The organism is Virgibacillus salinus, assembly GCF_900102415.1.
GTDB classification, from domain to species: Bacteria; Bacillota; Bacilli; order Bacillales; family Amphibacillaceae; genus Lentibacillus; species Lentibacillus subterraneus.
In genome coordinates, this window is record NZ_FNKD01000004.1 from 1 (window position 1) to 57,671 (window position 57,671).

A 57,671-nucleotide genomic window follows, 5' to 3' on the forward strand; every position below is an offset into this window, starting at 1 on the left:
GACACGTGTAGCTGACGGATACTAATAGATCGAGGACTTAACTAATAATGACAAGTTGAAAACGTTGATGTGAAGCTCTTATTTAGTTTTTAGGGTACAAACTTTAAAAAACCCCTTGCATTTTCTCTTAGGAATGCATATAATATATTTTGTCTTTCAATATGATTATTAAGGAAGTTCTGTTAAAATCGTTCACGTCCTGTGAACAACACAGAACGACCTACATCCTGTAGGTCTGGTAGCATTAGCGGAGAGGACACACCTGTTTCCATGCCGAACACAGTAGTTAAGCTCTCCAGCGCCGATGGTAGTTGGGGCTTTGCCCCTGCAAGAGTAGGACGCCGCCAGGCTATTTTTTATATACTTTTTTATAGTAATTAATAATTTTTTAGCCCGATGAGCACAATACATAAGGTTATATAGATTATTCCACAGTAGCTCAGCGGTAGAGCAATCGGCTGTTAACCGATCGGTCGTAGGTTCGATTCCTACCTGTGGAGCCATTTTAATGCTTCCATAGCTCAGCCGGTAGAGCACCACCATGGTAAGGTGGGGGTCAGCGGTTCAAGTCCGCTTGGAAGCTCTTAGTTAGATAGAAGCGTTTAAACCCTCGATAAGGTTTAAACGCTTTTTTCATTGTTTAAGAAACTATAAATTTTGCTATGGATAATTGGATTACCGAATCAGCCACGTCTAGCTCCGAAGTTCAGACGTACTAGTGCAGTTGTTCTTTGCAATTGCAACTAAGGCTTGTCTATAGGCCAAGTTTTCTAATTTTGTATATAATTGTTATAGTAAATAATTAGATAGGTGGTTTTAAAATGGGAAGTGGTTTATCATTGCTTTTAATTTTAGCAATTGTAGTAACTATAGCGGAAGTGCTTGTGGCGTATTTTTTGATCAAAAAACATAATATGAAGATCTGGCAATCTTTGTATACCTCGTTACCGGTAATTGTAATTGTTTGGGTAGTAGCTATTATGTATTCCTAACTGAAAAATCAACACACAAAGCTATTTGAGTGTTGATTTTTCACGTTTAAGTAATTTATAAATCTGTAGCTGAACAAAGAAGGCAATAAATGCTAACACACAAAGGTTAATATAATACCAAATACCACTGCCAAGCATGTCAAGTGGTGTGGTAGCTGTAGGTGTATGGGAAAGGTACAGGTAATTGGAATCTAAAAATGGATTAATAAAGAAGCCAATTATAATAGCATACAATAATAGGTAGCCAAAAGTTTCAAGTAATGATTTAAAATTGATCTTTAAGGAATTGGTTGCTACTAGAAAAATACTTGCCCATGAAATGGCAGTATGATGTATAAAAAACTTCCAAAAGCGATAGTGTGGAACATCATATGGCAGTTCTGGAGTAACTAGTGCCAGTAAAGCAGGAATAAGACCAATAAAAAAAGTGATTTGTATAAGCTTCCTATTGTGAGTAACTAATGCAATTGCACCTGTTATACCTGCAATTCCGCAAAGGTGTAATGGTGTGTGCTCACGCAAGCTCCATATTCCATTTACAGCTGTCCATGTTTGATAGGATACTTCTGATAAAATTAATAGGCTAAATAAGATCCAACGTATTATATTGTATAAAGTTGTGTTAGATAAGATTTTTTTTAGAAATAAAATAAATATTACGATTCCTATGAAATATATAAGTAGCATAATAATGTGACTTGTGCCAAACGTAATAAATGGTTCACCACCCAAAGTTAGCCAATACCACATGAAATACCCCCAAAATGATATCTATAATTACATTATATGTGTATTGAAAGTATTTGAAAATAAAAATTTCTTATTTTCCCTTTACAAAGATGCTGAATCTGTATATAATAAAATTCGTCGGTTTATGACAAGTTTTTTTTAGCATGTAAAAAAGTATAATTTCTTTCTTACATAAAACCATTGTAAGGCCCGTTGGTCAAGTGGTTAAGACACCGCCCTTTCACGGCGGTAACACGGGTTCGAATCCCGTACGGGTCACCATTATTTAAAGCAATTAGGAACACATGTAAACCAAGTACTAGTACATCCTGAACATAGGAGGATTAGCTCAGCTGGGAGAGCACCTGCCTTACAAGCAGGGGGTCGCAGGTTCGAGCCCTGCATCCTCCACCATTAATATATGCCGGTCTAGCTCAATTGGCAGAGCAACTGACTTGTAATCAGTAGGTTGGGGGTTCAATTCCTCTGGCCGGCACCATTTTTTATGTATATTTTATAGTAATGTAGTTAAAATATGGAGGGGTAGCGAAGTGGCTAAACGCGGCGGACTGTAAATCCGCTCCCTCAGGGTTCGGGAGTTCGAATCTCTCCCCCTCCACCATAATATATATTTAATTGGGCTATAGCCAAGCGGTAAGGCATCGGGTTTTGATCCCGTGATCCTAGGTTCGAATCCTGGTAGCCCAGCCTTTTTTTATTTTATGAGGTTTTTCGGGCAATACTTATGACATGAGCCATTAGCTCAGCTGGCAGAGCATCTGACTTTTAATCAGAGGGTCGGAGGTTCGAATCCTCCATGGCTCATCAATTTATATGAAAAAACACTAGCGTAAATACATAACACATATTATAATAGCAGATAAACAAGGTCGTTATGATTACCAACAACCTTGTTTATTTGCATTTTGTACTGTTTTTTTACATAATAGATACAGTAATTTATTCATTAACTAAAAAACGAAAAATTTAACATATATAAATTATGCTAGTTAAAAGGATGAGATGGTATGAAAACTTCTAGATTTCCTGGTTTTTACAATATGACTGTGGAGGAACGCAGACAGTTGTTGACTACGATGGATACGTTCACTGATGAAGAGAAAGGTTATTTGTTTTCAAATGAGCCTCTTCCAACTGATACAGCGGATAAAATGATAGAAAACGTAGTCGGGACTTTTCCGCTTCCATTAGGATTGGGATTGAATTTTTTAATTAATGGGAATGAATATGTAATACCAATGGCAATTGAAGAACCATCTGTTGTTGCTTCGGCAAGCTACATTGCAAAAACTGTCAGAAATGCTGGTGGATTTACTACAGAGGCGACAGATCGCGTTATGATTGGTCAAATTCAAGTAGTAGGCTGTCCAGATTTTAAAGCAGCAAAAGAGGCTGTTTTAAAGGAAAAAGATGCATTGATTGCTGATGCTAATGCTGCATACCCCAGTTTAGTGGCTAGGGGCGGCGGTGCAGAGGATCTAGAAGTTAGAGTATTAAATGAAGAATCAGACTCAAAATATGGTCAAATGCTTATCCTTCACGTATATATAAATACTTGTGACGCAATGGGGGCAAATATCATTAACACAATGGTTGAGTCACTTGCACCGACAGTTGAGACCATTACGGAAGGGAAAGTATATTTACGAATCCTTTCCAATTATCCTGATCGTTGTCTTGCACGAGCGCGTTGCGTTATTCCTCCTGAATTATTACAAACAGACGGTTATACAGGCGAAGAAGTACGTGATGGAGTTATTCATGCCTATGAGTTTGCCGCATCTGACCCCTACCGCGCTGTTACCCACAATAAAGGAATAATGAATGGGATTGATCCAATCGTTATTGCAACTGGTAATGACTGGCGTGCTGTTGAAGCTGGGGCCCATGCACACGCAGCGAGGTTTGGGAAATATAGTTCGATGACAGAATGGTCGAAGGATGAGGGTGGAAATTTAGTTGGTGAAATAGAACTCCCTATGTCTGTCGGGACTGTAGGTGGTTCGACCCATGTTCACCCAATTTCTAAACTTGCATATAAAATCTTAGACGTTGATTCAGCACAGGAGCTTGCACAAGTTATAGTTTCTGTTGGACTTGCACAAAACCTTGGTGCACTAAAAGCCTTAGCAACCGATGGTATTCAGAAAGGTCATATGGCTTTACATTCTCGTTCTGTTGCCATAGCAGCAGGAGCTACAGGGGAGATGATTGATATCATTGCTGAACGACTAGTAGACGAAAAAGAAATCCGTGTTGGAAAAGCTAAAGAAATGGTGGAAGAATATATAAAATGAGTGCAGAAAAAGCAACAACTTCAGAACAAACAGCTATAGGTATAGCTCATAGTAAATTGATCTTAATCGGGGAACATGCAGTTGTACACGGACAACCTGCTATTGCGCTTCCTTTCCCGTTAGTAGGGGTGGAATCAGTGATTGATTATGTTCCAGGATCGGTAAAGATTGATAGTACTTTTTACCATGGTCCGCTTGAATCTGCTCCAGAGTCGCTGGAGGGGCTTGCAAATTGTATTAAGGCAACCTTAAATTATCTTCAGTTACCATGTGAGGATCTTTTGATACGGATTAAATCATCTATACCACCCGGAAAAGGACTTGGATCAAGTGCTTCAGTGGCTATTGCGGTAGTGAGATCATTATTTGCCTATAACAATCAGGACTATGAAGAAGATGAACTTCTGACCTTAGCTAACATTTCGGAAACGTATGCTCATGGTGTGCCTAGTGGTATCGATACACTAACTATTACTTCGGACTTTCCGGTCTGGTTTGAGAAGGAACTGCCATCTGATTTTATCGAACCTAAGGGTGATTTTCACTTCATTGTTGCCGATTCAGGCAGAATGGGTGATACACGTTTAGCTGTTGAATCAGTTGCAAACTTGTTCAAATCAGCTCCAAGAAGAATACAGGCCAAGCTTGACCGTATTGGTGAAATTACGCATCGTGCAAGACATGCGCTTGAGAGTGCGAGCAAGCATTTATTAGGACAGATGTTAAATGAAGCACAAAAAGAACTGGAAGCACTAGGTGTAAGCGATGCGGGCCTGAACAGGTTAATCTACTTTGCGCGCCAGGAAGGTGCCTTAGGTGCCAAATTAACTGGAGGCGGAAATGGCGGTTGTATAATTGCCTTAGCACGTAATGAAGTACACTCTAGGCAGCTATCTGAAAAGCTGAAGAAATTCGGCGCACACACGGTATGGCCTTTTGTTCTAAGAAAGAAGCCTGAATAAGCATCATCATTAGACGTGGCTTATCATCAAGCCTTAGTTGCATATATGCAGTACGAGGATTTTTATATTTTCTAAACTGCGACACAGAGGGGATATACAATGAAGGCATCAGCCAAAGCACATACAAATATTGCCTTAATTAAATACTGGGGCAAACGGGATGAATCGTTAATACTCCCGATGAATAATAGCCTCTCATTGACTTTAGATGGATTTTATACAACGACAACTGTTGATTTTAGAGAATCGTTAACAGAGGACAGTTTCTATTTAAATGATCAACCTGTAAGTGGTGTGGAATATGAACGTGTCACATCATTTCTAGACCTAATTAGGAAATATGCAGGAAAACCGAATTTATTTGCAGAAGTTCATTCTACTAATTATGTTCCAACAGCTGCTGGATTTGCATCTTCAGCATCTGGGTTTGCTGCATTAGCAACAGCCGCTGCCAAATCGCTTGGACTTAAGGTCAGTGATGAAGAACTTTCTATCTTAACCAGACAAGGGTCAGGGTCAGCCTGCAGATCAATTTATGGTGGCTTTGTAGAATGGGAAAAAGGAGACAGGTCTGATGGATCTGATTCTTATGCTATTCAGGTAGCACCTGCAAATCATTGGGATATTCGCGTCGCCGCAGTCGTTTTATCTTCCTCAGCTAAGAAGGTTTTGAGCCGGGAAGGTATGAAGCGGACAGTCGATACGTCTGCTTATTATTCCAGCTGGGTTGAGAGTATTCCAGATGATCTCAGTAATATTAAAGAGGGTATAAAGAATAGGGACTTTGCGAAAGTAGGAGAAATAGCTGAGGCTAATTGTCTTAGAATGCATGCCACTACTTTGGCTGCCAATCCACCTTTTACGTATTGGCGTGACACAACGCTGGCAGTAATGCAAACTGTTCAGGAACTGCGTGAAAACGGAGTTTCAGCATACTTTACGATTGATGCAGGTCCAAATGTAAAAGTTCTTTACCTGCCAGAAAACGAAGAAACGATACAAAGTACGCTCCGTGAAATACCTGGGGTAGATGACGTTATTGCAAGTCGAGCAGGTCAAGGAGTATCCTATATTTAGGAGTTGAACCGTATTGCCAACTACACCATTGAGCCTTAAAGTCCCAGGCAAATTAATGATAGCAGGAGAATTTGCAGTACTTGAAGCTTATCAAAACCTAGTCGTGATGGCGGTTGATCGTTTTGTTTATGTGTCATTAACACAACAGGATGAAAACCGCCTTTCTTTGCTAAACTTTGATTTAGCTAACCTCGAATGGACCTATAATGAAAAGAAGGTCAACATAAAGACAGCTGACAAGCGTGTAAAGTTTGTTGAAGATGCTATGTCAGTCGTATATACATATTTAAAAGAAATGAACGTCTCTTTAGCTAATTTTCATTTAGAAATCCGCAGTGAACTTGATGACGAATCCGGTCGTAAATACGGATTAGGTTCTAGTGCCGCTGTCGTTACATCTGTGGTTGCTGCCATTTTAAAAAAATACCTACCAAAAGAGCCATCCGCTAAATTGATTTTTAAGTTAGCGGCTATTTCGCATGTAAAGACACAAGGAAGTGGTTCAGGAGCTGATGTTGCTGCATCATCTTATGGTGGTTTTTTACAATATGCCTCATTTCAAGCAGAATGGCTACAGTACGAATATGAAAAGGCAGACACGATAAGGGAATTAGTTGAAAAAGATTGGCAGTATTTATCTCTTAAGCCAATTAAACTGCCAGTCAATGCATACATGTGTATTGGCTGGACAGGAACCCCTGCATCGACAGGGAAATTAATCGATAAAATCAAACGCCTTAAAACAGAGAATAATACATTATATGAGCAATTTCTTGATGAAAGTAATAAGGCAGTAAGTACCTTTATCAAAGGAGTTACTGAGGAGGATGCTGCACTTATTATTGAGGGTACGAAACGGAACAGACGTGCGTTAGCTACTGTTGGAAAACACGCTAATGCAGATATAGAAACCCCAATGCTGCAAAAGTTGTGTGATCTAGCTGAACTGCATGGTGGGGCAGGTAAACCATCCGGAGCAGGTGGCGGTGACTGTGGGATCGCATTTCTGCCATCTAAAGAACAAGCTCAGCAGCTAATGAAGGCCTGGGAAGAGGCAGGAATTAAACCACTGGATATTCAACTTAGCAAGATGGGTGCAACCGAGATATAAAAGCAGGGCTGTCTTCATTAGACAACCCTGCTTTTATTTATACCAGTAAATCCTTCGCTATTTCAATCCGCTGCATCCAGCAATCATATACAAGTGTATATATATACATATTTTTGTCGAGTTGAGTCATTGCTTGTTTTTTGGCTAAAATAAAAAGGTAGAGGAGGAATTCAGATGAAGAAAAATATGTCTATAATTGGCGTGCCGATGGATCTTGGACAAAGTCGGCGCGGTGTTGATATGGGGCCAAGCGCTATTCGATATGCAGGGGTTGTTGAAACACTTGAAAATTTAAACTACAGCATTAATGATTTGGGTGATGTACCAGTTTCCCGTCCCGACAGCAAATTTGAGAGACAGGAAGATAATTTGCGTAATTTGCAACAGGTGGCTGATGCAAATCAGAAACTTGCAGAAATGGTCGACAAGGAAATTAACGGTAATCATTTCCCATTAGTATTGGGTGGTGACCATAGTATTGCAATTGGAAGCCTAGCTGGTATTGCGAAACACTATGAAAATTTAGGTGTGATTTGGTATGACGCACATGGTGATTTGAATTCTGGTGATACATCACCTTCTGGGAATATACATGGAATGCCACTTGCGGTAAGTTTGGGCATTGGGAATGAAAAGCTAACGAACATACTTGGCTACCAGCCGAAAATTAAGCCTGAGAATATCGTGATCATAGGTGCTCGTTCACTTGATCCGGGAGAAAAGGATTTGATTAAAGAAAGCGGCATTAACGTATATTCCATGCATGAAGTAGACCGGTTGGGGATGCCAGCTGTAATGAGTCAGGCAATAGATTACTTAAAGAATCGTACAGATGGAGTTCATTTAAGTCTGGACTTGGACGGATTGGATCCAGAGGAAGCTCCTGGTGTTGGAACGCCTGTAATTGGCGGTTTATCCTATCGTGAAAGCCATTTAGCAATGGAAATGCTTGCAGAGTCCAATATCCTTACATCAGCAGAATTTGTTGAAGTAAATCCGATTTTGGACCACAAGAATAAAACGGCAACTGTAGCTGTTGGGTTGATAGGTTCACTGTTTGGTGAAAAGTTGAAGTAAGTAGTTTTGAAGTAAAAAGTGAATTGAGCATCGAATTGAAAGTAATTTGATGCTCTTTTTGTGTTCTACAAAGCATCAAATTCGTGTTGTATTGATTAGGGCGGACTTCTTAAAGTCTTTTAAAATACTGCTATTAACGCGATAATAATTATCCCTATGTCAGCAATTATATGAACCAGCCATGAGTTATAAATATTACTGGAGTTTTCATTGAGCCAGTTAAACACTAAACCTATCGTAAACAGCCCAATTAGTGCTAACAGGAATAATCCGATGTTAAACCAGGTAAGAAATATTGCTGTATGGTAGATCGCAAACAAAAACGATGAATATATATAGGCAAATAGCCGATGTTTCTGCTGTAAATTTTTAAAAATAAATCCTCTGAAAAAAATCTCCTCTAAGAATGAATTGCCGAATATAATATATATACTAATAAATAAAAAAGTATCTCCAGTAATGTTTTTCTGTGCCAGGTTTTCACTAATTTGAGCGAAGTCGATATGATCTTTTAAAACAAAATATGTCCCTATTAGAATGAGGGAAGCCCCAATTCCCAAACTGACACTTATTTTCAATCGCTTGGTGTCGATTCTTCGTGTCGCAAAGTAGGTGGTTTTGCTTTTGGTTATGTAATGAAAAATAAATAGTACGAGGAAGAAAATTATTACTTTTGCTATTGTTTTATATAGATACTCGAAAGAGAGAATTTGCTCAATGATAAACAATATTGCGATCGATAACGAACTGTATAATACAATTAAGTATTTATGGGTCATAGAAACACCTGCTATAGAGTTTCTTCTATTGTAACATTTTAGCAGAAAAAAAAGACATCCATTTTTGCATGTCTTTTTACCCTATATCTCTCTATTTTTGGCATGTTTAATAAGTAATTAAGTTACTATGGTATTCATTTAGAAGTATGTCTTATTTTCTGCTGGGTTGAATTACGAATTCAGAGGTGAATCCATAGGTGTTGCTTAAAGAAATTAAGGTATCACGACAATCCTCAATCTTTTCTAACAATATTGAATTATTTTCCACAAAACTGGTCTCCAATCTAGTATAATGTAGTATGAATTTACCAATTTAATATAATTATAAACAACTTTTAGAAAAGTTTTTGAAACCTTACACGATGTTGTTTCGTATTTAAAATACCGCATAGTAAGCGGAGGTACTAATAATGAACTTAATAATAAAAGAGAAAATAAAACAGGTTAAAAGAGGGGATCAGTCCGCCTACGAAGATGTTGTTTCATTTTACCAAAATAAAATTTACCAACATGTTTATCGGATGCTTGGAAACCAGCATGAGGCGGAGGATATTGCCCAGGAATCGTTTATTAGGGCATATATTAATATACACTCATTTGACGATCGACGTAAGTTCTCGACGTGGCTATACCGAATCGCCACTAATTTAACAATCGACCGGATACGAAAGCGTAAGCCGGATTACTATCTCGATGCTGAAATAAAAGGGACAGAAGGATTGGATATGTATTCACGGCTTGCGACTGATGAACCGGCACCTGAAGAAGAAGTAGAAAGAATGGAATTACAAAACTATATTCATCACGAAATATCTACACTTCCACCCAAATATAGAGGTGTTATTATTCTTAGGTATTTAGAGGAGTTTTCACTCCAGGAGATTAGTGAAATTCTGGATATCCCTCTAGGAACAGTGAAAACTCGAATCCATAGGGGCCGTGAAGCACTAAGGAAAAAGCTTCGTCATGTGTAAAGGAGTGTGATCAACTTGAACTGTAATGAAGAAATTATCGAGTTTATGCATAAGTATTTAGATGGTGATTTAACCAAACAAGAAGAAACGAATTTGCGCCGCCATTTGGAAGAGTGTGAGGCTTGCCAAAAACACTTTCATGAATTGAAGCGTACGATCACACTTATTCAGAGTGCCGAGCATATTTCTACTCCAGCAGATTTTACAACTAATGTGATGAAAAAATTACCGACAGAAAAGAAACATGTAAGGTATAAGCGCTGGTTTAGGGCGCATCCGATTATTACATCGGCAGCAATATTCTTCATCTTTATGTTTAGTGGTATTTTCTCAGCTTGGAATCAGGAAAGTGAATTGGTTGTTTCCAAACAGGAAAACCTGATTATTCAAGGTGATACTGTTATTGTTCCGGAAGGGGTTACAGTATCGGGTGACCTATTAGTTAAAAATGGTAATCTGAGGATAGATGGAACTGTAGATGGCAATGTTACATTGATAAATAGTGAACTTGTGGATGACTCGATTGAAGGATCTGGTCTTATGGCATCTGCTGGTGAAGTAAACGGAGAGCTAAAAGAGGTAGATCGAATATTTGAATGGATCTGGTTCCACTTGAAGGATATGGTTGAAAGTATTTTCTCATTGGGACTAGTTTCGAATATGCATTAGAATAAAGGCCGAAGAAACCTGGTATAAAATCCGGGTTTTTTTGTGCTTGCAATATAACATGGTACAATACAAAATATGATATAATGGATATACTATTATTACATTTAGATAGGAAGGAACCATATGTGCGGAAGGAAGTGTGAACATGCTTGATGGGGGATTTGATTTTTTAAACCTGTTGAGAATCGTCATAGATATTGCTCTCGTCTGGTATGTTTTATATAAATTAATCATGTTAATTCGAGGTACGAAGGCAATTCAGCTTTTAAAGGGAATTGTTGTCGTATTGGCCGTTTGGTTGTTAAGCATCGCATTTGATCTACATACGATTCAATATATTACAAACCAGGCAATTGACTGGGGTTTTGTTGTCATAATTATATTATTCCAGCCAGAGCTTAGAAGGGCATTAGAGCAGCTGGGCCGGGGAAATATGTTTTCCAGAGGGTCAAAATCAGAGGAAGAAATTTTGGAACAAAAAATTGAAGCAATTGTTCAATCAAGTACTTATATGGCCAAGCGCCGTATTGGTGCCTTGATTTCAATCGAGCGTGAGACTGGCATTGGCGACTATGCTGAAACTGGTATTCCAATTAACGGTAATCTCACACATCAACTGCTAACGAATATTTTTACACCTAACACACCATTGCATGATGGGGCGGTAATTATTAAGGATGAGGAAATTATGGCTGCGGCCTGTTATTTACCGCTATCTGAAAGTCCGTTCATTTCAAAAGAATTGGGGACGAGACACCGGGCTGCAATGGGTATTAGTGAAGTAACGGATGCAATTACAATAGTTGTATCTGAAGAAACCGGAAACATATCATGTACGAAAAACGGCGAATTAAAGCGCGAATTGGACCGCGAGGGTTTACGTAAATACCTTCGTGATAATTTGCCATTATCATTAAGAGCCCCTGAATCTAAGACACGAAATCAGAGGGGGAAAGAAAATGGATAATTGGTTTAAAAGTCGATGGTTTGTCCGTGGTATTTCACTATTTTTTGCAATAGTCCTGTATGTCTTTGTGCAAGTGGAGATAGGGCAATATCAAAACGATTCACGAATTCCAAATAACAATGAAGGAATTCAGACGATTGAGAATGTCCCAGTAAATATACGAATTGATGAAGATAATTATGTAGTAAGTGGTGTACCGGAAGTGGCTACGGTTTCGTTAGAAGGTCCAACAGGTACAACGACAGCTGCAGCAAGACAGCAGAATTTTGACGTGTTTGTCGACCTGCAAAATCTTGAAGAAGGTACACATACGGTTGAGATGCAGCATAGTGGTGTTCCAGATGAGCTTACAGTATATATAGAGCCAAAAACAATTGAAGTAATAATTGAAGAGAGAGCATCAGAACAGTTTGATGTCGCAGTTGATTTTATTAATACCGAACAACTTCCAGAGGGATTTGAAGTAGGAGAATCAGAAGTAATCCCGCAAACCGTGACAATTACAAGCTCAAGTGATGTTATTAGCAAAATAGCAATTGTTAAAGTATTTGTGGATGTTGCGGAACTTGAGGAAAATATTGATAATCGGGAAGTTCCAGTTAATGTATATGATGCCAGTGGGAATGAGCTGAATGTTAGAGTCGAACCCGAGAGTATAGCTGTTTCTGCTGAAATTCAAAATCCGAGTAAGACAGTTCCAGTAACCCTGTCGACAACCGGAGAACTGCCTGAAGGGTATTCATTGTCCTCCATATCTGCTAATGTAGATGAGGCAGAAATATTCGCAACAAGTGATGTTTTACAAGGTATAGAAGAAGTTTCAACAGAAGATATTGATTTGTCAGAGATAGACGAGTCTGGCACGATTAATGTTGGACTAGCATTGCCAAATGGTGCCAATGTACCAGAAACAGAGCAAGTTGAGGTTACAATTGAACTTGAGCAGACGAAAACTGTTGAGGATGTTCCGATAGATGTGGAAAATCTTGAGGAAGGACAAGAAGTTTCGTTTGTTGAACCTGCAGAACCGGTTATGAATATAACTGTTGTAGGTAACCAAAGTGATGTTAGTCAACTTACAGCAGAGGATTTTCAGGTAACAGTGGATGCCGGAGGACTAGAGAGTGGGGAGCATCAGCTTCCGGTAACAGTTGAAGGTCCTGAGAATAGTGAAGTAGATGGCCAGTTTGGTCAAGTTACAATAGAAATTACATGATGATTTTATAGGATTGATAGGGATAGTGTTTTATGAAATGGATTAGGGAGTAATATTAAGTGCTCTAAATCCACAATGCTCTCACAATTGGTTAAATGGATGTAAAGGAGAGATCCAACATGGGAAATTATTTTGGAACAGATGGTGTTAGAGGAGTAGCAAACACTGAATTAACACCAGAGCTGGCATTTAAATTAGGCCGCTTTGGCGGTTATGCATTAACAAGAGATATAAAGAAGCCGAAAATTCTAATTGGGCGCGATACACGAATCTCCGGACATATGCTAGAGGGTGCCCTTGTAGCAGGACTGCTTTCTATTGGTGCAGAGGTTATGCGCTTAGGAGTTATTTCTACGCCAGGTGTTGCCTATTTGACAAAAGCAACAAGTGCCGAAGCAGGAATCATGATTTCTGCTTCACACAATCCGGTTGAGGATAATGGTATTAAGTTTTTTAGACCAGATGGCTTTAAGTTAACAGACGATCAAGAGAATGAAATCGAGCAATTAATGGAAGCTGAGGATAATCTGCCTCGCCCGGTTGGTGCTGATGTTGGACTAGTTAACGATTACTTTGAAGGCGGACAAAAATATCTTTCTTTCTTGAAAGGGACAATTGATAATGACTTTGATGATATGCAAATAGCGATAGATTGTGCACATGGATCAACATCCAGTTTAGCTACACATTTATTTGCAGATCTAGAAGCAGATATATTCTCTATTGGTTCTTCTCCAGACGGTTTGAATATCAATGATGGTGTTGGATCAACCCATCCAGAAACTTTGCAGGCATTTGTAACTGAAAAGGGTGCCGATGTTGGGCTTGCCTTTGACGGTGATGGTGATCGCTTAATTGCAGTAGATGAAAAAGGAAACATTGTTGATGGTGATCAAATTATGTACATTTGCGGCAAGTACATGAATGAAAAAGGTGTACTGCGCCATGATACGGTTGTATCAACTGTTATGAGTAATATCGGCTTTTATAAAGCGTTAGAAGAAAATGGCATGCGCAGTGATAAAACGGCAGTCGGTGACCGTTATGTAATGGAGGAAATGGTTAGAGGCGGTTATAACCTTGGTGGTGAGCAGTCCGGACATATTATCTTCCTTGATTATAATACAACAGGCGACGGCATGTTATCCGCGATCCAACTTATAAATGTTATGAAAGAAACCGGAAAGAAATTATCAGAGCTTGCAGATGAAATGGAAATTTATCCTCAAGTACTGAAAAATATCCGAGTAATCGATAAGAAGAGTGCACTAACAAATCCTAGAATCAATGAAGCAATCGAAGCAGTGGAAAAAGAAATGGACGGAGAAGGGCGAGTTCTTGTACGTCCATCTGGAACAGAACCGCTGGTACGTGTAATGGTGGAAGCACCAACGAAGGAAGCATGTGAAAAATATGCTGATCAGGTTGTCACAGTGATTGATGACCTGCTTGGGATGAAATAATAGAATGAACTTTAAGGAACCGCTCAATTAAATGGGCGGTTTTTTTAGCAGATACAAAATTATAAATCCTTTCTTACTGCATAAGTGCAACAAGGCTAGGCGAAAAGCCAAGTTATCTAATGAGAATTCAATAACGGTTATGATAATGATAATTGTGAGGAAAGCGATACCTAATCCAATCTGCCGATAGTTCCTGGAGGCTGTTTCGTTCTTTAATAAAAAGTAATTAATGCCAAGAAATGAAATAGCACCTAGAGACAAACTTATAAGTGCTTCTAATAAATTTAATTGAAATTGTTCACCCCAGCCAAAAAGTATCCAAAGATATAAGTATTCGTAAAACGTAAATATCCCAATGATAATATTCGCTACATAAGAAATATTTTTTAATTTTGTTCAATGAAACACCTCCTTCATTAAGAAGATACTGATAGAATAACGAAAAAGGAATAAACCACAAACGCACTATCTCCTATACGTAATTTACGTTATAATTATTCTTACAAATGGAACTTTTCAAACATCATAGGAAAGAGAATTATTTTAGGGGGAATATGATGATACAATTTCCAGAACCAACTGTGGAGCAATTTTTTCGTACGTATGTCATCACGAATTTTACAGTGAGTAATGATGAAAAACGTCTTGTATTCAGTTCAAACCTGAATGGCAAAATGAACTTGTGGGCAATGGATCTGCCTGACACATTTCCGTATCAGTTTGCCCATCATGATGAATCCTGCAGCTTTATCAAATTTGATCCGGAAAATCGCCATGTATTAGCTGGATTCGATAAAGACGGCGATGAGAACCACCAAATTTATGCAATACCAAGTGAGGGTGGCTTACCGCAGCCATTGATTTCAGGGGATGCAGCGGAGAAGTACTTTTTTGCTCACCTGAGTGAAGATGGTAAGCGCGTCTATTACATGACTTCAGAGGAAAACCCGTCGTTTCTGAATGCGCGTGTTCGTAATTTGGAAAATAACACAGATACATTAGTCAATATTGGCGAAGTGTCTCCTACAGAATTAGCAGCTGTTTCGAAGAATGAAGATGCTTTTGTCTATTTAAGGGCTTTTGCAAATACCTTTGTTACAGGATTTGTTAAAACCGGTGAAGAACAGCACAGCTTGACACCGGATCCTGAAAAAGTTCATGTAACCTTTGATCCAGTATTTGTTGATGAAAAAACGATCTATTTTGTAACCAACTATGATAGTGAATATAGTTATGTTGCTAGATTTGATCTTGAAACAAAAGAATTCTCATCACTAATTTCCATCGAGAATGAAAGCGTTGAATCACTAAAATTCAATAAAGATAATAATGCGTTATACCTTGTTACTGAAAATGGGGTTACAGATGAATTATACCGTTATGATCTGGACGCTAAGAGTCTTACAAAACTGTCGGCACCAGTCGATGTCATTGAACAAATTCAAGTCGCAAAGTCAGGCAATCTTTACGTATTGGGACGAAGCGCGACAGTACCACATAATATTTTTAAATCGGAAGACGGTAAAGGCTGGAAGCAATTGACTAACAACCGTGTATTAGGACTGGATAACGATGATATGGTTGAGCCTAATGTTGTATCCTATAAGTCATTTGATGGGATGGAAATTGAAGCTTTACTGTTTAAGGCAAAACCTGAAAATGATAATGGCTATACGATATTTTGGCCACACGGCGGACCGCAGGCATCTGAGCGAAAGTCATTCCGCTCCATGTTCCAGTGTTTTCTCAACCGTGGATACACAATTTTTGCACCAAACTTCCGTGGCAGCACAGGCTATGGATCCTCTTTTGTAAAACTAGTCGAACAGGACTGGGGAGAAGGGCCACGTTTGGACTGCGTAGCGGGCATTGAATGGTTATTTGAGAAAAATGAAACGGACCGTGACAAGTTATTCCTGGTTGGTGGCAGTTATGGTGGTTACATGACATTATTACTTCATGGACGCCATCCAGAATATTTTAAAGCCTGCGTCGATATTTTTGGACCATCCGATTTATTCTCATTCATCAATTCTGTACCTCCGCATTGGAAACCAATCATGGATCGTTGGTTAGGTGATCCGGAACGTGACAAAGAACGCTTTATCAAAGACTCACCAGTGACATATTTAGATGGAATGACGAAGCCAATGCTCGTTATCCAGGGAGCAAAAGATCCGCGTGTCGTAAAAGAAGAATCCGACAATATTGTAGCCAAGCTTGAAGAAGCGGGCCGCGATGTAGAGTATCTCGTGCTTGAAGATGAAGGACACGGATTCTCTAAAAAGGAAAATGAAATTAACGTTTATAACCGTATGCTGGACTTTTTGGAAAAGCATAAGCTGTGAATTTGAAAGCGATATAAGCTGAGATGCCTATTAGGATATCGGCATCATGTTACCCCTTTGGATATTATTTTCTAAAGGGGTTTATGATAATTAAAATAAAACGATACTTCCATAATACGAAAGGGCCAGATTGTTAATAAGGATATGTTCTGTTTTTAGCGAATTAGAATTACAAAATAACAGGAGGTATGGATATGAAGATCCAAAGAATAGATCATGTAGGTGTAATTGTAAATGATCTCTCTGCTGCTAAAGAGTTCTTTCTCGATTTTGGGCTTGAAATGCTAGGGGAAGGAGAAGTAGAAGGGGAGTGGGTAGAACGAATAATTGGGCTTGATGATGTTAGAGAGACGGTTGTAATGTTAGGGATGCCGGACGGCGAGGCAACTCTGGAGCTGGTCAAATTCCATACGCCGTCAGATGAAAAAGGTATTCAGCAATCTTTTGCAAACACCTTGGGTATCCGGCATATTGCATTTGCTGTTGAAGATATTGAAACCGTTGTTGCCAAATTGAAAAAGAAAGGCACGGAACTTATTGGTGAGATACAAAACTATGAAAACGCTTACAAGTTATGCTACGTTCGTGGACCAGAAGGGATTATTTTAGAGTTGGCTGAGAAAATCAGATAGAACATGTAAAAGTTCAGAAACAAAATAAAGGAACAAATCCCGCTGAGGATTTACGCAGGAGTATTAGCTTTATCACTATAACACCGATAAGGAAGATTGTTTCATGACAAACTCGTCAGGCAAGAAGAGAACTGATTCTGCTTCAAAAGTTATTAAAGTATCAGCGCAAACTATCTACCAGGCATTCACTGACCCGGAGGCGCTCGTTTCATGGCTACCACCGGAAGGGATGAAAGGTAGTATCAACTTTTTTGAACCCCGGGAAGGAGTAGCCTATCAAATGTCTCTTACCTATGTCAGCCCAAATCGTTCGATGCCTGGCAAAACTTCGGAGGACACTGACGTCGTTCGGGGGATATTTTTAAAACTGGTCGAGGATAAGCAAATCGTGCAAGAGATCAAATTCAAATCAAAGGATCCCTCGTTTGCGGGTGCAATGATCATGACCTGGGCTCTGGACACTGTCTCAGAGAGTACCAAAGTCACTATCATTTGTGAGAACGTACCTGAAGGAATTCGCCAGGAAGATCACGAAGCAAGCCTGAAATCCACTTTGGGAAATCTTAATACATTTGCTAGACAGGGTAGAGCTTGATCTATAATTACTATCGTTTGCCAGCCCAAAAAAGTGGCATGATTTTAAAATAAATTTCACATGCCACTTTTTCCGTTTAGTATTCGATTGTAGGAGTAGAAAGATAGGACTACTTATAACTGCATGTTCGAATAGCGTGTTCGGTTTCTGAAATAAGATCTTTATTACCTTTTTCCAGGCGTATTTCCAAAGCTTTATTAAAGTAATCTGTCGCACGCTGAAATTCTTTTTGGTCAAACAGATTTTTGCCATAATGTTGATATACAAAGTCCAAATATGCGCTATAATTCGAATCTGTTTCTGCCATTTCAATTAATTCAGCAAACATTTTGTTGGAAATATCGAATTTGTTCTCCCATTGATAGGTATTTGCTAAACGTATTTTATTAACAAAAACACTTTGCTCATTGTTCGTATTTTCGGAAATTGTAATTGCTTTGTTGAGGTGTTTTTTACTTTCTTCCAATTCACCTATTATTCTTAAAAAGTAACCAAGTAACCCGTACCGTTTACTTTTTTCATAATCATCATATGTATTATCATTAAGCTGTTCTTTAATATATAGCATTCCTTCAAGCATACTCAACTGATCCTGAGCAACTTCCCGTAAATTCGGTCCGTATTTAAATTTCATATTAAATGGGATATCTGCAATATTCATAGATTATCACCTTGGCTTTCAAATATTTTTTCGTACAAACTCTCTTTCTAGTACAAAATTATTTTTTTGATAAAATTGTCTGGCAAATTCATTTTTAATCCAGTAATCGAGCTCTATGCAATCAACTTGTTCGTTGTGTGCAATTTGTTGGGTCTTCTCCATTAGTGCTTGTCCATAGCCTTTTCGTTGCTCTGACTCGTTTATGCTAAGCTGATGCACATACAGGCTTTTATATGGCTTTTTAAATGGTGTGCTAGGCTTATTCAGTATTTCAAAAAAGATAAAACCTTTGTTTTCACCTTTATCTGATAAAATTAAAAAGGTGCATTTTTCATTTTTCGGCAGTTAAGAAAGTATAATTACTTTCTTACTGCATAAGTGCAACTAAGGCTTTCGCCATTAAGGCTTGGCGATAAGCCAAGTTTTCTAATTAACTTTTCAAACTCGACTTCCATTTCTGAATAGTTATACGGCGTAAAATAACGAGGGTATAATTTAACGTGCAGATTATGAACAACTTCATTTAGCCTTGCAAGTTTCTGATAATCATATGATCTAAATACTTTAATTAGATTCACCTCATATTTTTCTCCTAGTATACATGATGACATCATATAATGTACATATATGTAAACTCGACATATACATAATACAACACCCTTACGAAAAAAGTAATTGACCGTATAAGCTCGCCTCGGTTAAAATGTAATGAGCCCTATAAAAAGGTTTACTATCCGAAATTTTAGGATAAACACGAGGGTGGATGTATTTAGTCAAACATAGAAAGGTGGATCGATGTTATAACGTACGAAAAGCGCCTGAACTATTTTCTGGACGGGAACGAAGATAGTTGACGAGGTGGAGGTTAATCGAATGAATCGGCGGATACCTCCCGATTGCACATCCCAATCGATATGCTTTATTTTCTAAAACAGCAAGGTGACTTGTTGGACAATGGAATAAAGCAGGATGTATTAATTATATATACACGAGAAAGGGGCAGCCGAACGCCCCAGTATAATTAAACGTACAGGTCGTTTGTCTGCCTCTTTTAATCAAGGAGGATGCAACGATATGTGTGGAATTGTAGGATATATTGGACAGAATGATACAAAAGACGTATTGCTAAATGGACTGGAAAAGTTGGAATACCGCGGCTATGATTCAGCGGGAATTGCAATGTTAAACGATAATGGAATGAATCTTTTTAAAGTGAAAGGCCGAATTGCAGCATTAAGAGGCCGTGTAGATGAAACAGTTGAATCAACAATGGGAATTGGTCATACACGTTGGGCAACACATGGTGTGCCGAGTGCGACGAATGCACATCCACATCAAAGCACAACAGGCAGGTTCACCCTTGTTCATAACGGTGTCATCGAAAACTTCCAGGATTTAAAAAGAGATTATTTGGGTGATGTTTCGTTTATCAGTGAGACAGATACAGAAGTTATTGTTCAGCTAATTGAAAAAAACTTCAACAAATACCAAGACACTGCAGAAGCATTTCGCCAAACAATTAGTCTATTAAAAGGTTCTTATGCGATTGGATTAATCGACAAAGAAGATCAGGATACCATTTATGTGGCAAAAAATAAAAGCCCATTACTAATTGGCCTAGGTGACGGCTTCAATGTAATTGCAAGCGATGCAATGGCAACATTGAAAGAAACAGACCAATATCTTGAAATTTATGACCAGGAAGTTGTCCTTGTAAATCGCAGTTTTGTTGAGGTGCAAAAGCTGAATGGTACAGTTGTTGACCGTAAACCATTTACAGCACAAATTGACGTGAGTGATACCGAAAAAGGAACATATCCTCACTTCATGCTGAAAGAAATTGATGAACAGCCTTTTGTTATGCGCAGAATCATCCAGGAATACCAGGATGACGACAACAACCTTAAGCTTGATCAGGATGTTCGTGATGCAATGAAAGCATGTGACCGCATTTATATTATTGCAGCAGGCACAAGCTATCACGCTGGGTTAGTTGGCAAACAGTTCATTGAGAAATTAGCAAACGTACCAGTCGAAGTCCATGTAGCAAGTGAATTTTCTTATAATATGCCGCTGCTATCGGAAAAACCATTATTTGTGTTTATTTCACAAAGTGGTGAAACAGCCGACAGCCGATCAGTTTTAGTAAAAATTAAGGAATTGGGACATCCAGCACTAACGATTACGAACGTGCCAGGATCCACCCTTTCTCGTGAAGCGAATTACACATTAAATCTTTATGCAGGACCGGAAATTGCAGTCGCATCAACCAAAGCCTACACAGCACAAATGGCAGTATTAGCTATATTGGCAGTAGATACAGCACAGGCAAAAGAACTGCAGTTAGACTTTGATCCAATGCAGGAACTAGCCATTGTTGCAAATGCAATGGAGGTATTAACAGATCAAAAAGAAGCAATTGAAGACTTAGCGAAGAACTATCTGGCAACATCGCGTAATGCATTCTTCATCGGACGCAGCACTGACTATTATGTATGTATAGAGGGTGCACTTAAGTTAAAAGAAATCTCTTATATCCAGGCAGAAGGTTTTGCCGGTGGAGAATTGAAGCACGGGACAATTGCGCTAATTGAAGATGGAACTCCTGTAATTGCTTTAGCAACACAATCAGAAGTTAATTACGGAATCCGCAGCAACGTACAGGAAGTAGAAGCACGTGGCGCAAACGCAATGGTCATGAGCATGAAAGGCCTCGAGCAGGATACCGATGCATTTGTTGTACCACACGTACATGAGCTCTTAACACCACTCGTAAGCGTTGTACCATTGCAGCTTCTAGCATACTATGCAGCACTGCATCGTGACTGCGATGTCGATAAACCTAGAAATCTAGCGAAAAGTGTTACGGTTGAATAGAGTTATAGAATGTGAGTAAAGAGTTGTTTGATGACAAAAAAGTCGGGTACTGAACAAAAAAGTTGGGTACTAGACAAAAAAGTCAGGAACTGAAAAAATGTCCCAGATACATTATTGTTGAATTACAACAAAGTTGGTAACCGAACAAAAAAGTTGGTAACTCAACATTTTATGCAGACTATGTATTAAATCGCTCGTCCCAATCGGGATACGTACCAATGGTATGTACCCCGATTTTTTTATGTAAGAATTATAGAAACTGAGAGAGGTAACCGTTAATTGTTTCCCGAAATCAATCTCCTTCCCTATGTAACAAAGTTCTTCCTTAGGGAACAAAGTTGGTATGTGAGAATGATGAAAACAGAAGAAGAACGACGAGAAACAATCAAGCAACATCTACTCATAACCCAAATAAATTCAATCAAATATCAATCAAAATTCAGGCTGGATCCAATCACGGACCAGTCTTTTTTCTTTGCCTTCGAAAATCCTCAATCCATTATCAGCACTGAACTCAATCAACTTTCAAACAAGAACAATTCAATCCTCATCCAGCAATTTTTCAATACATTACTTTAGAGGAAGAAGTGTGAAAGAAACGAGAAGGTCTTCCTCTCCTCTTTCTCCAATTCCTTTCTCTGTTCTGATCGGTAGGGAAGAACTTTCTTACCTTTTTCAATCTAACACCACCTAATTTCAGGCAGCAAAATGGGGGGTTTCAGGGAAGAACTTAGTTCCATTACAGAAAAAGGGAAAAGCGTGTTAGAGATATGTGTGGCAAGGGATTGAGGGGGATTGTGTGAGGGAAGAATTAAGTTACTGCTTAACAGCTAACCAAAAATAAGTTTAACTAGCCAGAAAATTTTTCAGCACGTGACTTTTTTATGAAAAACCTCCTTCCAACTATAGAAGAAAAAGAAGGGATTATTTCTTTAGTTATTAATGGAAATACAAGTGCGTTGGATGATATTTGCCAACATTGGTTTTTAGGACATTATTTACAAGAACGGACTTCAAATCAAGCAGTATTTCTTCTTGAAAAAGATATGATACATAAATATGTACCATATTTACTTTTACCGTATGGTAAATCTATTCAAGTTATTGAGCCAATAAGTCTTAAGAAAAGACTTATTGAAGTTCTGTCGGAATTAATAAAATTTCATCAAGTATAATACAACTTCCCTGACGTTAGCTGTCAGGGAAGTTGTATTATACTAGGTATATCAATTGGGATTGGAGTGTTATTTAATGCAAACAAAAAAAGTTTATCTTTATGTATTTAATACAATGTCAGACTGGGAATATGGATATTTAATTGCTGAACTAAACTCAGGAAGATATTTCAAAAAAGATTTAGCACCTTTAAAAGTAATTACAGTAGGAGCTAATAAAGAAATGATTACTACTATGGGAGGACTGAGCATAAAACCAGATATTTCCCTTGATGAATGTACTCTTGAGAGTAAAGATCTTTTAATTTTACCAGGAGGGACTACTTGGAGTGAAGAAATTCATCAACCTATCTTGGAAAGAATTGGCCAAGCTTTAAAGCTTGGCACTATTGTTGCTGCAATTTGTGGTGCAACTGAGGGCCTCGCGAATATGGGATACTTAGATACTAGAAAGCATACAAGTAATAACTTAGAATATACTAAAATGGTATGTCCTAACTATAAAGGAGAAAAGTTCTATGAGTTGGGATCTGCGGTATCTGATGCAAATTTAGTTACTGCATCAGGAATAGCTCCTCTGGAATTTGCAATGGAGGTACTGAAAAAAATAGATGTATTTACACCAGATGCATTACATTCATGGTATAACCTAAATAAGACTCATAAACCTGAATACTTCTTCCAGTTAATGAATTCAATAAATAAATGAAGTAACTGAAAAGCTCAATTTCTCTATTTTGATTTGTAGAGAAGTTGGGCTTTTTAATTTGGAATTTCCTTATCGTTGTAAATCCGCATTTTCCTGACGCTACCCCTACAAGCCTAGAACTACCAGAACTTCCCATCTTCAAACTACGTGAAACTGTCTCATAGTTTATAAATGTTTAGCGTTTTACTATATGTGGTTTACTTGCTGACAGTTTAAATGATCAATAAAGGAATATCTTTGTGTAGGTATGCTATTGATTTTTTTGCTGTAAGTGTAATAACAGCATTAGTACCAATTGTACTTTTGGATAACAAAATTTATATTATAGTACTTGATTTTATATAAGTACTTCACTAAACGGTGCTTCAGTTACACAAAGAAATAAATGATAAAAATAATTATTATAAGGAATGGATCACCTCAATGAACTAATCCTTTGAGGTATTTATAGTTACCAACATTAATGTATGTGAACAGAGTTTGTTGAGTGACAATAAAGTTGTTAAAAAAACACGCGTTATCGATTACAATTAAAGTAATCGAACGTGTGTTTTTTATTGGGGGAATGTCTGTGCCTTTTACATATGATGTACAAATTGACTTTATTCGAGATTTCAATATGAATATAAAGCGAAAAATTGAAGGTTTAAGTGTGGCTTTGACATAAAGTCGTACCGTTTGTAAAAAGATATGCCGTTTTAACCCTTCGGATGTAATTTGTCTAAAGGGTTTTCTTATGGTAACAGTAATATAAGGTTATACCGCAAACGGGCCATATTCTGAAGTAAGCCTGTTGTAATTATCAATAGACAAACAATTGAAAGATACGTTTCCTTGAACTAAGAAAACAAACCTCTCTAAATTGTAATGGCCCTTCTTGTCAAGACATCAAAATTAAATATTTAAGATAAATGCTCCCTTCTAATTTTGATGTTTACATAGCCGTTTCTGTATTGTTTTCTTGGCTGTAATAAATACTTGTGGGTGTGAGTGATTGTTGGCTTCTGGAAAAATAGTTAAGAATGGTAAGAGTACGATTCGAATCGTTTATTAATACTTCTTGATAAACCTCCCAATATATATTTATTAGGTGGTTATTTAATCATGATAGGCATAGGCACTTGAACCTTACGTAACGTAATGATATATACTGGATTTAGGATTGATTGCTAGTAAAAAATAATGCGAAAGAAGGAGATGATCATGAAACGGCTATGGAAAATTGGAGAACTCGCTAAGATAGCAGGATTAACTGTTCGAACTTTGCGATACTATGATCAAATCCGCTTGTTTTCACCATCAGAGCATACTTATTCTGGGCACAGGCTATACAACGAATCTGATATTACTGTATTACAGCAAATTCTATCATTAAAAGAATTGGGTTTAACGCTGAATGAAATTAAATCGGTTCAATCAGGTGATCGATTTAGCCCTATTGAGATCATATCACTCCAAATTACACGTCTTAAAGAAAATATATCAATGCAAGAAAAACTGTTAATGCAATTAGAAAACATGTCAAGTTTAATGCATAAGGAGGAAAACGTATCAGTTGAAGATTTCACTAAACTATTAGGAGTGATGAGAATGAATCATGATAAGTATTTCATAGCTCAGCGTAATATTTGGGAGAAGCATTTAGAACGACTTGGTGACCACTTATCCGAAAGTCTGGACAATGCCAAAAAAGGAAGTGAGTTATTATGAATGGACGTTACGTATCTCACGATACATTTACCATTAAAAAAATCTATGATGCCACTCCTGCAACCGTCTACGCAGCATGGGCAGACCGCAAGGCCAAGACACGGTGGTTCCAGAAACCTATTGAATTTGATTTCCAAGTCGGCGGGCGCGAAACCAACCGTGGAGAATCACCAGAAGGTTCGGTGTACACCTTTGATGCACGATATTTACAGATCATACATGAACAACGTATTGTTTATGCCTATACTATGGATCTAGAGGATATACGAATTTCAGTGTCGCTAGCTACAGTTGAATTCAAGCCAACTGGCGATAGCACCCAACTCATCTTTACCGAGCAAGGTGCCTTCCTTGATGGATACGATACTTCAGCCATTCGGGAACAAGGTACGAATACGTTGCTTAACAATTTAGGTGAAGAATTGAGGCGTAAATGAATCATGTTATGATCGAGGCGGATAAACAAGCTGGAATACGGGAGTGGATTGGACTTGCTGTGCTCGGTCTGCCAACTCTTCTCGTTTCGATCGACGTTTCGGTGATGATCCTTGCCTTACCGCACATTGGCGCTGATCTAGGTGCTGACAGTACTCAACAATTGTGGATCATTGACATATATGGCTTTATGCTCGCTGGTTTTTTGATTACTATGGGTACACTCGGAGACCAGGTTGGTCGTCGTAAATTGCTGATGATTGGCGGGGCTGCGTTTGCATTTGCCTCAATGTTAGCAGCGTTTTCTCAAAGCGCAGAGATGCTAATTGCATCCCGCGCAATCCTTGGCATCGCTGGAGCTACGCTAGCCCCATCAACCTTGGCCTTAATCAGCACAATGTTCCGTGACCCAAAACAACGTTCTTTCGCCATCGGCGTATGGTTGGTTTGCTTTATGGGTGGTATGGCTTTGGGGCCACTGGTCGGTGGCGCGATGCTGGGGCATTTTTGGTGGGGTTCGGTATTTCTACTGGGTGTTCCAGTCATGTTATTGTTACTTGTGAGCGCACCGAAATTACTGCCTGAATATCGAGACCCTATTGCTGCCCGATTAGATTTGATTAGCGTTGCGCTTTCATTAGCATCTATTCTACCCTTCATTTACGGGCTTAAAGAATCAGTTAAATACGGTTTGAATCTAATTTCGGTATTCACCATTGTTTTTGGTATTTTTTTTAGCACACTATTTGTGTTAAGGCAACGTAAGTTGAGCAATCCCTTACTTGATTTACGTTTATTTGCAAAACCTACTATTAGAATAGCTTTAGTAGGCATGTTCGGTATTACGTTGACAGGAGCGCTTATGCTTTTTGTAGCGCAATATCTCCAGTTTGTGCAAGGTCTTTCACCGCTCAAGGCAGGGCTGTGCATGCTCCCAGGGGTACTCATGTCGATGGTAGGCATGCTGATTTCACCTCTTATCGCACGCCGGATCCGCCCTGCGAGCTTAATCGGGACGGGACTCATGATCTCGACACTTGGCTGTGTGTTGCTCACTCAAGTACAGGTAGAATCAGGACTCATGATCTTAGTGGTAGGCTATGCGCTCTTCAATTTGGGTACAGCCCCTCTTCCCAGTTTGGCCACTGATTTAGTGGTGGGGTCTGCTCCTCCTGAGAAAGCAGGATCAGCAGCCTCCTTATCAGAGACGAATGCTGAGTTCGCCTTCTCGTTGGGCATCGCCATACTGGGTAGCGTTGGAACAGCCGTTTACCGTGCACAAATTGCAAGTGCCATCACTTCCGACATCCCTCCATCTGAAGAACATGCATCTCGCGACAGCCTTGCTGGTGCTATGTCTGCAGTAGAAATACTTCCTGAGCACGTAGGCATGGCTCTTCTCTCAAGTGCCCGAGAAGCCTTTACTAGTGGCATGCAAGCAGTAGCTGCCATTTGTGCTATCGTCATAATTGGTATTGCCATTCTCACCATGACCGGACTCAGACAAGTAAAACCTATTGGAAAGGGATAGACTACCTGAAGCCCCTGCACCCCAACACTAGTAGCAAGCCCAGCAAGGTGGTTATTTGCTGGGCAGAGATACCGCGTGGGAGCATGGAACCACCCATAAAGATTATAAACTAACTAGCCTTGATAGATTTACTGCAGTGCGGTCAACTTACACGTCAGATCTTTGACAGTTTGATCGTCTGTTTGTGGACTTTTTGAAGCAGCTAAACATTACATCTTCAACAGTAGGGCGCGATTGTGGAAAAACCATCAATTTAAACGACTTTATTGTTACATCTATGAAGTGTTATTCAGCAAATGCACCAAAAATTAAACAAATTTATTTTTACACCGTCCTCGTTTGAGGACGGTGTAATGCGTATTTTCGGCTTCAGAATAAGATGCACCATTTCCCCCTTTAGATATGATTGTCTAAAGGGGATTTTTGTGGCGAAAAGAAAAAGAACATACTAAAGTCGATAAATAGATTAAAGAAGGTCGAGGAACTGGCAGTGGTATAGCTTATAAGCCGTGGTTAAAGATATCTTCTCATTAGCGACCTCAATATAATAACGTAGTTAAAAATTCACTAAGCTTACAATTTCTTCTTGTATTTTCTTTCAAGAGAATTTTCCTTATTAGGAAATTTCTCTTGAAAGAAAATTTGAGATGTGGTATATTATCTTCAGATAATGAAAGGAGGGGATGTATGCATGAATGCCGCGACTTTCAGTGCTCTGGCTGAACCCAATAGAATGAACATCATTGAATTGCTGCGAGACCTTGGAGCGCTAACCGTCGGGGAAGTCTCTCAGAAGCTCGGACTACGAATGCCACAGTCATCCAAACATCTTCATGTTTTGGCTAAAGTTGGTCTTGTTAGCGTGAAGGCTGATGCGAACAGACGAATATATTCCATTCGTCAAGAATCGTTTGTAGAGATGGACAAATGGTTAGAATCTTTCATCAGAGATAAAGAAGAACAGTTTGACAGGTTTGAAGATCTTTTAATGAAAAAACAAGCTATTGAAAAGAGCGATGACGAGCAAATATGATGTTTCTCAAATTTAAAATAGAGGAGTAGATAATATGTCAAAAACTCGGATTATAGCTGAAAAAGGAACACACGATGTAGTCATTTCTCGTATCTTTAATGCACCTCGGGAGCTTGTGTTTAAGACTTATACCGACCCAATAACAGTCCCTGAGTGGTGGGGTCCGAAAAGGTATACAACTACAGTAGATCAGATGGACGTGAAAAAAGGTGGCATTTGGCGATTCATTCACCGAGACGTTGAAGGAAACGAATATGCATTTAATGGTGTTTATCATGAAATCTCTTCACCTGAAAAAATAATCAATACCTTTGATGTTGAAGGCTATTCTGATTTTCTCGGACTTGTCACGATCCACTTTGAAGAAATGCCTGGTAGTAAGACGAAGTTTACCGAGACTACGGTATATCAGTCAGTAGAAGGTCGAGATGGCATGATAAAAGCGGGTATGGAAGAAGGAGCCATTGAACTCTTGGATCGGCTTGAAGAATTCCTGGATAAACATCAGAGTAATTGAAGTTAATAACAATTCTAAGGAGGATTTAACGATGACAAAAACACATCAAAGCATCGTTCCGCATTTATGGTATGACAAGGACGCGAAGGAAGCGGCAGCGTTTTATGCTTCCATTTTTCCGGAATCCAGAATTACGAGTGTAACGCCACTTGACGACACACCATCTGGTGACTCTCATTTAGTTTCGTTTGAGTTGTGGGGGCAAAAGTTCTTGTCCATCAATGCAGGACCTATTTTCAAATTTAATCCAGCGGTGTCTTTCATGGTGAATTTTGACCCAAAGAGAGATAAAGAAGCGAGTGAAAAGATAAACCAGGTTTGGAACAAATTGTCTGAAGGTGGCAAAGTGTTAATGCCGCTTGACAAGTATTCCTTTAGTGATAAATATGGCTGGATTCAGGATAAGTATGGTTTGTCGTGGCAACTAATTTTAACCAATCCTGAAGATGAAGAGCGGCCAACAATCATGCCTTCACTTATGTTTGTCGGTGATCAATACAACAAAGCCGAAGAGGCGATCAATTATTATCTATCAGTATTCAATAACGCAAAGAAAGGATCAATTGCCCGTTACCCTCAAGGTATGGAACCTGACAAAGAAGGAAGCATTATGTTTTCAGATTTCATTATCGAGAATCAAAGGTTAGCCGCAATGGACAGTGCGGAAAATCATCCATTCAGTTTTAGCGAGGCAATCTCATTGACGGTATATTGTGACACGCAGGAAGAGATTGATAACTACTGGAATAAGCTGTCTGCAGTACCTGAATCTGAGCAGTGTGGATGGCTGAAAGATAAGTACGGAATGTCCTGGCAGATTGTACCGAAAGAAAAGGAAGCGATGATGAATAATGGCACACCAGAACAAGTTGCGCGCGTTACACAAGCAACTCTAAAAATGAAGAAACTTGATCTTGCGGAGTTACAGAAGGCATACAGGGGTTAATGAATACAGCCCGCTAGTTCACAGACATTTTAACTAGATCAATGTTATAAACATCGTTTCTTAGTCAACTACGGGGCTGGAGAGTTTAAAAGAACTTCGTTGTGAGCTTTAACCTGATTTTTTTATTTATGAAAATTTCAAATGAGAAGGGGAAATCCATTATTCATGAAAAAATCAATTCGTGATGAAATGATAAAGCGATTGGAGTTTTTTTTAGCAGTTAAGAAAGTATAAATACTTTCTTACTGCATAAGTGCAACTAAGGCACTCGCCATTAAGGCTAGGCGAATGCCAAGTTTTCTAAGGCAAATGGGAAATAGAAGTAATTCATACGCACTTTCAAACTAATTCGATTTATGGACAAACGAAATTTGATTGGATGGAGAGAAAGAAGTTTATGGTTCAGCGAACTCTTATAAATCAACCCGAGTTCCCAAGCAGTACGTTTGTTTACGACTATGATTCTAATACTGGTACTTATTTACAACACTATTTTGATTCACGAGGTGTAACTCGTCTATATAATATGAGTTTCGAAAACAATTATTGGAAATTGTGGAGGGATACATCTGATTTTTCACAATTAGACTTTTACCAGCGTTTTGTTGGGGAAATTAATGAGTTTGGAGATACAATACAAAGTTCATGGGAAACATCACATGATGGTTCACAATGGGAGCACGATTTTAGACTTATATATAGAAAAGTCAATCAGAAGACATAACCAGGTCATTAAAGATTTATTTATTTCCTAACGAGAATTGACAAAGTGACATTAATTAGTTCGTGTAAAATAGCCACCCCACTATGAGGTGGCTATTTATTGGCAGTAAGAACAATAGGATAAAATATTCAGGACTGAGTAAATAAGGTTTACATTAGGATTAAAATAGTTAAACACCTAAAAAACGAATTCACTATTTACAGTGCCTGTTTAAGCTTTCTTAAATTGTATAATCGGTGTTTTCAATAATGAGGAAATTATACTGTGTATAAATGAAATTGGTAAAAATATGTAAAAACTTAGAATCATACTAATTTCGTATAATAAATTACTTTCTTTAATAGATTTACCTTTTAAACGACTACGATATGCTCCCAAAGGAATACCATAAACATTTCCAAGCATAATAGTACGAATTGATGTTAAAAATTCTAGTGCTTTTGTAGTCCCATAAACATCCACGAGGCGGTTCCAAGAATCACGTGTTGGATTTCCTTTGGTATCTGCATAATGTTGGGAAAAATCGCTACGGCTTCATCCGCAGAAACCCTTTCCACGTTACCAGATAATAGCATTTGAATTTCTTTATTACTCAGCCCTTTTTCTAGGGCAATTTTTGTATGTGCATAAGAACATACTTCACAGCCATTTACCTCGGTAACTTCAAGCATAATTCTTTCGCTGAATTCTGCGGTCAAAGTCTTGTTTTTTTGTTTTTCACCATATACTTCATTGTTCTAAAACCTTTGTATAGGGTTATGTATAATTCTTGAACCGAATAGAATTTTTTAGCAGTTAAGAAAGTAAATCCTTTCTTACTGCATAAGTGCAACTAAGGCTTATCTATAAGCGATAAGCCAAGTTTTCTAAAAAATACATATGCCATATTTTGTCTCCTTACGAACCAAATAGATTCACTTATCCACAATTGTTCGAGTTAGTCCTTATAAGGGCATTTCATGCATACCCATATCCGTATATCACATTTATTAATCTGTGTTGTCAATAAGCTGAATTTACAGCGTATATATGAATTTAAACTAGAAAGCTTAAAGGAGGTTGTAAGTCTAAAGTCTTGTTTTCTGATGTATTGTCATTTAATTGTTTTCATTGCAAAGTTTAAGATTCAAATTTATAATATAGTATACCCCTATGTGTATTTTTTCGGGTGTTGAAAAATATATTTCTTTGAATTGAATAAACAAAGATGTAAGAGCTTAAGGGTATGCCAGAACTTATAATAGTTTAGATAGGATGTAGACACATGAATAGGCAGGAAAATACGGATAAGAACAATAAGGAATTGATACAGGACTATGTTGATAATCCGGACAAACAGAGACAATTATACAAACGTACATTAATTATCATTGTGATTGCACAAATTCTTGGAGGAGCGGGTCTTGCAGCGGGTATAACGGTAGGTGCATTACTTGCAGAGGACATGTTAGGTACAGATAGCCTTGCAGGTATTCCAATCGCATTATTTACATTAGGATCAGCAGGTGCTGCACTAATTGTTGGAAACCTTTCTCAACGCCATGGTCGTCGTACAGGGCTTGCAGCAGGATTCATAGCTGGTGGTTTTGGTGCAGTTGGGGTTGTTATCTCATCTGTGACGAGCAGTGTTATTCTTTTATTTGTCTCTTTACTCGTCTATGGTGCAGGTACAGCAACAAACCTACAAGCTCGTTATGCAGGAACAGATTTAGCAAATGCAAAACAACGAGCAACTGCAGTAAGTGTGGCATTGGTAGCAACAACCTTTGGTGCTGTTGCAGGGCCAAACTTAGTAGATGTAATGGGAAAATTCGCTATGTTATTGGGTATACCTGCATTAGCTGGACCATTTATTTTGGCTGCTGCTGCTTTTATTTTAGCTGGTTTAGTGCTATTAATTTCACTTCATCCAGATCCACTTAAAGTTGCTGAAGCACTTGCGCTAAAAGATCAGCAGAATGAAAGTAAAATTACTGAAAATAAAGTCGAAACACCTAAAATAGATCAGCAAGTTATTATTGTAGGCGCTACCGTAATGGTTTTAACCCAAATAGTCATGGTTGCGGTTATGACGATGACCCCTGTGCATATGGGGGACCATGGGCATGGATTAAGAGAAGTAGGACTAATAATTGGGATTCATATAGGTGCAATGTATCTTCCCTCACTTGTAACAGGAATACTTGTTGATAAAGTTGGGCGTAATGTGATGGCGGGAGCGTCAGGATTTACGTTATTATTAGCTGGTATAATAGCCGCTTATGCGCCAACTGATTCTTTAGTCATGCTTACGATCGCATTAGCTTTATTGGGATTAGGATGGAATTTTGGCTTGGTCAGCGGAACTGCACTTATCGTAGATGCAACAACACCAACAAACCGTGCCAAGATACAAGGAAAAGTAGATGTTTTAATTGCCCTTTCAGGGGCTGCAGGTGGAGCTTTATCAGGTATTGTTGTAGTTAACTCCAGCTTTACTGCATTATCACTTGGCAGTGGTGTTCTATCGTTAATTCTTGTTCCTGTTGTTTTGATGGTTTTACGTAGAGAAAGCAATGATCAGGTAGCACAAAGAACTAACTAATCATTATTAGTAAAAAAAGCTGATAATGTTAAAATTGGAAAAAGATCATTTAACGTTAATAAAAGGACCCCACTTTTCGAATAAAATATTATAAGGTGCAGCAACCTATCGACATCAACAAGAAGGGCGAGAAAATCATGAGGCGTCTATTATATGTTATTTTCATTACCATTATAATATTTTTCAGTATCTACAGCTTAAAGGGATGGGGATCTTCAAACGAAAAAAACTCAGGTAAAGGTGAGTGGATAGGTGCTTGGACTGCAAGTATGCAATCACCTGGAGAAGATGGAGTTTCTCATAAAGGATTTGAAAATCAAACCATACGATTAATTCTCCGACCTCATATAGACGGTGAAAAGATGCGCATTCGCTTATCTAATACATTTGGTTTGGACCCGTTATCTATCGACGAGGTACATGTAGCGATTACCAAAAATGGATCTGAGATTATTCCTGGTACAGACCAAAAGGTTACATTTGGGGGCGATGAAAAAGTAACCATTCCCTCTGGGGAGAAAGAATTTAGTGATCAAATTCCCCTTAAAGTAAATAGTGATAAAAATTTGGCTGTAAGTGTCTATGTTAAGGATAAAACTGGGCCAGTTACATGGCACCCGCGTTCCATGCAAACGACGTATATTTCAAATGGGAATCATGTTTCAGATGATACTTCAGCATTTAAAACAAAAGAAGAAGCTTGGTTTTGGTTAGATGGGGTGGATGTTGTAGCTGATCCATCTGTAAAAGGTGGCCTCGTTGTAGTGGGAAGTTCTATTGCGAATGGAAATCACTCGACAGTAAATGCCAATCACCGATGGCCTGATTATTTAGCCAAACGATTTAGTACTTCTGAAGTCAAAATGTCTGTATTGAACGCAGGAATCTCTGCCAATCAATTAATAAACAGTCATTCTGATAAAGGTGAGAATGCATTAGCGAGGCTGGAACGAGATGTTTATAGCCAAACCGGTGTTAAGGCAGTAATCCTAAATCAAGGTTTAAATGATATTCGACATTATCCGGAATATGATGCGGATAAAATTATTGAACGAATGAGGCAAGTTATCAATTCTGTCCATGGACAAGGACTTAAAATTTATGGTGGTACGTTAACTCCTTTTAAAGGTTCAGGAATGTATACTTCAAAAAAAGAGAAAACGCGTCAGGAGGTAAATGACTGGATTAGGACAAGTGGCGAGTTTGATGGAGTAATTGATTTTGACAAAGCACTAAGGGATCCAGAAGAACCTGAACGTTTTCTTCCCAAATATGATGCTGGGGATCACTTGCACCCTAATGATTTAGGTTATAAGAAAATGGCTGAATCAGTTGACCTTTCCATGTTCAAATAGTTATTTGCAAAGTCGGAGTTCTTACCCCGGCTTTTTTTAGCAGTATATAAAACATTTCTACTGTGTAAGTGCAACTAAGGCTATAAAAACATGAGCCAAAAGTTACGTGGGGTAAATAGGTAAAATCTACTCTGTTTTTTCTGAATTATTAAATAATAATTCCATCGTACTATATACAAGCTATCGTTTAGAAGCTACTATTAACTTGATAGAGTTAATAGTTTGGAAAGGAGGAGTACTAACATAATAGAGTTATATAAGGAGGTTAGATAATGAAGAACAAGGCTATCGTAATTTTTATTGCTCTTCTAATGATTCTAATTTCACCGATGGCCACAGCAGCTTCTGAGAAAGACCCCGACAAACACCAAGACATAACACTGAACGTAATGACCTTTAACATTCATGCAGGAATTGGAAGTGACGGATTGTACGATATCGATCATACTGCCGAAACAATTCGAAGTTCTGGAGCAGATGTAATTGGATTGCAGGAAGTGGATGTCAATTGGGGGTATCGCAGTAACTTTCAGGATCAGGTTGAATACCTTGCTGAAAAGTTAGATATGCATGCCTTCTTTGCCCCAATTTATAATCAAGATCCACTAAATGAAGAAGACCCAAGAAGAAAATATGGACTAGCTGTTTTAAGTAAGTACCCTATTATCAATTCTGAAAATCACGAAATAACTAGGCTCTCGACACAAGATGCTGTGCCTGAACCAAGTCCTGCTCCTGGATTTCCCGGCGTTACGCTAAATGTGAAGGGAGTCAACGTTTCCTTTTATGTAACACACCTCGATTACCGAGGAGACCCGTATATTCGAGAAATGCAAGTAAACGATATGCTCAGCATTATTTCCGAACAAAAAAACACCTTTCTAGTCGGTGATATGAACGCAACACCTGGTGCTCCTGAGCTGAACCCGCTTTTCAACAGGTTCAAAGATGCATGGACTGAAGCAGGAAGCGGAGATGGCTATACCTACCCAGAGTCTTCACCAGAAAAACGTATTGATTATATTTTCACATCCCAAGATCTAAGCCCGACAAACACCCAAGTGATAGACACTGAAGCATCTGATCACTTACCGGTAATGACAGAGGTACTCTTAACACGCGAGATAGATTAAAAGGAGTGAAATTTTAATGAAGAAACGATTGTTTGCGATCCTTTCCAGTTTTATGCTAATTTTAATGAGTTTTCCAATGACAAGTTTTGCAAATGGCTGGGACGACCCGACCCATCCAGGCTGGGGTGATGGTGAAAAAGTCAAGCATGGCTGGATTGTTAACAAAATAAACCATATGACATTGGAAGAAAAAATTGGCCAGTTATTTGTCATTCATATGTACGGTGAAACCCCGACAGATCCTAATTATGAAGACACAAACTTACGGATGAACCGAGGAGCCAAGAATTTTGAAAAGGCGATTGAAAAATATCATATTGGTGGTGTAATCTATTTCAATTGGACAGGTAATATTGGAACACCGATTGATACAACACAGGTTAATGCGCTATCAAATGGTCTACAAGATATAGCGATGGATCAGCGTATGCCAATTCCATTATTTATTTCGACGGATCAGGAAGGCGGAATTGTACAGCGAATTACAAGTCCTGGTACAGTGTTTCCTGGAAATATGGCACTTGGAGCCACGAGGTCTACCGAATATGCAACACAATCTGCAGCTATCATGGGCGAGGAATTAAGCAGTCTTGGTATTAACATGAACTTTGCCCCAGTAGCAGATGTTAACGTTAACCCGGAGAATCCGGTTATCGGTGTTCGTTCTTTCAGTGAAGATCCCGATCTCGTTTCAGATTTAACTGTTGCCCAGGTGCAGGCATATGAAGATCAAAGTGTCATTCCAACAGCTAAGCATTTCCCAGGTCATGGAGATACAAATGTTGATTCTCATTATGGATTGCCGATTATCAACCATGACTTAGAGACGCTGCATAATGTAGACTTAAAGCCATTTCAAGCAGCAATTGATAATGGCATAGATGCAATAATGACTGCCCATATCGTTGTTCCGGCACTTGATGATTCAGGTCTGCCAGCAACGCTATCTAAGCCAATTTTACAGGGACTTTTACGTGAGGAAATGGGCTTTGAGGGATTGATTGTTACCGACAGCCTAGGCATGTCAGGTGCCAATGTCGTTGAACCAGACCGTGTTGCTGTAGAAGCATTTAAGGCTGGAAACGATATTTTGCTAAACCCACCTAACGTAGAAGTGGCTTATAATGCAGTGTTAGAAGCAGTTCAAAGTGGAGAGATTAGTGAGGATCGTGTAAATAAATCTGTGTACCGAATACTGAAAGCCAAAATGAAGAAGGGACTATTCGGAGATACGTATACGGATCCAAGTGAAATTGAAAACATTGGTACAGAAGAAAATTTGGCAAAAGCAACCGAAATTGCAAACAAAACTATTACACTTGTTAAAAATGAAAACAATTTACTGCCTTTAGTTGATGACAGCAGTTTATTTATAACAGGGCCATCTGCAGGAGATCCTGATTACCTCTCTGATCTGCTTAGGGAAAAAGGGTACGATTCTAGTGATTACGCAACAAACACAAGTCCAAGCTCAAATCAAATCGCTGAGGCAACATCCAGAGCAGAGGATGCTGATAAAATCATTGTGACAACATATACTGCAAATACGAACAATGCCCAACAGCGTTTAGTAGAATCCCTAATGGAAACAGGTAAGCCAGTCATTGTAACAGCGGTTCGTAATCCATATGACATAATGGTGTTTCCAGAGGTTGATGGCTACTTAGCTACGTACGGTAACCGTGACGTATCTATCGAAGCACTAGCTCGAGTGCTAAGTGGTGAGGTTAATCCAGAAGGGAAATTACCGGTAACAATTCCGGAATTATATGAGTTTGGGGATTATCTCAGTTATTAACCTGTCTGCATTTTAGCTGCAATCTAAACTAAATGAATTAAATTTGCAGTGTTAATTGAGCTTTAAGAAAAGCACGTTAATTCCATTTGGGTTAACGTGCTTTTTGTCTTAGTTTTTGTGCTCCCGATAGTTAAAGGTTATATGCTCTTAGGTGTGTTCAATTATCAAACTCAAGGTTAACTGTCTGTGCAAAATTCAGATCCTAAGTGAGCCACGGAAACCTCTGGCACCATAGTAAGATTCTGCTCCATTATGGTACGTGAAAACGTGTCCGAAGCGATAATCGCAAAAAAGGGCACCGCCGAGTTTTCTGATATCAGAGGGTGTTTGTACCCAACTCGACGTTTTCTTATCGAAATTTTCAAGCTCCTGCAAAGCCCGATATTGTTCTTCTGTTAAAAGTTCAACGAAAAGTGATACGTGAAAACGTGTCCGAAGCGGTAATCGCAAAAAAGAGCACCGCCGAGTTTTCTGATATCAGAGGGTGTTTGTATCCAACTCGACGTTTTCTTATCGAAATTTTCAAGCTCCTGCAAAGCCCGATATTGTTCTTCTGTTAAAAGCTCAATGCCCATATCGGCTGCCATATCCATAGCGTTATTTTCTGGTTTATGTTTCTTCCTCGACTCCAGCGCTTCACGGTCGTAACAAATGCTTCTGCGGCCTTTAGGACTTTCCGTTGAACAATCATAGAAAATGTACTCGTCCTTCTTTTTATCATGACCAACAACATCCGGTTCACCGGCAGTTTTTTCCATTTCATTGAGCGACCACAGTTTTTCAGGATTAGTATCCAGCTTTGCTTGGACATCAGCCCATTCAAGGCCTTCATGGCGGTGCATGTTTTTCTCAAAACGTGCTTTCAATGCTTTGAGTAATTCTTCACGTTGTTCTGGTAACAACTTTAGTTTATTACTCACGTTAGTTTCCCCCTCACTGTTTTTAATCGTAATGGTTAATAAGTCATTTAAATAATTGTGTAAGTTCAGTTTACAATAAATGATTAAGTAAATCCATTCCTCCACAATCCGCCTAAAACCGGCACGGTAGATTAAAGCGCTACGTTTGCTAGGGGACATCAGGTTTTTCTTGGCAGATAAGAAAGTATAACTACTTTCATACTGCATAAGTGCAACTAAGGCAATACGCCCAAAGGCTTGCACTCCAGAGTATAAGGGGTTCTAAGAAAGCATAATACGCTTTCATAAGAATCCCTTTAACGAATGCCAAGTTTTCTAAGCAGTTCTTTTTGGACCTATTAGGCTAGCAGCCAGGCCGATTATTCCATAAAGAATAAATGAAAGAACATAACCCCACACTTCAATAAACATTCCAGCGAATAATGAACCTATTACTTGCCCCACTGCCAAAAGTAAAAATGGAACGCCAATACCTAATGATGCATTCGTAATAAATACACGAATTCCCCAGACGAGAAGAACTCCTGTTAAAAATATATAGGAGCAACCGAAGATTCCAGCTGATAAGTAAGTCATTAATAAATTTTCAGGTGCAAAAGAGAGAATTATCGATGATGATGCAATCGACAAACTCCCTAATTTGTAAGCTAACGGCAGTCCCACCTTTTCAATTAGAGAACCAGAAAACCCTCCTAGCACACCAAATAGTCCTATAATGACCCAAAACCCAGAAAGCTGCCAAGCACTATAATCTCCAGTCACTTCAATAAAAGTTCTGGAAAATGTCCAAAAGGCTGCTGTGGAAATTCCCAGGGTAAGTGATGCCAAAGTCAAAGGGATGGCTCCTTTTACTCCTCGTATAGAGAGGTTCCCTTTTTTAAACACCAAACTCGAGCTCGCCCCGACTTTCGGTATTGCTCGGAAATTCCATACCAATATCAGAAATGTCAAGCTAGCATAAATCAAATACGTCAGTCTCCAGTCTGGTGCTAATATAATTGCTCCCAATCCAGAAAGGACTATGCCAAAACTTGTTCCTGAATTGATCCATGTGTTAGCTCGCCCTTGTTTATTCTCTTTAATCCAAAGCGATATCGCCGCACCATAAGGGGGAGATACCAAACCTGTGCTTCCACCTGCTAGTAAAACTCCTAACGCCAGCACCCACTCATTTGGAGCGATACTCATCAGCAGCAATCCAACAAAGGCTGATAGTCCAGCAGAGATAATCATCCTTCTTGGCCCTTCTTTTGAAGTGATCACAGTGGATAGAATGATCGTGAAGCAATAGGCTAAATAAAACAGCGAAGAAATCATCCCTGATACGAATTCAGACATTTCAAGTGATTCATTTATCCCGGGGAGAAGCAACCCAAAACTAAACCTTGCAAATCCATAGGTCACAGCAATCATGGTAATTCCAGGTAAAACTAGCTTTGAAAATTTCATGGTATTCATCCTAACTTCAAATAAATATATAGAACGACCTTTCTATTTAATAGTTAAAAAAATTACGATGTATGTTGGACAAGTGTCCTCGCCATCGCAATAGAATGTTCTGTTGCTTTCTCTGCACCAATTAATGTCGTCATGGAAGTGGTTCCTTCAAGCAGCAATGCAAATTGATTAGCTAGATCACGTTTGTTTTCTTTACCTTTTCTCTGAGCTAATAGTTGAAAATATTTAAGTAATTTAGCTTTGTGACCTCTTGCAATGTTTTCAATCTCATTATCAGTTCCCGCATAATCTTCTATCGCTCTTAAAAACATATCCCCTTTGTAGGATTGTTCTTTTAACCAACGACCGTGAGCTTCAACAGCAAGGATGAAAGGGGAATCTGAATCCATTTCTACATGTGAATCCAAATAAGACCAATAGCGTTCCTCCCGCTGCTTCAGTACTTCTTCGACCAAATTATCCTTGGAAGGAAAATGATTATAGAGCGTCATTGTAGCAACATTCGCTTCACTTATGATTTGCTTTAATCCTACCCCACGAAATCCATGCTCATAAAATAATTGTTCAGCCACTTTAAGTAATGTCTCTTTTTTTATAGATCGACTCATGTTGCACTTCTCCTTCAGTTAGATAGAATGACCTTTCTACCAATAGAATATCAATTCCAAATCTAAACGTCAACCATTTCTTAAATTCATACGCCAATAAGGAGCTTTTCCTTATTACAGATAGCGTTCTACTGTGGTATTAGTACTCCTACAATGTAGTAATAATCGGTCCTTCCTTTGTAAGAATAACTGTATGTTCGTATTGAGCCACATGGCTTTCATTGGTTAGGAAGGTCCATCCATCTTTGGATTGGAAAACTTCCTCTTCAAATGTAGAGATAAAAGGCTCAAAGGCAATTACCATACCATCTTTTAAAATTTCGTCATCCCAGCGAGAGAAGTAATTGAAAATATGTTCTGGTGCTTCATGAATCGAGCGCCCAACACCGTGTCCAGTAAGATTTTTTATAACAGTTAAGCCGTGCTGTTTTGCTACATTATGTACAGCTTTTCCGAGAACGCTTTTTTTCGAACCTGGTTTTGCCTTCTCAAGTCCAGCGTCGAATGCTTCTTTAGCAACGTCACATATTTTCTGTAAAATTACCTCTCCTTTCCCAACAACAAAGGAAATTCCAGTATCTGCGAAATACCCGTTTTTAGAACCTGAAACATCAATATTTACAAGGTTTCCTTCTTGAATTCTCCGGTCCCTTGGAATACCGTGCGCCACCTCTTCATTTATGCTAATGCATGTATACCCAGGGAAATCGTATTCTACTTTTGGTGCAGATAGAGCTCCTGTTTTTTCAAAAATCTCTCCCGCAATTTCATCGAGTTCTTTTGTAGTAATACCAGGTTTCGTACATTGGACTAATTTATCTCGAATTGCTCCACAAATTTCACCAATTTCTCTTAATCCATTAAAATCCTCTTCAGTTTTTGCAATCATCGCATATCCACCCTTTTTAAAGCATTATATAATTATTATTTCATTTAGGTTCCATCATAAACGGAACGGCTTTTTCTCAACAAAAAGGCCCTATTGCGGTCGACAAATTTTTGAAAGTCAATTAAGTGTGCCGTCCTATCTTCACTAGTCAAGACACCATGCCAAATATTATAATCCCAGTACCTTAATCGTTCTGGCAATATTCTCGGCTAGTTGTTCTGTAAACTGCTCTGCATTGGTGAGTGCTGTCTCTAGTGAAACTGCACTTGGTACAATAGAGTAGAGTGCATCAATCCCGTGGTCATGAACAACTTGATAATCTTCGCCAAGTGAGCCTGCTAAACCTATGACAGGTATGTGTTGTTTTTTAGCGATTTTGGCAACTCCAATTGGTGTTTTTCCGTAAATTGTTTGTTTGTCTATTTTACCTTCACCGGTGATGACTAGTGTGGCATGTTCCATGTGTTCTTCTAAATCGACTGCATCGATGACAATATCGATTCCTCGTTTTAGGTCGGCTTCTAAAAAGGCTAGTAAACCTGCACCAAGGCCGCCAGCTGCACCTGACCCTGGAATTGTCTCAACGTCTTTATCTAAATCACGTTGTAGCATTTGCGCGTAATGGGTGAGATTTTGATCTAACGTCGCAATCATCTTGTCAGTCGCACCCTTTTGCTGGCCGAATACAGCAGACGCACCATGATCTCCAATCAGGGGATTATCCACGTCACAAGCAACATCAACTTGTACCTGCTGCAATCTTGGGTCAAGGTTTGTGGTGTCGATTGAATGAATTTTATTTAATTCACCGCCACCAAAATCTATCGGTACTCCATTAGAGTCGAGCAGGCTGGCACCTAACGCTTGAGCCATTCCTGCTCCACCATCATTAGTTGCACTTCCACCTAGTCCAATAATCAAATGTTTTACACCAAGGTTTAGTGCAGCGAGAATTAGTTCTCCAGTACCTTTTGTTGTTGCCGTTAATGGATTTCTGTTTTCATATTGTACGAGGTGAAGACCGGACGCTGCAGCCATCTCAATCACGGCTGTCTTTCCATCACCCGTAATCCCATAAAATGCTTCAACAGGGTAGCCTGCTGGTCCTGTTACGGTTTCACTGATGATTTTCCCGTTTGTCGTGACCACGAGCGATTGAACGGTTCCCTCGCCCCCGTCAGCCATGGGGACTTTCACATATGTTGCTTCAGGTATAATTTTTTTAAAGCCATTTTCAATCGCATTGGCAGCAGCTAATGCTGACATACTTTCTTTGAAAGAATCCGGAGCAATTACGATTTTCATCTTATTAAACCCCCCCCCTTGGAAAAATCCAGGCACCCAGTAAGAGAGAGGGTGCCTGATGTTTGTCGCTTATATTTATTTTACTTCTAATAGAGTACTCTTGCCAGTTCGTACGGTTTTTCAAGTTATGTAAAAAAACATTGATATTAAAAAATCCGTACATCCTGCATTGCTTGTTCGATAGTGATAGTTTGAGCCTGATGAAAGGCGGCAAAGCTCTCTATAGCTTCCTTTAAATTTCTACGCAGGTTTGGCGTCATGTTCACACTATGCTCTAATTGTAGCAAACGAATATTCAAGTGTTGATTTTCTCTGTCCAGGCCTGGATCGATTCGACCAACTAAACAGTCTCCGGCAAGGATTGGCATGGCATAATATCCATACTTTCGTTTGGCTTTTGGTGTATATACTTCCCATTTATAGGAGAAGTCAAAAAGATCTGCCAATCGCTCCCTGCGCCAGAGCAAGTTATCCAGTGGCGGAAGAAATCGGATTGGCACATCCTCTGTGGAAGATTCTCCCTTAGGTGTGAATTGTTCGTGTTTTTTTAATGCGTCCAAGTCTTCAGCTAGAATATAATATTGGCGGTGAACATCATCCATTTCTAATGGAATAATTGCTCCATTTTCCACTCGCTTTGTAATCGCTTCTCGACGTTGTGCTGCACTCATTTTTTGCCAGCCCAGACGGGGATCACCTGCATCAAAGACGCGGTAGGCCCGTATATATTTTTCCAAAAGGGCTTCATTCGATTCAATGCTATCCATTTTTTCAGCTTCTTTTAACAGGTTCTTCGGGATCGTACGTTCAGTTAAATCGAAAAACCGTTCACCTCCTACTCTTCTGACAACACGGATTATTCCTGCATCAAGGAGCTGATTCAAGGCATGGGAGGTCTCCTTGGTCTTGGGGGATTTGTTGTCCCAAGCACCGTGAACACGGTTCTCAGCCTTGAAAGCTCTTGAAGGAAGCGGGCCATCTATCTGCAGCTTATCGAGCACGTCATCCACAACAGATCCGAGTTTATCCAGTTCTACTTTCGACTGATTTTGGAAGCGAAGTCGGGTCGCCTCAAATTTTGGATAGTCTTCCATTGGAATCGTACATGCGGCATTAGCCCAGTACTCGAATAATTGACCTTCTGCTAATAAATCATTTAATATTTCGGGCTGATAACCGGGAACTCGAGCGGCTAAGACAAGATGCTGGTTACGTGCAACGGACGCAACTGCATCAAGCTGAACACATTCAAGCTGCCGGATTATCTGCAATGTTTCTGATGCTGCGGGATTCTCCTTCTGTGAAAGGAGGTGCTGCGTATCAAGCAGAAAACGGCGAACAGAACGCCGGTTTGTATGGTATGACTTCATCTGATTTCCTCCATTCTAATCATTGCTATCCAGTCTTCGGTCACAAACGTCAAACAATGGACAGCCATTACAAATCGGAACAGACTTACAATAAACCTTTGCATGCTCAACCAGCACAGCATGAAATTCATTATACAATCCTATATCTTCCGGAACCACTTCTTCTACCTGTTTTCGAAATGTATCATAGAATTTTGGCATATCGAATCCGAGCCGGTAAAAGATTCTTCTCGCATATGCATCAACAACAAATACTGGTTTATCAAAAGCATACAGCAGTATTACATCAGCTGTTTCACGGCCAATACCATTAATGCTGAGCAGTTCGTTTCTTAGCTGAAGCTTGTCTAATTTTTTGATCACATCAATATCGTAGTTATAGGATTTATACCATTCCAGAAAAGCTTTAATTCGTTTTGCCTTGATATTAAAAAAGCCACTCGAACGGATCAACTGAGCCAGCTCCTCGGTTGTTAACTTTTCTATATGCTTCGGACTCAAAAAAGGTCTTACCTCTTCCAGTGCTTTTTCCACATTACGCCAGCTTGTATTCTGTACTAGAATCGAGCCAATCATCATTTCAAAGGGTGTATCAGCAGGCCACCAGTTTTGCGGGCCATAATAGTCTAACAATTTATCATAGATTAATTGATATTTTCGTGTCATTAGCTGCGTTCCAGCCTAAGTAATTTTTCTTTCATTGGAATGCCACCACGATAGCCAGTTAGTTTCCCGCTTTTACTAATCACCCGGTGACAAGGTACAACAATCAATAAGGGATTCGCTCCAACTGCTGTTCCTACTGCACGTACTGAATCAGGCTTGCCGATGGCTTCTGATATATCCGTGTATGATTTTGTTTTACCATATGGTATGTTTTGTAATTCAGCCCATACTGCTTCCTGAAACTCTGTGCCATTTAAATCTATAGGTAAATCAATATTTTTCCGTTCACCGTTTAAATAGTCTACTAACTGTTCAGCATATACGGATACTTCATTCCAGTCTTCTACTAGATGGGCTCTTGGCCGTTTACTATTAAACCAGCTCTTCATTTCACTAACTCTTCCATTATCTGAACCGATAAAACAAAGGCCAGTATCGGTAACAGCAAGATAAATGGAACAACCATCAGATTTAATATGGCCATAATATACCACATTTTCTTCATTATATTTCATGACGTAACACCTCATTTTCATCACTTTTTCGGAATTTTCGTGGTGTCTGTCCTGTTCGTTTTTTCTGTCCAATGTTAACTGTTTGGAAGAATGTTCTCTCATGTATGCTTCTGCTTGAAGGACCCATTCTTCATCCGGTAGCCGGAACCCCGCTGATTTACACCTTTTACACCTTTTACACGGTCTAAATCCCGCCGCCAATGCTTCATCCACATTATAGAAAATCGTTACATTATTAAAATTCGGAACACGAGATTTACAGGAAGGTCTGCAAAAGATTTTCGTCGTTCTGACAGCATAGAAAAATTGATCATCAAAATTCTCGTCATTTTCACGAATAGCTTTCCACTGCTCAGTTGTTAATACTGAGTTTTTAGCTGTAACCATCACTATCCACCTCCACCATTATTATAACTCATATTAGTTACAAAACAGCTTATTTTGAATGGAAAAGCAAGATATCGAAAGTTGTTGGATTTTAATAAGACGGACAGAAAATGATAGAAAAATAAGAATTATGTAGAAAGAGGGAAGGAGGTGAGTGTATGCGCATAAGACCATTAGTATATTGTTGCCTAATGGTACTGGCGGTATTTTTACTTCCGGCCGATACTTTAGCGAATAATGGAAATTCTCCTGAAAAGGCAACGTCACAGGCTAATGATAAAGAATCATCAAATCCTGTAGCGGAAGAGGTTTCAAAAAAAGGTAAACAAACTTCTCAAGATGCCAAAGAGACTACTAATAAGGGGCAGGAATCTCCTGAAATACCTGAAGAGTCGTCGAATCATAATAAGCAAGTTTCAAAAGGGACGACAGATAAAGAGAATGCGTCAAATAAAGCTTCCGAACACGCGGAATCTGAATCGAAGGATAAGGATTCAAAAACCCTGCCACCTCAGGCAAATGACCAAGCTACTGAACAAACAGAGAAGCTTGAGCAAGAGGTGGCGCCAAAGAAGGAAAAAGTAAAGAAACAGGTTGAAGATAAACTGCATGGAAAAAAAGGGATGTCAAAAAGTACGGTAGAGAAAAGCTCGAACATTGATGAAGAGCAAACTACCCAGGCGAAAGACAACTCTAAAAATGTAGAAAATCCAATGCAGAGTAAAGAAATGTCCCGTATTTCAGTAGCCGATTCAGGAGATAAAACAGTTCAAAATAATAATAAACAAAGTACATCTGAGAATGATAATATTCTTGTTGAACAAGAACAAAGAAGGAAGTCAAAGTCAATTCCAAAACCTAACGAAGATCCAGTTAGTCAGGAACTTATGATTAAACCTGGTTCATTACCGTCACCAGCATCAACAAGTGGTGGTGATTATGGTGGACAAACCAGTTTTTCTTCAGTGGTAAAAGGAGATTTGCCAAATTCTTTGATGTTCTTTTCTAAGTCGCAAGTAATCGGCAAGAGATCCGAAGTTCTTCGGGATCAGTGGGTGAATGCACCGCCAGCAGAACCGCCAAAGATTGCTTCTTAATTTTTAAAAGTAAAGAATATATAAAAAAATTAATTAAGGAGCGATTAAATTATGAAAAACGTACGGATGAAATCTCTAGTATTTGCAGGAGTTATGACAATTGGAGTATTTGCAGGTGTTCAATCAACAGATGCAGCTTCTTCTAATGCAGAAAAAGAAGTACCTGTTGAAAAGAAACAAGAAGTAAAAGCTGAGAAGAAAAATAAATCTCAGGGAAGCGCGAATGCTAGTGAAACAGCAAAAGCTAATGCATCATCACAGTCATCTATTGTAGCTGAATCTACAGAAGAAGAGGCTAATGTCGAAGTGACTGCTGAAGCAGATGGTGAGGCAACAGAAGAGGGAACAACAGAAGAAACTGAAGAATCAGTAACAGAGGAAGAAGCAACAGAAGAGGAAAGCACAGAAGAAACTGAAGAAGGAACAGAAGAAGAGGAAGTAAATAAATCTCAAGAAAATAAAGTAAATTCACAAGCTGCAGAAAATGCAAGCGATGTAGCAAAAGCACATGCTTCAGAAAACTCAGCAGTACTAGCTGTAGAGGCTGATGAAGAAGCAACAGAAGAAGAGAGCACGGAAGAAGCTGAAGAAGGAACAGAGGAAACAGAAGAATCAGTAACAGATGAAGAAGCAACAGAAGAGGAAACAACGGAAGAAGAGAACACAGAAGAAACTGAAGAAGGAACAGAGGAAACAGAAGAATCAGTAACAGATGAAGAAGCAACAGAAGAGGAAACAACGGAAGAAGAGAGCACAGAAGAAACTGAAGAAGGAACAGAGGGAACAGAAGAATCCGTAACAGATGAAGAAACAACAGAAGAGGAAACAACAGAAGAGGAAACAACAGAAGAAGAGAGCACAGAAGAAACTGAAGAAGGAACAGAAGAAACAGAAGAATCAGTAACAGATGAAGAAGCAACAGAAGAGGAAGTAAATAAATCACAAGAAAACAAAATCAACGCACAAGCTTCAGCAAACGCTAGCGATGTAGCAAAAGCGCATGCTTCAGAAAACTCAGCAGTACTTGCAGTAGAAGCGAGTGACGATGAAACAGATGAAGAAACAACTGAAGAGGAAAACACAGAAGAGACGGTAGAAACATCTGTGGAAGAATCTGCTGAATTAGAAATGGAAACAAAATAAATAGTTTTTTAAAAGCCGGGGGGTTTCCTCCGGCTTTTTCTTTGTCTAGGAAACTATAAAATTTATGTGCTGTGGATAACTGAACTCCCGAATCAACCACGTCCAGCTCCGACGTACAGGACGTGGCGTCACCGGCCAGCGCCTAGCACCTAGTGGACTTCCCTCCCCGTGTCTACGATAAGAAATAAAGGATGTTCGACTAAAACCACCACATCCTGTGGCAACGTCGACCCACCCGTAGCGCTGAGCACAGTCCATACGGCGCTGAACAGGCGCTTGCGCTTTTGTTCATAGGTAAGGTCGTTTGAAAACCAAATGTCTGATTTTTTGGAACCTTTTGTAATTATAACCGTATTACTTTAGTAAGAACGTCGTGATTGGCGGGTGAAGGTTATAGTTCGTCTTGGAGTTATCTTATTTCGCTGTGGTGTTGTTCTTGTTGGGATTTCCATTTTAACATTTTTGTTATCTTATACCGTTGATTTTTTTGCGATTAACATTTGGTATAATACTATCTTTTTGATTAGCTCTATTGTGATTGGAATGACAGGTGTTCTGGTAGTGATCATCGGAGTTATAAGAGACAGAATTAAAGACAAGAAGGAGGAAGATCAACGTGATGTTAGTAAATACTGAAACTATTCCCGGGTATGAAATTACAGATGTGAAGGGAATGGTTAAAGGGAATGTTGTACGTGCGAAACATATTGGGAAGGATTTTGTTGCGGGTTTCAGAAATATAGTTGGCGGTGAAGTGAAAGAGTATACAGAAATGTTAACAGAATCCAGACAAAGGGCTACAGAGCGCATGGTCAAGGAAGCGGAGAATTCAGGTGCTGATGCGGTTGTAAATGTTCGCTTTGTAACATCCCAGATTGCCAATGGTGCTGCAGAACTTTTGGTGTATGGAACGGCCGTTAGTATTCAAAAAAAGTAAATGGATCTGGAAATTATGCCGCATCTTCAGTTGAAGAACGCGGCTTTTTCTAAGTGATTGAACTTGAAATAGAAAGCTATGAGTTGTTATATTGCTGTGATATTTCTTTTTCCGCAAAGTATTCATTGGCTACTTCAAGTTCCTTATGTTCATCAACAGAATCTCCTGCAAAATTGTCTTCTTCGGCAAAAGGATGCTTAGCATCTATTCCATCTTGAATACTTACATCACCGTCTGAATTTGCCTCCGTGGGAATGGGAAAATCCTTTTTGCGTTGTTTTTTCATTTTTTCACCCCAGTAATAAATTGTGTTTCGCAACTATTTTTATACAGAGTATTTCTAGTTTTTTGCGATTGATATAAACTGCGACATAATCTGGAATAAGACTTGCATTTCTTTGTGAAAAATCCATTTAATGAAATGTGATTTCTACACAAAACTAGATATTTATCCTGGTATAAAGTTGTTCTGTTAAGCCTAATTTCACACTTTCTACGGCGAGAGATTAGGCTTTAATACAATTCCTTTGCAGTTTATAAGATTCATTGCTTAGTAATAGCAACAATCATCCATTATTAAATCAATATAAACCTTATTTATTGACACTAAAGTTTATCAGTATTATATTTATCTTGAATTAAAAATAAATATAACTGTTGAAGATAGAGTTACAGCCACAAATTATAGGAGGAAATTTAAATGAATGGTTTGAAAGGTATGCATCATGTCACTGCCATAACAAGCAGTGCAGAAAAGAACTATGAATTTTTCACATATGTGTTGGGAATGCGTTTGGTGAAAAAGACCGTTAACCAGGACGATATCAAAACATATCATTTATTTTTTGCGGATGATAAGGGAAGTGCAGGTACGGATATGACTTTCTTTGATTTCCCTGGCATTCCAAAAGGATCACATGGAACAAATGAGATTTTTAAGACATCTTTTCGTGTACCAAGTGATGCGGCACTGGATTATTGGGTGAAACGTTTTGACCGGCTGGAAGTAAAACACTCCGGAATTAAAGAGCAATTTGGTAAAAAGACACTTCCTTTTGTTGATTTTGATGATCAAAATTACCAACTGATTTCAGATGAAAATGATAATGGAGTTGCTGCAGGTACTCCTTGGCAAAAAGGGCCGATCCCATTAGAGTATGCTATTACCGGATTAGGGCCAATCTTTGTTCGTATTGCTAACTTTGATTACTTCAAAGAAATGATGGAAAAAGCTCTTCTATTTAAAGAAATAGATCATGAAGGGTCCTTCCATTTATTCGAAGTGGGTGAAGGAGGAAATGGTGCACAGGTTGTCGTAGAGTATAATACAGTTCTACCGCAGGTAAGACAAGGTTTTGGGACAGTTCACCATGCGGCATTCCGTGTTGAAGATCGTTCAGTGTTAGATGAATGGGATAAACGAATGAGAAGCATAGGATTCCAGACATCAGGCTTTGTTGATCGATTCTTCTTCGGGTCACTGTATATCAACGTGGCGCCACAGATTTTATTTGAATTTGCCACAGAGGGTCCTGGTTTCATGGGTGATGAGCCTTATGAAACGCTTGGAGAAAAACTATCGTTACCTCCAATGCTGGAACCAAAACGTGAAGAAATCGAAAAAATGGTTCGCCCAATTGATACGGTAAGAAGTACAAAAGAATTTACGAAAGAATAATTAAAAGCATTAAAAAGCCCTGTCATGGAATCAATCCATAACAGGACTTCTTTACTCTTTAGGAAACTATAAAATTTAAGTGCTGTGTATAACTGGAATCCCGAATCAGCCACGTCCAGCTCCGACGTACAGGACGTACTAGTGCCGGTGACGGCACAGGACGTGGCGTTCTCACCGGCCAGCGCCTAGCGCCTAGTGGACTTCCCTCCCCGTGTCTACGATAAGAAATAAAGGATGTTCGACTAAAACCACCACATCCTGTGGCAACGTCGAACTACCCCACGTCCTGTGGGGCAGCTTGCGCTCTTCGTGTATCCTTTATCTCAGGGAAAAGGAAGATCGACTAAGACCGCCGCTTTGCGCGGCAACGTCGACCTACCCGCGATACGCGGGCACAGTCCATACGGCGCTGAACAGGCGCTTGCGCTTTTGTGCCTCTCACTGCCAGTTGTTAATAAGCTCATCAGCAGCGTTATTCAAGTCTTCCTTTGCATCTATTGTAATAAATTTATTCATTGCTTTGTTATTCAAATGCTTTAAGAATCCTTCTGCTTTTTTAATCGCCTGTTTTTGATGATCTTTATCCAATTGGTGTTCCGCTTGTTTCAGTTTATTCGTTAGCTGAACGGCCAATGGATGGTCGATTTCACCTGCTTGTTTCAAGTCCGCAACGTTCTGCTGGATAGATGAAAGCGTTACGGGCTTAGATAAGTCAATGGTATATTTGGCAAAACCATTTGTTCCTTCACCGGAGTAGCTAATATTCCCGTCTGGCTTAGTGAATTGCTGTGTATCCGGTGATGACTGGAATGTCAGCTTCGGATTGCCATCAATTGGTGCAAATGACCAATTCCCGTCAGCTGAAGGATCAATTGTTCCGTTTTCCTGAATATACTGGATAACCGCCTGACGGTTTTGTACCTGTGGAGATAGGACAATTTGACTTCCATCTAAGTTAGGGAAGTTACCGCCTCCACCAGCACGATAGTTATTCGTTGCAACAAGAAACTCCTGCCCGTCATTTACTAGTTCACCATTAAATTGTAGATTTACAATCCGTTGTGCATCCGGGTTAATCAGCTCACCGTCATTGTTATAACGGGATGGTTCAGTCACATCGACTTCATAAGTGACGCCATCAATTATATCAAAATTATACGTTGAAAAATCAAGATCAACTAATGACTGCTGTTCTGAGGCAGCTGGATCAACCTGATTAAATTGCCCGGCAGACATTTCGAGCCATTGGCGAATTTGCTCCCCGTTTAGCTTGACTACTTTCAAGGTGTTCGGATAAACGTAAAGGTCAGCCACGTTTTTAATGGCAATTGGACCTTCTGGTATATACGTGTAATAGTTAGCTCCGCTTCTGCCACCTGCTTTAAATGGTGCAGCTGCTGACAGGACTGGTAGCCCTTCATATTCCGTTCCTTCCACTGCGTTTTCCGTGTACCATTTCTGTGCATTGGATACGATTTGTACAGATGGATCGTCCTTAACAAGCGCGAAATAGCTGTGAATCGGTGCAGTTGTTTCGCCTACTTCAGAACGTACATAATCTAACGTTGCCTGATGTTCTTCTGAAACAGCATCGATGATTTCCTGATCTGGCTCGACAAGCGCTTCACCTGTTTCTTCGTCGTAAATGGACCGGACTTCCGCACTGGAATCAATCACATCCCAGTCTTCTCCATTTTTTTCGAGTTTCAGATCAATGAATCCCATGTGGTTCCCCCAAAAGCCTGCTTCTACAGATGGAACACCGTTAATTGTTCCTTTTTTCAGGTTCACACCGGGAATTCCTGCAAAGGACTCGCTTGGAAAAGCTTCATGAGCATGGCCGAACAGAATCGCATCAATGCCCTCTACTTCCGTTAGATTGTAAGTAGCATTTTCTTCTCCTTTTTGCAGTTCAACTGAGCCAAGTCCAGAGTGAGGGACTGCTACAATGATATCGGCGCCTTGTTCCTTCATCTCCGGTATAAACTTTTGAGCTGTTTCATAAATTCCCTTGGTAATTACTTTTCCTTCCAGGTTAGTGCTATCCCATTGCATGATTTGTGGTGGAACAAAGCCAATTACCCCAACGTCAACGGTTTGGGTATTGCCATTTTCATCTTCCACTTGCTTGTCTATAACTTTGTATGGCTGGAAAAAGTTTTCGTCGTTAGTTGGGTCGCTGTCACCATCATCATAGTAGACGTTTGCATTTATATATGGGAAGTTAGCATCGTCAATGGATTCCTTTAAGTAGTCGATACCATAGTTAAATTCATGGTTCCCAATATTTGCGGTGTCATAATCTAAGAGGTTCATTGCTTTGTAGACAGGATGGACTTCTCCCTCTTCAAGACCGTTTCTGGCAACGTAGTCTCCAAGTGGGTTGCCCTGAATCAGGTCGCCGTTGTCAAACAACATATGGTTCTTCGCTTCACTACGAGCCTGTTTAATAAGTGTTGCAGTCAGAGCCAGACCAAATTCATTAGTTGGCTTGTCCTGATAATAGTTGTAGTTAACAAGATTAACATGGATGTCCGTTGTTTCCATAAGTCTCATGTTGACTATACTGTTATCAGTTGTTGCCGCATGAGAAGAATTATTTTCGCCTAGCGGATTAAACAGAATTAACGCTGTTAAAAATATAAAAGAGAACTTTACTATTTTTTTATTACCCAAAATTGTAACCCCTTTCAATATATTGTTACTTATTAGATTAAAGGAATGTTACATTTTTTAAAATAGTCTGATTGTTGGGGGTCGAATGAATCAGCTGGCCATATTTGAAACTAATCATCTTTTAAGCTATTTTTAGTTATAAAGGCGTAAAAAAGGAGGGATTGATTTGAGTAAAACACTTACTTTTACTATTGTCACGAAAGCTAAACAGTCGTTTACCGAGTTGGATCGTTATTTGGACGAAGCGCTAACTGAAAGTGGTATTCAAGATGGAATAATGATTGTCTACTGCCCACATACGACTGCAGCGATTACGATTAATGAAAATGCGGACCCAGATGTGAAGACTGATTTAAAACTGGGGCTTGATGAAACATTTCCAAATAAATCTGCGTATGTGCATATGGAAGGGAATTCAGATGGACATATGAAGTCTTCTGTTGTTGGGGCGAATGAAACATTAATTATTTCAGAGGGTAGGCTAATCTTAGGGACCTGGCAAAGTGTCTATTTTTGCGAATTTGACGGTCCAAGGACAAGGACATTTCATGTTAAGATGATAGAAGGATAGCTGAATTCAATTACTAGTTAATACCCCATTCATCAAGTACAATGACACTAGTTGTAATTTATAACAATATGGAGGAATCACGATGATTGAATTAAAAGAACTGCAATCCAACGAAGAATTGGAACAAGTATGGGAGAATTCTCAGCAAAATCCCGTTCTCTTGTTTAAGCATAGCACGACATGCCCAATCAGTGCTGGCGCCTTTAAGCAATATCAATCGTTTTTGGAAGCATCCGATGAAAATCTTGATGGATATATCGTAAAGGTGATTGAAAGCAAAGATATCTCCAATCAGATTGCGGCCGAAACAAATGTAAAACATGAATCACCACAGATTTTTTTGATAAAAGACAAAGAAGTACTATGGCATACCTCCCATTCAAAAATAACTGCTGAATCTATAAGCAGAGAGCTTAAGAATGCATAGTTAGAATCGATGCTAACTGCTGCAGTATTAATAAAAACCTGTGGCAGAATGCATCGAGCTAACAATGACACATAACCTATTCATCCACTTTGGAATCATCAATCATCTTCAACATTATTATTAAACTCGCTATCTTTTAAAACCATTTTTTCTGGAATACGTATCTAAGAATATAAGTATTATAGGAGTAATGTAGAACAGTATAATTTAATCTTGCTATGTGGTGTATCATCATAAACAAGGAAATAATGTGAATATCAGGGGGACACAACTTTGGATACTAAAGGAAGTATTAGTGAAGAACAAAAAGAAAAATGGAAAAAGCGTTTGAATTGGATTGGCTACATATTAGTTGGTATTATTTTGATTATCATTGTAGGTTTAATAGCTAATCAATGGATTATAGATTATATCTGGATGGGCTCGCTTGGATTTGAAAATGTGTTTACTACCATACTGGGAAGCAAAGTATTGCTTGGCATAGTAGGGTTTCTATTATTCGCGGCGGGCACCTTCTTCACGTTGTTTTGGATAAGGCGATCGTACATTAATCAATTTGATAGCAGTCAATTGTCACAGGTAATAGTTGATCGCAAAAAGAGCTTATTGATCATCGTTGGAATATCCATTCTGATAGGTCTGTTTGGCAGTAGTATTACACAAGGGTTTGGCTGGGAACGTACACTTAAATATTTAGAGCATGTCTCTTTCGGACAAACGGATCCCTATTTTAATCTAGATATTTCATTCTATATGTTTGTTTTACCATTTCTAAGATTCATTGTTTATCTCTTGTTGGGATTAGGTGTTTTTTTCTTAGTGGCAGAAGTTGGGGCTTATTCAGTTTACAACATGTATCGGTTAAACCGCTCTGCTCAATTGCAACTTGGATTGACCCTTGGTTTTATAGGACTGCTGTTAGCAGGTATTCACCTTTTGGCTCCGTATGGGACGCTTTTGACAAATCAAGTGAATTTATTTCAGGAAAGCGTTGTGTACGGTTTAAGCTACACGGACGATATTATCAACATTCCTAAGTCATACGTGTTGGCTGCCGCTGCAGTTATTGCAACAGTATGGATGATTGTAGCTCTTGTTCGGGGAAGGCTAAGTTCAATCGTAGTTCCAATCGTTGCATATATTGGATTAGTAATTGTAGGGCAGCTGACATCTATTGTTGTTCAGAACTTTATTGTGTCCCCGAGTGAGTTTTCAAAAGAAAGTCCTTACTTGGAGCATAATCTGTCCTTCACAAGAGCTGCCTATGACTTGGATGAAATGAATGAAAAGCAACACCCGGGAAATGAATCATTAAGTGAGGCGATGGTAGAACGAAATAAGAAAACGGTAGACAACATACGAATGAATGACTCAAGGCCACTGCTAGACGTTTATAACCAAAAGCAAACATTTCGTACTTACTATGAGTACAATGATGTCGATATTGACCGTTATATGATAGACGGAGAGTACCAGCAAGTATTCTTAGGAGCAAGGGAATTAAATACAGATGATCTTCCATCACAAGCAAAAACTTGGGTCAACCAAAACTTAAGGTATACACATGGTTATGGAATTGCGATGAGTCACGTTAATAAAGTGACACAACAAGGTCAGCCGGAGTTTATTGTAAACAATCTTCCGCCAAAAGGGGAATTGGATGTAAGCCGTCCACAAATCTATTTTGGGGAAGAACCTTATCAGAATGTCATCGTTAATAGTGGAGTTGACGAATTTGATTATCCTTCTGGAAGTGAAAATGTCGATACCCGCTTTGATGCAGATTCAGGAATTCCTTTAGGTGGAATTAACCGGTTGTTATTTGCATTAAATGAAGGTTCATTTCGCATGTTTGTATCCGATCAAGTAACAAATGATAGTCAATTACTGGATACACGAAATATTATGGAACGCGTCAATCGAATCGCGCCATTTTTTAATTATGACGAAGATCCTTACATTGTTGTCCGCGATGATGGAAGTCTTGTATGGATTATTGATGCATATTTAACGGCAGAGCGTTACCCTTACTCTGAGTCATATCAGGGAAATGTTAATTATATAAGAAATTCTGTCAAAGCAGTTGTTGATGCATATACAGGTGAAGTGAATTTTTATGTAACAGAACCAGATAACCCTTTATTACAAACGTATGTAAACATGTTTCCTGAGCTATTTACTAGTGAAGCTCCTGAAGATATTAAAGCTCATTTTCGATATCCGGAAAACTTGTTTTCTATTCAGGCTTCTATGTATGGCACATACCATATGACAAATTTAGAAGTATTTTATAATCGTGAGGATTTCTGGCAGTTTCCAACGGAGAAATATTTTAATGAAGACACTGAAATGGAACCTTACTATATTACTATGAAATTGCCTGATCAAAATGAGGAAGAATTTATTCTGATGTTACCGTACACGCCGAAAAACAGGCAAAACATGATTTCCTGGATAGGCGTTCGTAATGATGGAGAACATTATGGTGAGATGTTTGTATATCGTTTTCCGAAACAGAAAAATGTATATGGTCCTCAACAAATTGAAAACCGAATCAATCAGGATAGTGACATTTCGCAGCAATTGAACTTATGGTCACAAGGTGGGTCACAGGTAATACGAGGGAATCTGCTGGCTCTTCCAATAGAAGATACCATTCTTTATGTCGAACCAATTTATATTGAATCCTCCAATGCAACATCTCTTCCTGAAGTGAAGCGAATTGTAATGGCATATGGTGACAATATTGTAATGGAACGAACTTTTGATGAAGCGCTTGACGAGATGTTGAACAAAATTAATCCGGAACGTCAAAATGAAGACCAAGCAGAAGAAGATGATGCAGCAGAAGAAGAGGACGATGGAACAGAGGAAGCGGATGAAAACGCAGATGAACCTTCACAGGAGATAAATGAAGCAGAAGAAAAACTGCGACAGTATGGTGACTTATTTAATGCCTATCAAAAGGCAATGTCTGAAGGAAACTGGGAAGAAGCGGGAAGGATTATGACTGAAATTGAGAACCAGTTAGCGGAACAAGAATAGCTTGATGAAAAGGATCTCTAGCACGGAGATCCTTTTTTTGGCAGTTACGAAAGTACTGTATAAGTGCAACTAAGGTCGATAAGCCAAGTTTTATAATGTATTAACTTAGTTATTAATCGCTGGATTATGTTTAGCTTCGTTCAAGATTTTTTCTGCCAGCTTCACCTGTTGTTGAACCTTGCTAAATCCTGTTTGATCTTCCTTGAGCGTTTTCCACAGCAAGTTTCGCATTATTTATATATCCCATAACTGTCCTCCTGTCTTTATTAACTTATTTTCCATATAGGAAATTTTTATTCGTCAAGGAAATTCATCCTAAGATGTAAAAGGCAGAAAAAATTAGGTATCCTGCTACAACAATTAGTGAAGGTGCAATATATGTCATTGTATTCCGTGTATTATCACGCTTTAAAATGCTAATTACAATTAATGTCAGCATGAATCCTGCCGCCGCAGTAGAGATGTGCTGTCTGGATGCATCGGCCCACAAGCTGTCACTTCGATAGAAAATATCGGCAATTGGAATGACAAAAACATTGAAAATGTTTCCCCCAAGTATAGTGCCGATTGCCAGGTTAACATTTGCAACCCGAAGCGCGACTAAAACACTAACTGCGTCTGGTAATGAAGTTGTAGCCGCTATTAGTATACTACCTATCGCACTTGCGCTAACACCACTTGACTGTGCAATAAAATCGCCTGATATTGATAAGGAACTCCCTGCTGCAAAAACAATTAATGAAAATAATATGAATCGAATAATGGTCTTCTTTATAGAAACAGCAGTTTTTTCTGTCTCCTGAGGAGCTGTTTCCTCTTCATGGATCTCTTGTTGGTGTTTTAACGATATAAGCCAAAGTCCACCTAAATAAACAACTGCAA

General features: G+C 39.0%; 54 protein-coding genes, 8 tRNA genes, 1 rRNA gene and 2 pseudogenes (1 of these 65 running past the window's edge). 46 read left to right on the forward strand and 19 right to left on the reverse strand.

Annotation, left to right across the window (positions count from 1 at the left end):
- Positions 1-234: 234 nt before the first annotated feature.
- The 4 genes from rrf (at position 235) to BLS02_RS19045 (ending at position 992) form a co-directional block, all read left to right on the forward strand.
- A 5S ribosomal RNA gene (gene rrf, locus BLS02_RS15575) occupies positions 235-350 on the forward strand.
- 78 nt (positions 351-428) lie between these two features.
- Positions 429-503 (forward strand) — tRNA-Asn (locus tag BLS02_RS15580).
- Between the two features lie 7 nt (positions 504-510).
- Positions 511-583: transfer RNA gene (locus tag BLS02_RS15585), tRNA-Thr, on the forward strand.
- A 238-nt stretch (positions 584-821) separates the two neighbouring features.
- The gene (locus BLS02_RS19045; protein ID WP_175476815.1) at positions 822-992 is read left to right on the forward strand and encodes a hypothetical protein; all 171 of its coding nucleotides are present in this window, start codon (positions 822-824) and stop codon (positions 990-992) included.
- A 21-nt stretch (positions 993-1,013) separates the two neighbouring features.
- On the opposite strand, the gene BLS02_RS15590 is transcribed toward BLS02_RS19045, so the two are convergent.
- Complete coding sequence (locus BLS02_RS15590) at positions 1,014-1,742, reverse strand: YwaF family protein (RefSeq protein ID WP_092493971.1); 729 nt, start codon at positions 1,740-1,742, stop codon at positions 1,014-1,016.
- Between the two features lie 186 nt (positions 1,743-1,928).
- Here BLS02_RS15590 and BLS02_RS15595 point away from each other — a divergent pair.
- The 11 genes from BLS02_RS15595 to rocF all read left to right on the forward strand — a co-directional run bounded on the left by BLS02_RS15595 (position 1,929) and on the right by rocF (position 8,266).
- Positions 1,929-2,003 (forward strand) — tRNA-Glu (locus tag BLS02_RS15595).
- 56 nt (positions 2,004-2,059) lie between these two features.
- A tRNA-Val gene (locus BLS02_RS15600) sits at positions 2,060-2,135 on the forward strand.
- 9 nt (positions 2,136-2,144) lie between these two features.
- Positions 2,145-2,220, forward strand: a tRNA-Thr gene (locus BLS02_RS15605).
- Positions 2,221-2,258: 38 nt separating this feature from the next.
- A tRNA-Tyr gene (locus tag BLS02_RS15610) sits at positions 2,259-2,343 on the forward strand.
- Positions 2,344-2,358: 15 nt separating this feature from the next.
- Positions 2,359-2,429: transfer RNA gene (locus BLS02_RS15615), tRNA-Gln, on the forward strand.
- A gap of 44 nt (positions 2,430-2,473) precedes the next feature.
- Positions 2,474-2,546: transfer RNA gene (locus tag BLS02_RS15620), tRNA-Lys, on the forward strand.
- A gap of 203 nt (positions 2,547-2,749) precedes the next feature.
- Positions 2,750-4,039: a hydroxymethylglutaryl-CoA reductase, degradative gene (locus BLS02_RS15625; protein ID WP_092493972.1), complete on the forward strand. Its 1,290-nt coding sequence runs from the start codon at positions 2,750-2,752 to the stop codon at positions 4,037-4,039.
- Positions 4,036-5,001 carry a mevalonate kinase gene (mvk, locus tag BLS02_RS15630; RefSeq protein ID WP_092493973.1) on the forward strand — a complete coding sequence of 322 codons (966 nt, stop codon included), beginning with the start codon at positions 4,036-4,038 and terminating at the stop codon, positions 4,999-5,001. The genes BLS02_RS15625 and mvk overlap by 4 nt, the downstream gene beginning before the upstream one ends.
- Positions 5,002-5,100: 99 nt before the next feature.
- The gene (mvaD, locus tag BLS02_RS15635; protein ID WP_092493974.1) at positions 5,101-6,078 is read left to right on the forward strand and encodes a diphosphomevalonate decarboxylase; all 978 of its coding nucleotides are present in this window, start codon (positions 5,101-5,103) and stop codon (positions 6,076-6,078) included.
- A 13-nt stretch (positions 6,079-6,091) separates the two neighbouring features.
- Positions 6,092-7,189 (forward strand): phosphomevalonate kinase, encoded by a 1,098-nt coding sequence (locus BLS02_RS15640; protein ID WP_092493975.1) that lies wholly within the window; start codon positions 6,092-6,094, stop codon positions 7,187-7,189.
- 174 nt (positions 7,190-7,363) lie between these two features.
- Positions 7,364-8,266, forward strand: a complete 903-nt coding sequence (gene rocF, locus BLS02_RS15645; RefSeq protein ID WP_092493976.1) for an arginase — start codon at positions 7,364-7,366, stop codon at positions 8,264-8,266.
- 119 nt (positions 8,267-8,385) lie between these two features.
- Here the strand turns inward: rocF and BLS02_RS15650 are convergent, their stop codons facing one another.
- Positions 8,386-9,045 carry a CPBP family intramembrane glutamic endopeptidase gene (locus tag BLS02_RS15650; protein WP_092493977.1) on the reverse strand — a complete coding sequence of 220 codons (660 nt, stop codon included), beginning with the start codon at positions 9,043-9,045 and terminating at the stop codon, positions 8,386-8,388.
- Positions 9,046-9,455: 410 nt separating this feature from the next.
- On the opposite strand from BLS02_RS15650, the gene sigW reads away from it, so the two are divergent.
- The 8 genes from sigW (at position 9,456) to BLS02_RS15690 (ending at position 17,909) form a co-directional block, all read left to right on the forward strand.
- Complete coding sequence (gene sigW / locus BLS02_RS15655; RefSeq protein ID WP_092493978.1) at positions 9,456-10,019, forward strand: RNA polymerase sigma factor SigW; 564 nt, start codon at positions 9,456-9,458, stop codon at positions 10,017-10,019.
- 15 nt (positions 10,020-10,034) lie between these two features.
- A complete protein-coding gene (locus BLS02_RS15660) occupies positions 10,035-10,688 on the forward strand; it encodes a zf-HC2 domain-containing protein (protein WP_092493979.1) in 654 nt (217 codons plus the stop codon).
- Between the two features lie 145 nt (positions 10,689-10,833).
- Positions 10,834-11,655 (forward strand): diadenylate cyclase CdaA, encoded by an 822-nt coding sequence (gene cdaA / locus BLS02_RS15665; RefSeq protein ID WP_092493980.1) that lies wholly within the window; start codon positions 10,834-10,836, stop codon positions 11,653-11,655.
- Entirely contained in the window at positions 11,648-12,871 is a 1,224-nt protein-coding gene (locus tag BLS02_RS15670) for a CdaR family protein (protein WP_092493981.1), read from the forward strand. The genes cdaA and BLS02_RS15670 overlap by 8 nt, the downstream gene beginning before the upstream one ends.
- Before the next feature lie 119 nt (positions 12,872-12,990).
- Positions 12,991-14,334 (forward strand): phosphoglucosamine mutase, encoded by a 1,344-nt coding sequence (gene glmM / locus BLS02_RS15675; protein WP_092493982.1) that lies wholly within the window; start codon positions 12,991-12,993, stop codon positions 14,332-14,334.
- Between the two features lie 557 nt (positions 14,335-14,891).
- Positions 14,892-16,682, forward strand: coding sequence for a S9 family peptidase (locus BLS02_RS15680; protein WP_092493983.1), 1,791 nt, complete (start codon positions 14,892-14,894; stop codon positions 16,680-16,682).
- A 194-nt stretch (positions 16,683-16,876) separates the two neighbouring features.
- Positions 16,877-17,314 carry a VOC family protein gene (locus tag BLS02_RS15685; RefSeq protein ID WP_092493984.1) on the forward strand — a complete coding sequence of 146 codons (438 nt, stop codon included), beginning with the start codon at positions 16,877-16,879 and terminating at the stop codon, positions 17,312-17,314.
- 103 nt (positions 17,315-17,417) lie between these two features.
- A complete protein-coding gene (locus BLS02_RS15690; RefSeq protein WP_092493985.1) occupies positions 17,418-17,909 on the forward strand; it encodes an SRPBCC domain-containing protein in 492 nt (163 codons plus the stop codon).
- A gap of 109 nt (positions 17,910-18,018) precedes the next feature.
- Here the strand turns inward: BLS02_RS15690 and BLS02_RS15695 are convergent, their stop codons facing one another.
- The 3 genes from BLS02_RS15695 to BLS02_RS15705 are packed head-to-tail and all read right to left on the reverse strand — an operon-like array spanning position 18,019 to position 19,148.
- Positions 18,019-18,570, reverse strand: coding sequence for a tetratricopeptide repeat protein (locus BLS02_RS15695; protein ID WP_175476816.1), 552 nt, complete (start codon positions 18,568-18,570; stop codon positions 18,019-18,021).
- Between the two features lie 18 nt (positions 18,571-18,588).
- Complete coding sequence (locus BLS02_RS19455) at positions 18,589-18,915, reverse strand: GNAT family N-acetyltransferase (RefSeq protein ID WP_092493986.1); 327 nt, start codon at positions 18,913-18,915, stop codon at positions 18,589-18,591.
- Positions 18,916-18,929: 14 nt separating this feature from the next.
- The gene (locus BLS02_RS15705; protein WP_092493987.1) at positions 18,930-19,148 is read right to left on the reverse strand and encodes a hypothetical protein; all 219 of its coding nucleotides are present in this window, start codon (positions 19,146-19,148) and stop codon (positions 18,930-18,932) included.
- Positions 19,149-19,644: 496 nt separating this feature from the next.
- On the opposite strand from BLS02_RS15705, the gene glmS reads away from it, so the two are divergent.
- The 11 genes and pseudogenes from glmS to BLS02_RS15760 all read left to right on the forward strand — a co-directional run bounded on the left by glmS (position 19,645) and on the right by BLS02_RS15760 (position 30,227).
- Complete coding sequence (gene glmS / locus BLS02_RS15710) at positions 19,645-21,447, forward strand: glutamine--fructose-6-phosphate transaminase (isomerizing) (RefSeq protein WP_092493988.1); 1,803 nt, start codon at positions 19,645-19,647, stop codon at positions 21,445-21,447.
- An 833-nt stretch (positions 21,448-22,280) separates the two neighbouring features.
- Positions 22,281-22,622: pseudogene (locus tag BLS02_RS15720) on the forward strand (DNA-binding transcriptional regulator); the annotation flags it as partial.
- Between the two features lie 76 nt (positions 22,623-22,698).
- Positions 22,699-23,331, forward strand: a complete 633-nt coding sequence (locus tag BLS02_RS15725) for a type 1 glutamine amidotransferase family protein (RefSeq protein ID WP_092493990.1) — start codon at positions 22,699-22,701, stop codon at positions 23,329-23,331.
- Positions 23,332-23,818: 487 nt separating this feature from the next.
- Positions 23,819-23,998, forward strand: coding sequence for a hypothetical protein (locus BLS02_RS18815; protein ID WP_092505306.1), 180 nt, complete (start codon positions 23,819-23,821; stop codon positions 23,996-23,998).
- Between the two features lie 536 nt (positions 23,999-24,534).
- Positions 24,535-25,041: a MerR family transcriptional regulator gene (locus tag BLS02_RS15730; RefSeq protein WP_092493991.1), complete on the forward strand. Its 507-nt coding sequence runs from the start codon at positions 24,535-24,537 to the stop codon at positions 25,039-25,041.
- Positions 25,038-25,478, forward strand: coding sequence for an SRPBCC family protein (locus BLS02_RS15735; protein ID WP_092493992.1), 441 nt, complete (start codon positions 25,038-25,040; stop codon positions 25,476-25,478). The genes BLS02_RS15730 and BLS02_RS15735 overlap by 4 nt, the downstream gene beginning before the upstream one ends.
- Positions 25,475-27,007, forward strand: coding sequence for an MFS transporter (locus tag BLS02_RS15740; RefSeq protein ID WP_092493993.1), 1,533 nt, complete (start codon positions 25,475-25,477; stop codon positions 27,005-27,007). The genes BLS02_RS15735 and BLS02_RS15740 overlap by 4 nt, the downstream gene beginning before the upstream one ends.
- Positions 27,008-27,677: 670 nt before the next feature.
- On the forward strand, positions 27,678-28,040 hold the full coding sequence (locus BLS02_RS15745; protein WP_390314106.1) for an ArsR/SmtB family transcription factor: 363 nt from the start codon (positions 27,678-27,680) through the stop codon (positions 28,038-28,040).
- Between the two features lie 34 nt (positions 28,041-28,074).
- Complete coding sequence (locus BLS02_RS15750) at positions 28,075-28,557, forward strand: SRPBCC family protein (protein WP_092493995.1); 483 nt, start codon at positions 28,075-28,077, stop codon at positions 28,555-28,557.
- Positions 28,558-28,588: 31 nt separating this feature from the next.
- Positions 28,589-29,503: a VOC family protein gene (locus tag BLS02_RS15755; protein ID WP_092493996.1), complete on the forward strand. Its 915-nt coding sequence runs from the start codon at positions 28,589-28,591 to the stop codon at positions 29,501-29,503.
- Between the two features lie 397 nt (positions 29,504-29,900).
- Positions 29,901-30,227 carry a hypothetical protein gene (locus BLS02_RS15760; RefSeq protein WP_092493997.1) on the forward strand — a complete coding sequence of 109 codons (327 nt, stop codon included), beginning with the start codon at positions 29,901-29,903 and terminating at the stop codon, positions 30,225-30,227.
- Positions 30,228-30,658: 431 nt separating this feature from the next.
- On the opposite strand, the gene BLS02_RS19115 is transcribed toward BLS02_RS15760, so the two are convergent.
- Entirely contained in the window at positions 30,659-30,925 is a 267-nt protein-coding gene (locus BLS02_RS19115; RefSeq protein ID WP_302846752.1) for a carboxymuconolactone decarboxylase family protein, read from the reverse strand.
- 566 nt (positions 30,926-31,491) lie between these two features.
- Between BLS02_RS19115 and BLS02_RS15770 the strand changes: the two genes are divergently transcribed.
- From BLS02_RS15770 to BLS02_RS15785, 4 genes are all read left to right on the forward strand, one after another.
- Entirely contained in the window at positions 31,492-32,811 is a 1,320-nt protein-coding gene (locus tag BLS02_RS15770) for an MFS transporter (protein ID WP_092493998.1), read from the forward strand.
- A gap of 137 nt (positions 32,812-32,948) precedes the next feature.
- Positions 32,949-34,166: an SGNH/GDSL hydrolase family protein gene (locus BLS02_RS15775; protein ID WP_092493999.1), complete on the forward strand. Its 1,218-nt coding sequence runs from the start codon at positions 32,949-32,951 to the stop codon at positions 34,164-34,166.
- Between the two features lie 272 nt (positions 34,167-34,438).
- Positions 34,439-35,299 (forward strand): endonuclease/exonuclease/phosphatase family protein, encoded by an 861-nt coding sequence (locus BLS02_RS15780; RefSeq protein WP_175559510.1) that lies wholly within the window; start codon positions 34,439-34,441, stop codon positions 35,297-35,299.
- 16 nt (positions 35,300-35,315) lie between these two features.
- Entirely contained in the window at positions 35,316-37,097 is a 1,782-nt protein-coding gene (locus BLS02_RS15785) for a glycoside hydrolase family 3 protein (RefSeq protein WP_092494000.1), read from the forward strand.
- 195 nt (positions 37,098-37,292) lie between these two features.
- On the opposite strand, the pseudogene BLS02_RS15790 reads toward BLS02_RS15785, so the two are convergent.
- From BLS02_RS15790 to BLS02_RS19460, 9 genes and pseudogenes are all read right to left on the reverse strand, one after another.
- Positions 37,293-37,505 (reverse strand): annotated as a pseudogene (locus BLS02_RS15790) (DUF4256 domain-containing protein); the annotation flags it as partial.
- Positions 37,493-38,017, reverse strand: a complete 525-nt coding sequence (locus BLS02_RS15795; protein WP_254788795.1) for a DUF4256 domain-containing protein — start codon at positions 38,015-38,017, stop codon at positions 37,493-37,495. The pseudogene BLS02_RS15790 and the gene BLS02_RS15795, both read right to left, overlap by 13 nt.
- A gap of 315 nt (positions 38,018-38,332) precedes the next feature.
- Positions 38,333-39,466, reverse strand: a complete 1,134-nt coding sequence (locus tag BLS02_RS15800) for an MFS transporter (protein ID WP_092494001.1) — start codon at positions 39,464-39,466, stop codon at positions 38,333-38,335.
- A gap of 62 nt (positions 39,467-39,528) precedes the next feature.
- Positions 39,529-40,083, reverse strand: a complete 555-nt coding sequence (locus BLS02_RS15805; protein ID WP_092494002.1) for a TetR/AcrR family transcriptional regulator — start codon at positions 40,081-40,083, stop codon at positions 39,529-39,531.
- Between the two features lie 148 nt (positions 40,084-40,231).
- Positions 40,232-40,972, reverse strand: a complete 741-nt coding sequence (map, locus tag BLS02_RS15810) for a type I methionyl aminopeptidase (protein WP_092494003.1) — start codon at positions 40,970-40,972, stop codon at positions 40,232-40,234.
- Positions 40,973-41,140: 168 nt separating this feature from the next.
- A complete protein-coding gene (locus BLS02_RS15815; RefSeq protein WP_092494004.1) occupies positions 41,141-42,277 on the reverse strand; it encodes a glycerate kinase in 1,137 nt (378 codons plus the stop codon).
- 146 nt (positions 42,278-42,423) lie between these two features.
- Positions 42,424-43,548 (reverse strand): winged helix-turn-helix domain-containing protein, encoded by a 1,125-nt coding sequence (locus BLS02_RS15820; RefSeq protein WP_254788796.1) that lies wholly within the window; start codon positions 43,546-43,548, stop codon positions 42,424-42,426.
- Positions 43,549-43,662: 114 nt separating this feature from the next.
- Positions 43,663-44,313 (reverse strand): endonuclease III domain-containing protein, encoded by a 651-nt coding sequence (locus BLS02_RS15825; RefSeq protein WP_092494006.1) that lies wholly within the window; start codon positions 44,311-44,313, stop codon positions 43,663-43,665.
- Complete coding sequence (locus BLS02_RS19460) at positions 44,313-45,215, reverse strand: methylated-DNA--[protein]-cysteine S-methyltransferase (RefSeq protein ID WP_092494007.1); 903 nt, start codon at positions 45,213-45,215, stop codon at positions 44,313-44,315. Before BLS02_RS19460 ends, BLS02_RS15825 begins: the two co-directional genes overlap by 1 nt.
- A 158-nt stretch (positions 45,216-45,373) precedes the next feature.
- On the opposite strand from BLS02_RS19460, the gene BLS02_RS15835 reads away from it, so the two are divergent.
- The 4 genes from BLS02_RS15835 to BLS02_RS15850 all read left to right on the forward strand — a co-directional run bounded on the left by BLS02_RS15835 (position 45,374) and on the right by BLS02_RS15850 (position 48,392).
- Positions 45,374-46,312: a hypothetical protein gene (locus BLS02_RS15835; RefSeq protein ID WP_092494008.1), complete on the forward strand. Its 939-nt coding sequence runs from the start codon at positions 45,374-45,376 to the stop codon at positions 46,310-46,312.
- Positions 46,313-46,363: 51 nt separating this feature from the next.
- Positions 46,364-47,455 (forward strand): hypothetical protein, encoded by a 1,092-nt coding sequence (locus BLS02_RS18820; RefSeq protein WP_139180807.1) that lies wholly within the window; start codon positions 46,364-46,366, stop codon positions 47,453-47,455.
- Positions 47,456-47,839: 384 nt separating this feature from the next.
- Positions 47,840-48,091, forward strand: coding sequence for a hypothetical protein (locus BLS02_RS15845; protein ID WP_092494009.1), 252 nt, complete (start codon positions 47,840-47,842; stop codon positions 48,089-48,091).
- Entirely contained in the window at positions 48,075-48,392 is a 318-nt protein-coding gene (locus tag BLS02_RS15850; protein WP_425445163.1) for a YbjQ family protein, read from the forward strand. Before BLS02_RS15845 ends, BLS02_RS15850 begins: the two co-directional genes overlap by 17 nt.
- A 76-nt stretch (positions 48,393-48,468) precedes the next feature.
- Here BLS02_RS15850 and BLS02_RS15855 read toward each other — a convergent pair whose 3' ends face one another.
- Positions 48,469-48,678, reverse strand: a complete 210-nt coding sequence (locus BLS02_RS15855; RefSeq protein WP_092494011.1) for a hypothetical protein — start codon at positions 48,676-48,678, stop codon at positions 48,469-48,471.
- Positions 48,679-49,092: 414 nt separating this feature from the next.
- On the opposite strand from BLS02_RS15855, the gene BLS02_RS15860 reads away from it, so the two are divergent.
- Complete coding sequence (locus BLS02_RS15860; RefSeq protein WP_092494012.1) at positions 49,093-50,070, forward strand: ring-cleaving dioxygenase; 978 nt, start codon at positions 49,093-49,095, stop codon at positions 50,068-50,070.
- Positions 50,071-50,508: 438 nt separating this feature from the next.
- On the opposite strand, the gene BLS02_RS15865 is transcribed toward BLS02_RS15860, so the two are convergent.
- A complete protein-coding gene (locus tag BLS02_RS15865) occupies positions 50,509-52,746 on the reverse strand; it encodes a bifunctional 2',3'-cyclic-nucleotide 2'-phosphodiesterase/3'-nucleotidase (RefSeq protein WP_439144726.1) in 2,238 nt (745 codons plus the stop codon).
- 166 nt (positions 52,747-52,912) lie between these two features.
- Here BLS02_RS15865 and BLS02_RS15870 point away from each other — a divergent pair, with 166 nt between their 5' ends.
- From BLS02_RS15870 to BLS02_RS15880, 3 genes are all read left to right on the forward strand, one after another.
- Positions 52,913-53,317 (forward strand): secondary thiamine-phosphate synthase enzyme YjbQ, encoded by a 405-nt coding sequence (locus BLS02_RS15870; protein WP_092494013.1) that lies wholly within the window; start codon positions 52,913-52,915, stop codon positions 53,315-53,317.
- An 82-nt stretch (positions 53,318-53,399) separates the two neighbouring features.
- Positions 53,400-53,744: a bacillithiol system redox-active protein YtxJ gene (gene ytxJ, locus BLS02_RS15875; RefSeq protein WP_092494014.1), complete on the forward strand. Its 345-nt coding sequence runs from the start codon at positions 53,400-53,402 to the stop codon at positions 53,742-53,744.
- 273 nt (positions 53,745-54,017) lie between these two features.
- On the forward strand, positions 54,018-56,789 hold the full coding sequence (locus BLS02_RS15880; protein ID WP_092494015.1) for a UPF0182 family membrane protein: 2,772 nt from the start codon (positions 54,018-54,020) through the stop codon (positions 56,787-56,789).
- A 105-nt stretch (positions 56,790-56,894) separates the two neighbouring features.
- Here BLS02_RS15880 and BLS02_RS19365 read toward each other — a convergent pair whose 3' ends face one another.
- Both BLS02_RS19365 and BLS02_RS15885 read right to left on the reverse strand, forming a co-directional pair.
- Positions 56,895-57,020, reverse strand: coding sequence for a hypothetical protein (locus tag BLS02_RS19365; protein ID WP_302846753.1), 126 nt, complete (start codon positions 57,018-57,020; stop codon positions 56,895-56,897).
- Between the two features lie 79 nt (positions 57,021-57,099).
- Positions 57,100-57,671, reverse strand: the 3' portion of a protein-coding gene (locus BLS02_RS15885) for a sodium:calcium antiporter (RefSeq protein ID WP_175559511.1). It continues 421 nt past the right edge of the window; only the last 572 of its 993 coding nucleotides appear in the window; its start codon lies beyond the right edge, outside the window — the gene reads right to left on this strand; the stop codon is at positions 57,100-57,102.

What these genes read in the sequence shown, in the direction of transcription:
- BLS02_RS15690 (WP_092493985.1), top strand. Translation starts at nt 17,418, where the DNA reads ATGACAAACTCGTCAGGCAAGAAGAGAACTGATTCTGCTTCAAAAGTT.
- ytxJ (WP_092494014.1), top strand. Translation starts at nt 53,400, where the DNA reads ATGATTGAATTAAAAGAACTGCAATCCAACGAAGAATTGGAACAAGTA.
- BLS02_RS15755 (WP_092493996.1), top strand. Translation starts at nt 28,589, where the DNA reads ATGACAAAAACACATCAAAGCATCGTTCCGCATTTATGGTATGACAAG.
- glmM (WP_092493982.1), top strand. Translation starts at nt 12,991, where the DNA reads ATGGGAAATTATTTTGGAACAGATGGTGTTAGAGGAGTAGCAAACACT.
- BLS02_RS15745 (WP_390314106.1), top strand. Translation starts at nt 27,678, where the DNA reads ATGAAAGGAGGGGATGTATGCATGAATGCCGCGACTTTCAGTGCTCTG.
- BLS02_RS15750 (WP_092493995.1), top strand. Translation starts at nt 28,075, where the DNA reads ATGTCAAAAACTCGGATTATAGCTGAAAAAGGAACACACGATGTAGTC.
- BLS02_RS15680 (WP_092493983.1), top strand. Translation starts at nt 14,892, where the DNA reads ATGATACAATTTCCAGAACCAACTGTGGAGCAATTTTTTCGTACGTAT.
- BLS02_RS15835 (WP_092494008.1), top strand. Translation starts at nt 45,374, where the DNA reads ATGCGCATAAGACCATTAGTATATTGTTGCCTAATGGTACTGGCGGTA.
- BLS02_RS15770 (WP_092493998.1), top strand. Translation starts at nt 31,492, where the DNA reads ATGAATAGGCAGGAAAATACGGATAAGAACAATAAGGAATTGATACAG.
- BLS02_RS15855 (WP_092494011.1), bottom strand. Translation starts at nt 48,678, where the DNA reads ATGAAAAAACAACGCAAAAAGGATTTTCCCATTCCCACGGAGGCAAAT.
- BLS02_RS15735 (WP_092493992.1), top strand. Translation starts at nt 25,038, where the DNA reads ATGAATGGACGTTACGTATCTCACGATACATTTACCATTAAAAAAATC.
- BLS02_RS15760 (WP_092493997.1), top strand. Translation starts at nt 29,901, where the DNA reads ATGGTTCAGCGAACTCTTATAAATCAACCCGAGTTCCCAAGCAGTACG.
- sigW (WP_092493978.1), top strand. Translation starts at nt 9,456, where the DNA reads ATGAACTTAATAATAAAAGAGAAAATAAAACAGGTTAAAAGAGGGGAT.
- BLS02_RS15800 (WP_092494001.1), bottom strand. Translation starts at nt 39,466, where the DNA reads ATGAAATTTTCAAAGCTAGTTTTACCTGGAATTACCATGATTGCTGTG.
- mvaD (WP_092493974.1), top strand. Translation starts at nt 5,101, where the DNA reads ATGAAGGCATCAGCCAAAGCACATACAAATATTGCCTTAATTAAATAC.
- BLS02_RS19460 (WP_092494007.1), bottom strand. Translation starts at nt 45,215, where the DNA reads ATGGTTACAGCTAAAAACTCAGTATTAACAACTGAGCAGTGGAAAGCT.
- BLS02_RS15670 (WP_092493981.1), top strand. Translation starts at nt 11,648, where the DNA reads ATGGATAATTGGTTTAAAAGTCGATGGTTTGTCCGTGGTATTTCACTA.
- BLS02_RS15780 (WP_175559510.1), top strand. Translation starts at nt 34,439, where the DNA reads ATGAAGAACAAGGCTATCGTAATTTTTATTGCTCTTCTAATGATTCTA.
- cdaA (WP_092493980.1), top strand. Translation starts at nt 10,834, where the DNA reads ATGCTTGATGGGGGATTTGATTTTTTAAACCTGTTGAGAATCGTCATA.
- BLS02_RS15815 (WP_092494004.1), bottom strand. Translation starts at nt 42,277, where the DNA reads ATGAAAATCGTAATTGCTCCGGATTCTTTCAAAGAAAGTATGTCAGCA.
- BLS02_RS15730 (WP_092493991.1), top strand. Translation starts at nt 24,535, where the DNA reads ATGAAACGGCTATGGAAAATTGGAGAACTCGCTAAGATAGCAGGATTA.
- mvk (WP_092493973.1), top strand. Translation starts at nt 4,036, where the DNA reads ATGAGTGCAGAAAAAGCAACAACTTCAGAACAAACAGCTATAGGTATA.
- BLS02_RS15850 (WP_425445163.1), top strand. Translation starts at nt 48,075, where the DNA reads ATGTTAGTAAATACTGAAACTATTCCCGGGTATGAAATTACAGATGTG.
- BLS02_RS15685 (WP_092493984.1), top strand. Translation starts at nt 16,877, where the DNA reads ATGAAGATCCAAAGAATAGATCATGTAGGTGTAATTGTAAATGATCTC.
- BLS02_RS15775 (WP_092493999.1), top strand. Translation starts at nt 32,949, where the DNA reads ATGAGGCGTCTATTATATGTTATTTTCATTACCATTATAATATTTTTC.
- BLS02_RS19365 (WP_302846753.1), bottom strand. Translation starts at nt 57,020, where the DNA reads ATGCGAAACTTGCTGTGGAAAACGCTCAAGGAAGATCAAACAGGATTT.
- BLS02_RS15650 (WP_092493977.1), bottom strand. Translation starts at nt 9,045, where the DNA reads ATGACCCATAAATACTTAATTGTATTATACAGTTCGTTATCGATCGCA.
- BLS02_RS15695 (WP_175476816.1), bottom strand. Translation starts at nt 18,570, where the DNA reads ATGAATATTGCAGATATCCCATTTAATATGAAATTTAAATACGGACCG.
- BLS02_RS15725 (WP_092493990.1), top strand. Translation starts at nt 22,699, where the DNA reads ATGCAAACAAAAAAAGTTTATCTTTATGTATTTAATACAATGTCAGAC.
- BLS02_RS15860 (WP_092494012.1), top strand. Translation starts at nt 49,093, where the DNA reads ATGAATGGTTTGAAAGGTATGCATCATGTCACTGCCATAACAAGCAGT.
- map (WP_092494003.1), bottom strand. Translation starts at nt 40,972, where the DNA reads ATGATTGCAAAAACTGAAGAGGATTTTAATGGATTAAGAGAAATTGGT.
- BLS02_RS15785 (WP_092494000.1), top strand. Translation starts at nt 35,316, where the DNA reads ATGAAGAAACGATTGTTTGCGATCCTTTCCAGTTTTATGCTAATTTTA.
- BLS02_RS15590 (WP_092493971.1), bottom strand. Translation starts at nt 1,742, where the DNA reads ATGTGGTATTGGCTAACTTTGGGTGGTGAACCATTTATTACGTTTGGC.
- rocF (WP_092493976.1), top strand. Translation starts at nt 7,364, where the DNA reads ATGAAGAAAAATATGTCTATAATTGGCGTGCCGATGGATCTTGGACAA.
- BLS02_RS15805 (WP_092494002.1), bottom strand. Translation starts at nt 40,083, where the DNA reads ATGAGTCGATCTATAAAAAAAGAGACATTACTTAAAGTGGCTGAACAA.
- BLS02_RS19045 (WP_175476815.1), top strand. Translation starts at nt 822, where the DNA reads ATGGGAAGTGGTTTATCATTGCTTTTAATTTTAGCAATTGTAGTAACT.
- glmS (WP_092493988.1), top strand. Translation starts at nt 19,645, where the DNA reads ATGTGTGGAATTGTAGGATATATTGGACAGAATGATACAAAAGACGTA.
- BLS02_RS15825 (WP_092494006.1), bottom strand. Translation starts at nt 44,313, where the DNA reads ATGACACGAAAATATCAATTAATCTATGATAAATTGTTAGACTATTAT.
- BLS02_RS15740 (WP_092493993.1), top strand. Translation starts at nt 25,475, where the DNA reads ATGAATCATGTTATGATCGAGGCGGATAAACAAGCTGGAATACGGGAG.
- BLS02_RS18820 (WP_139180807.1), top strand. Translation starts at nt 46,364, where the DNA reads ATGAAAAACGTACGGATGAAATCTCTAGTATTTGCAGGAGTTATGACA.
- BLS02_RS15625 (WP_092493972.1), top strand. Translation starts at nt 2,750, where the DNA reads ATGAAAACTTCTAGATTTCCTGGTTTTTACAATATGACTGTGGAGGAA.